Here is a 57,391-nt window from a genome sequence, read left to right on the forward strand (position 1 = left end):
TGGCAAGCAGCCTGGATTTTGAACGACACACGAGCTTACCTCCAGTACTCTATCCAAACAAAAAACAGCACAATCAGTGCAATCAGAAAAATTTGTACAGACCACAAGCGCACTAACAACTTCTGCAGGTCGGCGGGAGCCTTAGCAAGGTCATCGCCATCTAATAGACCCTTTCGAACGCAAAAATATTTCATAGATAGCATTGCAGAAATTGACCCTAGCCGCATGACTTTCCCGGGCAACCCTGCATGAGAGTATATTTCTCTATTTACAGCCACCATTCGACTATTTGACAAGGCTGATTCGATACGATCCAGATATCGATGTGCAACGTATATCCATACACCAAACATAAAATACGGCGAAATAATCGCGAATACCCCAAGCACTGCCAGGTGCAAGTTACTCATCGCACTGCCTCGTACAAAATCTCCCCTACTCTTTCTCCCAACATCTCGCCAAACTCACCCCCAGCAATACCTCCAGCCGCTCCCCCCAATACCGCGCATGCGAAAGTTGCCGTTCCAGCGGTGGGAACGCCTAAGGAAACACAAGCTATTGGCCCCAATACGCCCCCGACTTTCCCACCAATTCCTCCTAGCCCCAAACCCGCGACTAGCGAACTCCTTTCGACATACTTAGCCTTTTTACATTCATCCTCCCGCCCAAGCACGCAAGCGTTACGAATTGCCAGCTCGGTTGACGCCACTTCAAGCGCCATCCCCAGATATCCACCTTTTTTTACCCAATTAGCCGCCTTAGCCACGCCAGATATTTTTTCTGCGTACCCTTTAATCTCACCACCGTGAAGAAATCTTTTGGTGGATATATCCAGTGCATGCTTGATTTTACCCCGATTGCGCAATCCAGCCCCATACGCAGCCATACTGTCTAGCTGCGCCTCCAACGTCAGAAATAACGCTGTACGTTTCGAGTAGAATACATCACGAGCTTTCAACGTACCCTGATGCAAATAATTTCGGTGGAGTCGTTCTATCTCCTCTAACGTTTTCTTGATCGCTTCAAGATGCTTACTCCAAGCGTCACTAGCGGTACCAGCGCCGATGGACCCACGAGCCAGCAAGCTCTGCAGCAGCTCAAAATTCTCCAGAAGGAACCCGTCAAGCCCACCGCCGTTCAATTCGATATCAAGGTGTATACCCAACGCCTTACCCATGAGAAATGCCTCATGAGCAGTACAGGACGGTGTGCTTGGGTCACCCACGATTATCAGTTCGCCAGGGAAAACAACAGTGTTGACGATATGCGCATTCAAAACATCAAACTTGGCCCGCTGGTTCCCGTTCATGGGTGTATCGGCCCTCAGCGACTCATAGGACTGCGCTTTGGGATTAATGTAGCTACGAGCCTCGGACATGGTCGCACCTCACGCATACTTCTTGTTACTGATGCGATCCCAGCCACCGGTTACATTGCCACCGGCGCTGCCATCGAGGCGCTTCTGCCGCGTGTAGGTGGTCTTGATGCGGCCATAGTTCAGTTGCACCACCTCCATGGGCACCCCGGTGCTGGCGCTCTGGGCGTAGTCGGCGATGATCACTTCTTCGAGGACCACTTCGAAGTACTTGAGCTTGTCGCCACCCGCACGGCACAGCACCAACTTCACTTCCTTCAGGTGCTGGCCGGCACAGCTGGCTTCCAGCAGCTTGCAGCTGGCGCTGTCCAGGTACTTGGTGAAGGAGAAATTGGTGAGTGTGGTACGGCCTGATGATGCGCCGCCCGCAGAGCTTGCGGTGGCAGAGGTGCTCTGGTTGGCGCCGAACTTGTAGCCAGCAATCTCGATCCAGTTGGTGAACTGCTCGTCCAGTGCTTCGCCAGCAATTTCGGTGATTTGAATATAAGCATCGAAAGCCATGCTTACCTCTCCTTGGCAATATTTGGGCTGAAAGACGACAGAGCTCTCGCATTGTCGTCTTGCGGTTGCGCCTGAAAAGCAGACGGCGGATCAGCACCGTCACCTCGAGGCCCGGTTGACACTAGTTCCCTGTGCCAAGCCAGGCAATAGCACGCACGCCCATAAGCAAACTTTGGGAAATTGCCTACAAGATCGGGTAAAAACTCTGATTTATGAGGTAAGAATATGTTGCTTACCGATGCTTGAAACGATGGCCTTGCAGGTTGCCCAGCATCCGCCGCACGATCACACCATGAACCCTTCCTACCGGCACCATGTACAAACGGCCGAAGGTGTTGAAACACTTTACCGATGTGGTCACTTTCAACTGCGGGAGGCTGCACTCCCCTGTCGACACATCCATACACACCATCACCGCCAAGTGCGTATCGCGCGACGTCAGCACCAGTTGCTGGTCGCTGATGGCCTCGACGGTGAAGAAGTCCAGGTGCTCGCCAACGGCTGGCACATGCGCTGGATCGCGGCGACTGAAGCCGTGGATATCGGCGACATTGAAACGGCGTGAGATGAAGTCGCGGATGCGGAAGGCCCTGGCGAGCCAGCCGGGGACGTCCGAGGTCATGGCGCAGTAGGCTTGCAGGGCGGTCATCGGGGCAGTGAGCTGTACGCTGTCACTGTGCAGGAAATTCAGGTCGGCCTGGGCGGCGACCAGTTGGGCGGACATGAGCAACTCCCTTTGTCATGTGTCGCCGACAGCATAGCAACATGACTCGCTGCAGGAGCGACCTCGTGTCGCGAAAGGGCCGCGAAGCGGCCCCAGTAATAGATGCGTTCATGCAGATATCCCGGGGCCGCTTTGCGGTCCTTTCGCGACGCAAGGCCGCTCCCACAAGAAGCGACCGTGCTGGTTTCAAGCCCTGAACTGACCCAGGCTGGCGCGCAATTGGGCCGCCAGATCATCCAGCACCTTGCTGCTGGCCGTGGTCTGCATCACCACCTCAGCCGAGCGTTCGGCCTGGGCATGGATGTTCTCCACCCTGCCCCTCACCGCCTGGGCGCCATGAGCCTGTTGCTCGGCAGCGCGGGTAGCCAGCCCGATAGCCGCGTGCACCTGCTCCACTGCAGCCTGCACCGACTGCTGGCGACGCTCGTTATCCCGCAGCACCAACAGCCCTTCGTTGGCCTTGATCCCGGCCTGACTGATGGTGGCCACCGCTTCCTTGGCACCTTTCTGCAGGGCGGCAATGTGCGCCTGGATGTCGCCGGTAGAGCTTTGGGTCTTGCTCGCCAGCGCTCGCACCTCATCGGCCACCACGGCAAAGCCGCGACCTGTCTCGCCAGCGCGTGCCGCCTCGATTGCTGCGTTGAGGGCCAGCAAGTTGGTCTGCTCGGCAATACCATGGATGACGGTCAGCACCACTTCGATCTGCTCGCTCTGTTTGGCAAGACGCTCGATCACCTGCGAACCCGTTTCGACCTGACCGGCCAGGTTCTCGATCAGGCTCGCCAGTTGCGTCGAGGAACGGCTGTTCTCATCGGTTGCCTGGCGAATGTCCACGACCTGCTGCAACGCCGCCTGCATGGCATGGCTCTCGGCCTGGGCCTCGTCAGCCATGCTCGAAAGATCGCGCAGGCTGGCGGCCACTTCGTCACGCTGCAATGCCGCTGCGGCATCGGCACCGGCGTTGCGTTGGGCCATGGTGCCGATCTCGACCCCAGTGCGCTGAGCCACCTCACCGGCTTCGCGGACGATAGGCTGCAGCTTGTCGACAAAGCGGTTGACCGCCGACGCCATGTCACCGATCTCGTCGCGGCTGTCGAGGGTCACGCGCTTGGTCAGGTCGCCTTCACCCGCAGCCAGATCGTTGAGGGCAGCGATCAGCAGGCGCAGCTTGCTGAGCACACGGCGCCCCAGCACCACGGCGACCACCAGCAGCACACCCAGTCCGACCACCACCAGGCCCAGGCCAATCCGCCAGCGCAGCTCGGCAGCCGCATCGCGCACGGTCTGTGCGGTGTTGGCCTGCATTGCGGTGGCGCTGGCCTGCGCGGTTTGCAGGCGCTCGCGCAGGGCCTTGCCACTGTCGGCGGCCGCCGCACCCAGGCTATCGCCAACCAGTTGCTCACCGCTGGCGATCAGGGCACTGAAACGCTGGTCGAGAGCTTTGAGCTCCTGATCAACACCGGCCGTGGAAACCCCCATCAGCACTTTGCCGATCTCGGCACCATTGGGGTTGATCGACGCTTCGACGAAATACACCGATGGATCGCGACGCGCAGCATCGAGCACCTTATCCAGCGCTCGCTCGCCCTGGCCCTTCTCGATCAAGGCCTGGTTGATCGGGTTCTGCCGGTTCAAGTAACGGGTCAGGTGCTGGCCCTGGGCATCGTCATAAATCACGAACAGCACGTTGGGGTTGCGCTGGGCGCGGCGGGCGAAGTCGGAGAGCATCGGCACATCGTTGTCCCAGATCGCCCGCGGGGCGACCGATGCCAGCAGCTCGGCCATGTCGTTGGCCGAATCCTTGAGGTTTTTCTCCAGGGTGGCCCGCAACTGCTGCTGTTCGTCCTGCAGCCGCGTGGAAAGGCCCGCGCTCAAGCGCTGACGGGTGCTGCTGGAGAGGCTCTCGAGGCCCCCGCGCACGTCTTGCCCGGCCTGCTCCAGCTCGCTGGCGAGCTGGCGGCTGTCCTTGCCCAGGCGCTCCCCCAGGTCGGCCTCCAAAGCCGTCACGGTGCTGCGGGTCAGCGCAACGGCCACCAGCACTTGCACCAAAAGGGCGATACCAAGGGCAACAAACACAGGCCGCAAGAGGCGGCTTCGTAACAGTGAAAGGATGGCAGACACGGTGTAACCCTCGTGTTTTCTGGCGCCACTATTTTGATGGCATCTACAGAAACTTCTTACAGCAAGGGTTGTGCCGTACACAGCAGGGATAAGCGCCAAGGTCTAGCAATGCCGCCAGCGCGCGCCACAAATGAAAACGCCGCGCCCCCTTTCAGGAGCGCGGCGTCAGATCAGCCTGGAGGGCAGATCAGGCGAACGGATGACGCAGGACGATGGTCTCGTTGCGGTCCGGGCCGGTCGAAATGATATCAATCGGCGCGCCGACCAGCTCTTCGATGCGCTTGATGTAGTCACGCGCAGCTTGCGGCAGCTCTTCCAGGGTTTTCACGCCCAGGGTCGATTCGCTCCAGCCTGGCATCTCTTCGTACACCGGCTCCAGGCCGATGTAGCTGTCGGCATCGGACGGGGCGTCAATGACGGCACCGTTCTCGTTCTTGTAGCCAACGCAGATGTTGATGGTTTCCAGGCCGTCCAGCACGTCCAGCTTGGTCAGGCAGATGCCCGAGATGCTGTTGACGTCGATGGCGCGACGCAGGATGACGGCATCGAACCAGCCGCAACGGCGGGCACGGCCGGTGGTCGAACCGAACTCGTGGCCGCGCTTGGCCAGGGTGGCGCCGGTCTCGTCGAACAGTTCGGTCGGGAACGGACCGGAACCCACGCGAGTGGTGTAGGCCTTGGTGATGCCCAGGATGTAGTCGAGGTACATCGGACCCACGCCGGAACCGGTGGAGATGCCGCCAGCAGTGGTGTTGGAGCTGGTGACGTACGGGTAGGTACCGTGGTCGATGTCCAGCAGCGAACCCTGGGCGCCTTCGAACATGATGTCCTTGCCGGCGCGACGCAGGTTGTGCAGCTCGGCGGTAACGTCGAGCATCATCGGCTTGAGCTGTTCGGCGTAGGCCATGCACTCGTCCAGGGTCTGCTGGAAGTCGATGGCCGGCTCTTTGTAGTAGTTCACCAGCTGGAAGTTGTGGTAGTCCAGCAGCTCGCCCAGCTTGGCGGCGAAACGCTCACGGTGGAACAGGTCGCCAACGCGCAGGCCGCGGCGTGCGACCTTGTCTTCGTAGGCTGGGCCGATGCCGCGGCCGGTGGTGCCGATCTTGGCTTCGCCACGGGCTTTTTCACGGGCCTGGTCCAGGGCCACGTGGTACGACAGGATCAGCGGCGCAGCCGGGGAGATGCGCAGGCGCTCGCGCACCGGTACGCCCTTCTCTTCCAGCTTGGTGATTTCACGCATCAAGGCGTCCGGTGCAACGACCACGCCGTTGCCGATCAGGCACTGTACGCCTTCACGCAGGATGCCCGAGGGAATCAGGTGCAGGACGGTTTTCTCACCGTTGATCACCAGGGTGTGGCCCGCGTTGTGACCACCTTGGTAGCGCACTACGGCGGCAGCATGTTCGGTCAGCAGATCGACGATCTTGCCTTTGCCCTCATCACCCCACTGGGTGCCCAGGACGACGACATTCTTACCCATTACATTGGTCCTCATTCACGCAAACTTGGTTGCCGGCCTACTGCCGACGCAGAAACTCACTGGGCCAGCGGCAGAACCTGCCAGCGCCCGTCTTGCTGAATCAATTGCCGATCACAATCCGCCTCGAGAGCAGCACTCAACGGCTGGCCAGGCAAAGCCTGGACCACACGCTGGCCCTCGTTGCGCAACTGGCAGACCTGCTGCCAGAGGGCCGCGTCGCCACTGTCCGGCATCCAGATGCCGCCAGTTGGCAATACGACCTCCGCTCGCCCCAGTGTGACCAGGGTCTTCAAATCCGTGGAGAAACCAGTGGCCGGGCGTGCCCGGCCAAAGTCGGCGCCGATATCGTCATAGCGGCCGCCCTGGGCGATGGACTGACCTTCGCCCGGAACAAACACGGCGAACACCACGCCCGTGTGATAGTGATAACCGCGCAGCTCGCCGAGGTCGAAGTACAGCGGCAGCTCCGGGAAGCGCGACGCCAGGCGATCGGCGATCGCCAGCAGGTCGTCGAGCGCCGCCAATACGCTGGCCGGGGCACGGCCCAGGCGCACTCGCGCTTCGGCCAGCACTTCCCGGCCACCGCACAGCTCGACCAGGGCGCGCAGCATGTTGCCCAGGTCCTTCGGCAAATCGGCAGTCAGCGCCTGTACTTCATCAACCGATTTGCGCTGCAGGGCATCGAACAACTGCTGTTCGACCGCGCCCGACAGGCCGGCGGCACGGGCCAGGCCGCGATAGATCCCGACGTGGCCGAGGTCCATGTGCACGTCGGCAACGTCGGTCAGCTGCAGCGTGGCGAGCATCAGGCTGATCACTTCGACATCGCTGGTCGGGCTGGCGTCGCCGTACAGCTCGGCACCCAGCTGAATCGGGCTGCGCGAGGTGGACAGGGCACGTGGCTGGGCGTGCAGCACGCTGCCGGCATAGCACAGGCGGCTCGGGCCTTCGCGGCGCAGGGTATGGGCGTCGATGCGCGCGACCTGCGGGGTGAAGTCGGCGCGGAAGCCCATCAGGCGACCGGACTGCGGGTCGACCACCTTGAAGGTGCGCTGATCCAGGTCCTGGCCGGCGCCGGTGAGCAGCGACTCCAGGTACTCGATATGCGGGGTGACGACCAGTTCGTAGCCCCAACTCTGGAACAGGTCCAACACCTGGCGGCGCGCGATCTCGATACGCGCAGCCTCAGGTGGCAGTACTTCCTCGATGCCATCTGGCAGCAGCCAGCGGTCTACCGTTGCCATTACGCCATTTCCCCTCTGGTCCGGGCGGCTTGCCAGCTGGCGAGCCGTCAGTAAAGCCGGTATCGCGCACAGCAGCGGGCAGCACTGATCCCAGCGCAACCACCGTACCCGACACCCTCAAATTGCCTTGCGACCTGACCAAACCGTCAACTGGCGCTTTGCCAATCAACCTTGCAGACGCAAAAAAGCCGGGAAATTTCCCGGCTGCCTCATCATACACCCCTTTTCATACAGGATGCACCCCGCCTGGTGTTTTAGCTGCCAGGCGGGGCGCCGCTGCATGGAAATCAGGGCCTGAGCGTCACGGCTTGCTCTTGTCCAGGAAGCGGAAGAACTCGTTCTTCGAATCCAGTACCAGCACGTCGCTCTTGCTCGAGAAGCTGTCGCGGTACGCCTGCAGGCTACGGTAGAACGCATAGAAATCGGCGTCCTGGGTGTAGGCCTTGGCGTAGATGGCGGCCGCCTGGGCGTCGCCGTCACCGCGAGTCTCTTCCGCCTCGCGGTAGGCTTCGGCCAGCAGAACACGGCGCTGACGGTCGGCATCGGCGCGAATACCTTCGGCCAGCTCGTTACCTTTGGCGCGGTGCTCGCGGGCCTCACGCTCACGCTCGGTACTCATGCGGTCGAACACGCTGCGGTTGACTTCCTTCGGCAGGTCAATGGCCTTGACGCGCACGTCGATGACCTCGATACCCAACTCCTTGCTGGCCATGCGGTTCAGCGATGCGGTGATGTCAGCCATCAACGCGTCACGTTCACCGGAAACCACCTCGTGCAGGGTACGTTTACCGAACTGGTCACGCAGGCCGCTTTCCAGACGACGCGACAGACGCTCGTCGGCAATCTGCTTCATGCCGGAAGTGGCGGTGTAGAAGCGCTCGGCATCCTTGACGCGCCACTTGGCGTAGGCGTCGACCATCACCGCTTTCTTCTCCAGGGTCAGGAACCGCTGGGTCGGGGCGTCGAGGGTCATCAGGCGGGCGTCGAACTTGCGTACCTGGTTCACGTACGGAATCTTCACATGCAGGCCCGGCTGGACATCCGCCTGGACCACCTTACCGAAGCGCAGCAGCACTGCACGCTCGGTCTGGGACACGATGTAGAAGCTGTTCCAGGCCACAATGGCCAGAACCACGGCGGCAATCAGGGCGATCAGCGATCGGTTGCTCATCAGCGGCTCTCCCTAGTACGCAGTGGCGGCTGTTGCTGTTGCAGGTCCTGCGCCGCACGCGCGGCCGCATCGTTGACCGACGGGCTGACGCTGGCGCCGGGCACGGCCGTGTTGCGGCTGCCTTCGACCATCTTGTCCAGCGGCAGGTAGAGCAGGTTGTTCTGCCCATCCTTGGCCGTGACCAGGACCTTGCTCGAATTGCTGTAGACCTCTTGCATGGTCTCCAGGTACAGACGCTGACGGGTCACCTCAGGTGCCTTGCGGTACTCGCTGACCAGTTTGCTGAAGCGGTCAGCCTCACCCTTGGCGCGGGCGATGACTTCGTCGCGGTAACCGTTGGCATCCTCGATGATGCGCTGGGCCTGACCGCGGGCTTCCGGCACCACGCCGTTGGCGTAGGACTCGGCCTGGTTACGGGCACGCTGCTCATCTTCGCGGGCACGGATCACGTCGTCGAAGGCTTCCTGCACTTCACGCGGGGCTGCCGCGCTCTGTACGTTGACCTGGGTGACGGTGATACCCGTGCGGTAGTTGTCGAGGAAACGCTGCAGGCGCTCGCGGATATCCACGGCCATCTGCTCACGGCCCTCGGTCAGCACCTGGTCCATCGAGGTGGAACCCACCACGTGGCGCAGGGCGCTGTCGGTCGCATGCTGCAGGCTGACCTCAGGCTGGTCGACGTTGAGCACGAAGTCCTGCAGGTTGCTGATCTTGTACTGGACGGTCAGCGGCACCTCGACGATGTTCTCGTCTTCGGTGAGCATCTGACCCTGCTTGGTGTAGGCACGCTCGCGCGTGACGTTTTCCATGTACTTGCGATCAATTGGCGGGAAGTAGATGTTCAGGCCGGGACCGACCGTCTCATAATACTTGCCGAAGCGCAGCACCACGGCCTGCTCCTGCTCATCGACCACGTACACGGCGCTGTACAGCCAGATTGCAGCAAGCACCGCCAGGCCGATGCCCAGCAGGCCGAAGCCGCCCCCCTTGCCGACATTGCGGTCACCGCCGCCACGTTTCTTGCCACTGCCGAACATGCCGTTCAGGCTGTCCTGCAGCTTGCGGAAGGCCTCGTCCAGATCCGGTGGACCCTTCTTGTCGCCACCACCGCCGCCACCGCGACGGCCGCCCCAGGGATCCTGATTGTTCGAGTTGCCACCCGGCTCGTTCCAAGCCATAGCGCTCTCCATCTGATAAAGCAAAGACGCGCCCACGGCGCGCCGTCCAATGCTACAGAATGCCTGCCACTGCTGCCCGGTGACCTCACCGGGCATTTATTGCAAAGTGTGTTGCTCGACAAACACTTGCGGCTCCATGCCTTCGCGACTGACCAGGCGATTCAACTCGACCCTGGGCAGGCGAACACTCAGCAGGCTGCGCCCTTCTTCGTCATGCTCCTCACTCTGCACGGCACCCAGGGCAAAGAATTGCGCGCGCAAGCGGGCAAAACGCTGCTCCAGACACAGGGTACCGACAAACAGATCATCCCCCAGCAACTCGGCAATCGCCTGGCCGACCAGCTCCAGGCCACGTCCATCTCGTGCCGACACCCAGACCCGCTGCGGCTTGCCATCGGCATCGCGCTGAATCTGTGGCTCGACATCTTCGAGCAGGTCGAGTTTGTTATAGACCTCAAGGATCGGCAAGCTTTCGGCACCAATCTCGCCCAACACGGCCAGCACTTGCTCGATCTGCTCCATGCGCTCTGGCTCATGGGCGTCGATCACATGCAGCAGCAGGTCCGAGTTGCTCGACTCTTCGAGCGTAGCCCGAAATGCCTCGACCAGCTTGTGCGGCAGGTGGCGAATGAAACCCACGGTATCGGCCAGCACGATCGGCCCCAGGTCGGCCAATTCGAGCCGGCGCAGGGTCGGGTCGAGCGTGGCGAACAACTGGTCCGCCGCGTAGACCTCGGATTCAGTCAGGGCATTGAACAGCGTGGACTTGCCGGCGTTGGTATAGCCGACCAGCGACACCGATGGGATATCCGCACGCTTGCGGCCACGACGGGCCTGCTCACGCTGGCTGCGCACCTTTTCCAGGCGCCCCTTGATCTGGCGGATACGTACCCGCAACAGACGGCGGTCGGTTTCCAGCTGGGTTTCACCCGGGCCGCGCAAGCCAATCCCCCCCTTTTGCCGCTCGAGGTGGGTCCAGCCGCGCACCAGCCGCGTGCTCATGTGGTCGAGCTGGGCCAGTTCGACCTGCAGCTTGCCTTCATGGGTACGCGCCCGCTGGGCGAAGATATCGAGGATCAGCCCGGTTCGGTCAAGCACACGACACTCGAAGACTCGCTCGAGGTTGCGCTCCTGGCTGGGCGTGAGGGTGTGATTGAAAATCACCAGGTCTACCTGTTCGGCTTTGACCAGGTCGCGCAACTCCTCGACCTTGCCGCTGCCAATCAGGTATTTGGCCGTAGGCTGATGCCTGGCTACCGTGGCCAACGAGACGATGTCGGCTCCGGCCGACAGTGCCAGTTCCTGAAACTCCTGCGGGTCTTCGCGCGCCTCAGGGTTCTGACCTTCCAAGTGAACGAGCAACGCTCGCTCACCACCACCGTGGCGCTCAAAGAACAATGCAGGCTCCTATCAGGCGTTGCCTGGCTCGCTGTCGCCGTGTTCGGAATCGGACGGGCTTGGCAGGCGAACCGGACGGGCAGGCACCACGGTCGAGATGGCGTGCTTGTAGACCATCTGGCTGACGGTGTTCTTCAGCAGCACCACGAACTGGTCGAAGGATTCGATCGAGCCCTGCAGCTTGATCCCGTTGACCAGATAGATCGATACCGGGACCTTTTCTTTTCTCAGTTGGTTCAAGTAAGGGTCTTGTAGCGAATGCCCTTTTGACATATGCCGCACTCCTGTAAGGATAAATAGAAAAATCAGAAAAATTGATAAGTCAGGCCGCCCCTTCGCAAGAATAGACGGCAATCAGCAGGGACTCAGCTCAATATGGAGACCGCCCCAAGGTATTTCAAGGTGCGGGACAGATTGTCGCAGGCCAGGCTGTCAAGCCAGTGCACGCCAGGCCAGCCACGCAACCAGGTGAACTGCCGCTTGGCCAGCTGGCGAGTGGCAATGATACCGCGTTCACGCATCTCATTCTCAGTCAGCTTGCCGTCGAGGTAGTCCCAGACCTGCCGATAACCCACTGCCCGTATAGACGGCAGTCCGGCGTGCAAGTCACTTCTGGCTCGCAACGATCGGACCTCATCGACGAAGCCCTGTTCCAGCATCTGCGAAAATCGTAGCGCAATTCGCTCGTGCAAAATGTGACGATCCGCAGGCGCAATCGCCAAACTCGCGACAGTATAGGGCAAATGCCCGCCAGCGCCTGCGTCTGCGGCGCTACTTTCCGCGAATTGACGGTGGCGATGGGCTGTCATGCTCTCGCCACTCACCCGGTAGACCTCGAGCGCCCGGATCAGCCGCTGTGGGTCGTTGGGGTGAATACGCGCCGCCGATTCGGGGTCGACCTCGGCCAACTGCCGGTGCAACTCGGCCAGGCCCAGCGCAGTGGCCTGGGCCTCGAGTTCTGCGCGCACCGCAGCATCGGCCGCCGGCATGTCTGCCAGCCCGTCGATCAGCGCCTTGTAATACAGCATGGTGCCACCGACCAGCAGCGGAATCTTGCCCCGCGCAGTGATATCGGCCATCGCTTCCAGGGCGTCAGCGCGAAACTGCGCGGCCGAGTAGCTTTCAGCAGGGTCGCGGATATCGATAAGCCGGTGCGGGTAAGCCGCCAGAATCGCTTTGGAAGGCTTGGCCGAACCAATGTCCAGGCCGCGATAGACCAGCGCCGAATCGACACTGATCAGCTCGCAAGGCAGGACCTTGGTCAGCTCGATGGCGAGGTCGGTCTTGCCAGCCGCCGTCGGGCCCATGAGGAATATCGCAGGGGGTTTGCCGCTCATGTCATCGACCGCGCAGGAATAGTTTGTCCAGGTCGTCCAGGCCCATCTGGGTCCAGGTCGGACGGCCGTGGTTGCACTGGCCGCTGCGCTCGGTATTTTCCATGTCGCGCAGCAGGGCGTTCATCTCGGGAATGGCCAGGCGCCGGTTGGCGCGCACGGCGCCATGGCAGGCCATGGTGCCAAGCAGTTCGTTGAGGTGCGCCTGGATGCGGTCGCTGGTGCCGTACTCCATCAGGTCGGCGAGCACATCCTGAACCAGGCGATTGGCCTCGGCCTGCTTGAGCAGTGCCGGGATCTGGCGGATCGCCAGCGTCTCGGGCCCCAGGCGCTGCAGCTCGAAACCCAGGCGCTGGAACCACTGGCTGTGCTCCTCGGCACAATCGGTCTCGCGCTGGCTCAATGCCAGGGTTTCCGGCACCAGCAGCGGCTGGCCGCTCAGGCCTTCGCTGGCCATCGCCACCTTGAGGCGCTCGTACATGATGCGCTCGTGGGCCGCGTGCATGTCCACCAGCACCAGGCCGACGGCATTCTCGGCGAGGATGTAGATGCCTTTGAGCTGCGCCAGGGCATAGCCCAGCGGCGGAATGTCCCCTTGGCTTTCCGGCAGCGTCGAAGCAGCTGGCGCATTATCGTTCAGTGGCTTGTAGAACTCGCGGTAGACCGCCTGCGCCTCGGCGACCGGCAGCGGCTGCGCCGGGCGCGGGGTGTACTGGTACTGGTAACCGGCGCCACTGCCGCCATTGGCAATGGAACGCTGCGGCTGTTCGAGCACCGGCGAGGCCAGGCGCATTTCACCCTGCGGGCCGAACTCGCCGACTTGCAGCCCGGTCGGGCGAACCACTTCAGGCACGGCAGCAGGCGCGGCCAGCTGATCTTCAGGGCGCACGTCAGCCAGGGCACGGTGCAGCGTGCCATAGAGGAAGTCATGCACCGAGCGGCCTTCCCGGAAGCGCACTTCGTGCTTGGTCGGGTGCACGTTAACGTCGACGCCGTTCGGCTCAAGCTCAAGGAACAGCACGAACGTCGGGTGCCGGCCGTTGAACAGGACATCGCGATAGGCCTGGCGCACGGCATGGGCGACCAGTTTGTCGCGCACCGCACGGCCATTGACGAAGAAGTACTGCAAGTCGGCCTGGCTGCGCGAGAACGTCGGCAGGCCGACCCAGCCCCACAGTCTCAGGCCATTGCGCTCGACATCGATGGGCAGCGCCTGCTCCATGAAACCCGGGCCGCAAATCGCGCCCACCCGCCTTGCACGGGCAGCTTCGTCATGAGCCTCATGCAGGCTGAGGATGCTCTTGCCGTTGTGGCGCAGATGGAAGCCGACATCGAAGCGGGCCAGGGCCAGGCGGCGGATGACTTCCTGCAGGTGATCGAACTCGGTCTTTTCGGCCTTGAGGAACTTGCGCCGGGCCGGGGTATTGAAGAACAGGTCGCGTACTTCCACCGAAGTGCCGACCGGATGTGCGGCGGGTTGCACGCGCGGGGTCATGTCGCGGCCTTCGGTCTCGACCTGCCAGGCCTCACTTGCGCTGGCGGTGCGCGACGTGAGGGTCAGGCGCGCCACCGAGCTGATCGATGCCAGCGCCTCCCCCCGGAAGCCCAGGCTCAATACGCCTTCAAGGTCTTCCAGTTCACGAATCTTGCTGGTGGCGTGACGGGCCAGGGCCAGCGGCAGGTCCTCAGCGGAAATGCCGCTGCCATCGTCGCGCACCCGGAGCAGTTTCACACCGCCCTGCTCGACCTCCACGTCGATGCGCCGGGCACCGGAGTCCAGGCTGTTTTCCAGCAGTTCCTTGGCCACCGATGCCGGCCGCTCGACCACTTCGCCCGCAGCGATCTGGTTAGCCAGCCGCGGGCTGAGCAGCTGGATGCGCGAACCACCACTCATTGCGAAGCCAGCGTGGTAGCGGGAATATCGAGGTGCTGGCCGACCTTCAACTCATCGGTCTTCAGGCTGTTGGCGCTGCGCAGGCTGGTCACGCTGACCTGATAGCGCACGGCGAGCATCGCCAGGGTTTCGCCGGGGCGGACGGTGTGCTCACGTGGCCCCTGGGCAATCTTGCCGCTATCGCGCAGCCAGGCGATATAGGTGCCTGGCGGCGGGTTCTGCTGGAAGTACTGGCGCACGCCGGTATGGATCGAGCGCGCCAAGGCCTGCTGATGGCTGGCGGTGGCCAGCTTGGCCGCCTCGTTGTTGTTCGAGATGAACCCGGTTTCAACGAGGATCGACGGGATGTCCGGCGACTTCAACACCATGAAGCCTGCCTGTTCCACCCGTTGCTTGTGCAGCGAGGTGACACGCCCCATGTTGCCGAGCACCTTTTGCCCGACGTTCAGGCTGGAGCTCAACGTGGCCGTCATCGACAGGTCAAGCAGCACGCCCGCAAGCATACGGTCCTTGTCGTCGAGGCTGACGTTGCCGGCCCCCCCGATCAGGTCGGAACGGTTTTCCGTGTCGGCCAGCCAGCGCGCGGTCTCGGACGTTGCACCACGGTCGGACAGGGCGAACACCGAGGCGCCAAAGGCGGCGCGCGACGGCGCGGCGTCAGCGTGGATCGAGATGAACAGGTCGGCACCCTTCTTGCGGGCGATCTCGGTACGTTTGCGCAGCGGGATGAAGTAATCACCGGTGCGCGTCAGCTCGGCGCGGTAGCCCTTTTCGGTGTTGATCTGGCGCTGCAGTTCCTTGGCGATCTGCAGCACGATGTCTTTTTCGTGCTGGCCACGCGAGCCGGATGCACCCGGGTCTTCGCCGCCATGCCCGGCATCGATGGCGACCACGATGTCACGCTTGCCACTCGGCACCGGCGGTAGCTTGATTGCCGGCTGAGCCGGGCTCACCGGTACTGCAGGCGTGGTTGCCGGGGTCTGTACCGGCGTGGGCGGCGGGGTCGGTGCAGTGGCGGCTATGGCGTCGGCTTCCTGGTCGTACAGGTCGACCACCAAGCGGTTGCCGTACTGGGCATTGGGCGCCAGGGTAAAGCTCTTGGGCGTGACCGACTTTTTCAGGTCGACCACCACACGCAGGTCGGTAGGGGTACGTTGGGCCGAGCGCACGCTGCTGATCGGGGTGTTTGCGGTCGACACGTTCAGCGGCGCGGCCAACGTCGCGCCATTGATGTCGATCACCAGACGGTCGGGTGCGCTGAGGGTGAAGACGCTATGCTGCACGGGGCCGGACAGATCGAAGACCAACCGCGTGTTGTCCGGCGCGCGCCACAGGCGCACGCTCTTGACTTGAGTGACGGCCAGAGCGTCAACGGTCACCGCTGTCAGCAGCAATCCAACGACAGCGACCAGTGCGCGTATGCGCATACCTACCCCACTTACTGTTTATAGTGTTCGGCCAGTGCGGTGCACCAGGCCTCGCCGCGAGCCCCCTGCGGCGTAAGGTCAAGCGAGCGGCCGCTCGCTTGGGGGCTTATGGTAATGGTCAGGTCGGGCTTTGGCAAAACGCCCGCACCCTTTTGTGGCCATTCGAACAGGCACAGTGGGTCACCTTCGAAATAGTCACGAATCCCCATGAACTCCAGCTCTTCCGGATCGACCAGGCGATACAGGTCGAAGTGGAAGGCGCGCACCTCACCGATTTCGTAGGGTTCTACCACGGTGAACGTAGGACTTTTCACTGCACCAGTATGGCCCAGCCCACGAATCAGGCCACGCGAGAGGGTGGTCTTGCCCGCCCCCAGGTCACCTTCCAGAAAAATCACGCCGCGACCGCCGGTCACCTCGGCCAGTTTTGCGCCGAACGCGACCGTGGCCGCTTCATCGGCCAGCAACAGGGTTAAGCCAGACACGCAGAATGCTCCTCCAACAACTCACGAATGACCGGCGCCAGATCACTGGCTGCCAGGCCTCTACCTCTGACGCCCAGGCGCTCCCCTGCACAGGCGTGCAGCCATACGCCCAGGCCGGCCGCGCTCCAGGCGTCCAGCCCTTGGGCCAGCAACGCCGCCAGCACGCCGGTGAGCACGTCCCCCAGCCCGGCACCGGCCATCGCCGGATGCCCCCGCTCGCACAGCGCCAGCTGGCCGGTCGGGTCCGCCACCAGGGTGCCGGCGCCCTTGAGCACGCAGACACTGGCATAGCGCCGCGCCAGCTTGCGCGCCGCACCTGGGCGATCAGCCTGCACTGCCTCGGTGGATATGCCTAGCAGCCGCGCCGCCTCGCCCGGGTGCGGGGTAAGGATGCTGCCGCTGGGCAGCGCCAGTGGCGTGCGTGCCAGCAGGTTCAGCGCGTCGGCATCCCACACCTGCGGCCGCTCAGCATTGGCCACCGCAGACAACAGGCTGCGGCCCCAGGCGGCCTGGCCCAGGCCGGGGCCCACCACCAGCACCGAAGCACGCTCCAGCACACCGATCAACTGATTGGCCGACTCGACCCCCAGGCACATGCTCTCCGGCATGCGCGCCAGCCCGGCCACGACGTGCTCCGGGCGTGTCGCCACACTGACCAGCCCGGCACCGCAGCGCAGCGCGGCCTCGGCACTGAGCAGCACGGCACCGCCGGTGCCCAGGTCGCCACCGACGACCAGCACATGGCCGAAGTCGCCTTTATGGGCATGCGCATGACGCGCCGGCAGGTGTGCGACGGTCACGCTGCTGAGCAGTTGCGGGGCGTTGCTGGGGTGTTTGGTCTGCGGCATGGGGTCAAAGGCTCCAATGTCTGGCAGAATTATACGCACCTGAGCCCGTATTGCCTGCCTATCCATGTCCGCCTGTACTCCTGACCTCGCCCAACTGGCCCAATCCATCAAGATCTGGGGCCAGGAGCTGGGTTTTGCCCACGTTGGTATCGCCGGGGTCGACCTTGGCGAACACGAACAGCACCTGCAACGCTGGCTCGACGCCGGCTACCAGGGTGAAATGGAGTACCTCGGCGCCCATGGCAGCAAGCGCGCACACCCTGACCAGCTGATTCCAGGCACGGTACGCGTGGTCTCGCTGCGCATGGACTACCTGCCGGCTGACACGCAAATGGCACAACGCCTGGCCCAACCGGAAAAGGCCTACGTGTCGCGCTACGCCCTGGGCCGCGACTACCACAAGCTGGTGCGCAAGCGCGTGCAGTTTCTGGCAGACCGCATCCAGGAAGCGATCGGCCCGTTCGGTTACCGCGCCTTCGTCGACAGCGCCCCGGTGCTGGAAAAGGCCCTGGCCGAGCAGGCCGGGCTGGGCTGGATCGGCAAGAACACGTTGCTGCTCAACCGCAAGGCCGGCAGCTACTTCTTCCTTGCCGAACTGTTCGTCGACCTGCCGCTGCCGGTGGACGAAGCGCATGCCAGTGAACACTGCGGGCGCTGCCAGGCATGCCTGGACGTCTGCCCGACCCAGGCTTTCGTCGGGCCCTACGTGCTGGATGCGCGGCGCTGCATCTCCTACCTGACCATCGAGCTGCGCGGGCCCATTCCGGTAGAGCTGCGCTCGATGATGGGCAATCGGGTGTTTGGCTGCGATGACTGCCAGATCGTCTGCCCGTGGAATCGCTTTGCCAATTACAGCCAGGAGCAAGACTTCCAGCCGCGGCATGGGTTGGAGAATGCCGAGCTGGCCGAAATGTTCCTCTGGGACGAGCGCACCTTCCTGCGCAAGACCGAAGGCGGGCCGTTGCGGCGTGCGGGGTATGAGCGGTTCTTGCGCAACCTGGCGGTAGGGCTGGGCAATGCGCCTTCGACGATCCCGGTGATCGAGGCGCTCAAAGCCCGCCGGGAGGACCAATCGGAGCTGGTGCGCGAGCATGTGGAGTGGGCCCTGGCACGGCATGGCGTTGAAGGGGGTGAGGGCCGCTAGGCGTATGCCTTGATGGTGATGGCGCTCGATCTCACAGGCCCAGCACCCCCTCAAGGCAAGCGTACCTACTGCTGGTCGTTGTAATGAAACTTGGGCATTTCCCAATGGAAACGAATCGCCAGCAAACGCACCAGGAAGCCGCCGAACAAGGTCAGCAGCATCGCCTGCTCCGCCGGTAGCTTGAAGTAAACGCAGCCCAGGTAGAACCACGCCGCCGCGAACGACACGCTGGCGTACAGCTCGCGACGGAACACCAACGGGATGTCGTTACAGAAGATATCCCGCAGGATCCCACCAAACACCCCGGTGATCACCCCGCTGATCGATGCCACCAGCATGCCCTGCCCCATCTCCAGCGCAGTCATGCAGCCAATCAGGGTGAAGGCCACCAGGCCCAGGGCATCCAGCACCAGGAACAGCGAACGCAAACGGCGCATCATCGGCGCAATGAAAATCGTCAGCAGTGCGGCAAAGCTGGTCAGCACCAGGTATTCCGGGTGCTTCACCCAGGTCAGCGGGTAATGCCCCAGCAGCACGTCGCGCACCGAGCCGCCGCCCAGGGCAGTCACGCAGGCGATCAGCACGACGCCAAACCAGTCCATGCCGCGACGGCCGGCGGACAGGGCACCGGTCATGGCTTCGGCGGTGATGGCGATCAGGTAGAGCATCAACAACATGGCGCGGGTCCGTACGGAAAAGGCGCGCAGTCTAACCAGTTGCCCGAGGCACCAAAAGAGGGCGCAAGCACAATATCTGCGCCCTTTCGGCTCATACCTTGATGAAATGCTCGCGGTAGTGACGCAGTTCGGCGATCGACTCGCGGATATCGTCCAGCGCCAGGTGGGTGCTGCCCTTCTTGAAACTGTCACGCACATCCGGCGCCCAGCGCGCGGCCAGCTCCTTCAGGGTGGAAACATCGAGGTTGCGATAGTGGAAGTAGTTTTCCAGGCCGCGCATGTGCCGATAGAGGAAGCGGCGATCCTGGCAGATGCTGTTGCCGCAGATTGGCGACTTGCCTTTGGGCACCCATTGTTCGAGGAAAGCGATGGTCTGCGCTTCGGCTTCGGCCATGCTGATCTTGCTGTCACGCACGCGCTGGGTCAGGCCCGAGGCACCGTGGGTGCGGGTGTTCCACTCGTCCATGCGCGCCAGTACTTCGTCACTGTGGTGGATGGCGATCACCGGGCCTTCGGCCAGGGTGTTCAGCTCGCTGTCGGTGACGATGGTGGCCATCTCGATGATGACGTCGTGGTCCGGGTCCAGGCCGGTCATTTCCAGATCGATCCAGATCAGGTTCTGTGGGTTCTGCATGAAGGGCTCCTCGTATAGGCCGTCATATTAGCCTAGCGACGCCGGCCTGCGCATGCGCGGCGCAAAGGTAACCAGAATGGTCTGCGAGCGGGCGTGCTAAACTGCCTGCCGTTTTCAACTTGCCCCACCTTGGAAGGTCCATGGCCAAACGCCAGCTCAATCGTCGCCAGAACTGGCGTATCGAAAAAATCCAGAACGAACGCGCCGCTCGCGCCGCCAAACGCGAGCAGCACGTGCTGCAAGAGCTGGAGGGCGGGGACCTGGGGCCGGAACAACTGGGCCTGGTGATCGCTCACTTCGGTGTGCAGGTCGAGGTAGAAGCCCAGGACGGCGAAGCCGCCGGCCAGGTATTTCGCTGCCACCTGCGGGCCAACCTGCCGGCACTGGTCACTGGCGACCGCGTAGTCTGGCGCGCTGGCAACCAGGGCATCGGCGTGATCGTCGCGCAGATGCCGCGCAGCACCGAACTGTGCCGGCCGAACAACCACGGCCAGCTCAAGCCGGTCGCGGCCAACGTCGACCTGATCGTGATCGTCTTCGCCCCGGCGCCGGAGCCACACCCGAACCTGATCGACCGTTACCTGGTGGCTGCCGAGCACGCCGGCATCCGCCCGCTGCTGCTGCTGAACAAGGCCGACCTGATCGACGACCAGAACGGCCCTGGCCTGCATGCGCTGCTAGAGGTCTACCGCGAACTGGGCTATCCGCTGCTTGAGGTCTCCGCACACCACGGCGACGGCATGCAACGCCTGCAGCAGATGCTCGACGGGCACATCAGTGTGTTCGTCGGCCAGTCGGGCGTGGGCAAGTCGTCGCTGGTCAATAGCCTGCTGCCAGATGCCGGCACCCGCGTAGGCGAGCTGTCCGAATGGTCTGGCCAGGGTCAGCACACCACCACCACGGCTCGGCTGTATCACTTCCCTAACGGCGGCGACCTGATCGACTCGCCGGGCATCCGCGAATTCGGCCTCGGCCATGTCAGCCGCGACGACGTGGAAGATGGCTTCATCGAGTTTCGCGACCTGTTCGGTACCTGTCGCTTCCGCGACTGCAAGCATGATCGCGAACCAGGGTGCGCACTGCTCAAGGCACTCGAAGAAGGCCGTATCAAGCCGCAGCGGATGAACAGCTACCGCTCGATCATCGCCAGCCTGCCAGAAGACAGCTTCTGATTTGCAAAGACAAACCTGAGGGCACTTTGTGCCCCCAATGCTACTGGTCCTTTTGCTCATCCATCTTCAAGGTTCCATCCTCGAAGATATTCAGCTTCTGGCGCAGCTCACGCGGCTGCATCGGCGCCTGGGCAGCAGCATCACCTGTCGCCGGGGCTGCCGGGGCTGCTGCCCCGGGCGCCGCACCTGCAGGCGCAGCTGGTTGCGCTGGCGCCTCGGGCGCGCCCTGCTCACCCTCGATGTTGCGCTGCGCCTTCTTGGTCAGGACGATGATGTCGATACGGCGGTTGACCGGGTTGAACGGGTTCTTGCGGTCGAACAGCGACGACGAGGCATACCCCACCACCCGTGCCACCTGGCCGTCCGGGTAGCCACCGGCAACCAGGGCTCGACGCGCGGCGTTGGCGCGGTTGGCCGACAGCTCCCAGTTACCGAAATCGCCGGTGCCGGAGTACGGCTTGGCATCGGTGTGGCCGCTGATACTGATCTTGTTCGGCACCGCCTTGATGGTGTCGGCCATGGCCAGCAGGATGTCCTCGAAATACGGCTGCAGGCGCGCACTGCCGATGTCGAACATCGGCCGGTTCTCAGCGTCCATGATCTGGATGCGCAGGCCGTCCTGGGTGATCTCGAACAGGATCTGGTCCTTGAACTTCTGCAGCTGCGGGTTCTCCTCAACCTTGTTCTGCAGTTCCTGCAACAGCAGTTCGAGGCGTTCGCGCTCGACCTGTTCGGCCATGGTCTCGACCTGGTCCTTGTCCAGCTGGATGCTGGTATCAGGCGTAGGTTCGGACTTCATCTCCGGGTTGATGGTCTTTTCCGGCGCCATCTGCGGCGAGCCGCCCAGGTCGATGACGTAAGGCGTGCCACTTTCGGAAAAACCGATCGGGTCCTTGAAGTAGCCGGCAATGGCGATCTTTTGTTCAGGCGTAGCCGTGGATAACAGCCACAGCACCAGGAAGAACGCCATCATCGCCGTGGCAAAGTCGGCGAAGGCGATCTTCCAGGCACCGCCATGGTGCCCGCCACCGAAGCGCTTGACGCGCTTGATGATTATCGGCTGATTGTTCTCCATGACTCAGCGACCGCGAACCGCTTGTTCCAGCTCGGCGAAGCTTGGGCGATGCTTCGGATACAGCACCTTGCGCCCGAACTCGACGGCCAGCGAAGGCGGCATGCCGGAAGCCGAGGCCACCAGCGAGGCCTTGATCGACTCATAGAGATTGAGCTCTTCCTTGGCATCGTGCTCAAGGCACTTGGCCAGCGGGCCGAAGAAACCATAGGCGGCGAGAATACCGAAGAAGGTACCGACCAGCGCCGCACCCACGTGCAGGCCGATCGACTTCTGGTCACCATCACCCAGCGATGCCATGGTCACCACGATACCCAATACCGCCGCGACGATACCGAAGCCGGGCATGCCATCGGCGATGCCGCTGACGGCGTGAGACGGGTGCTCGAGCTCTTCCTTCATGCTCAGCAGCTCCATGTCGAACAGGCCTTCGAGCTCATGGGGCGCCATGTTGCCGGTGGACATGATGCGCAGGTAGTCGCAGATGAACGCGGTCATGCGCTCATCACCCAGCACTGCGGGGTACTTGGCGAAGATCGGGCTGGCGGCGGCGTCTTCGATATCGCTCTCGATCGCCATCATGCCTTCGCGGCGGCTCTTGTTGAGGATTTCGTACACCAGGCCCAGCACTTCCAGGTAGAACGTATGGGTGAAGCGAGAGCCGAACATCTTCATCGACTTCTTGATTACATGCATGGTCATGTAACCCGGGTTCGCCTGCATGAAGGCGCCAAAGGCTGCACCGCCAATGATCAGCACTTCGAACGGCTGGATCAGCGCCGCGATCTTGCCGTGGGAGAGTACATATCCGCCGAGCACGCTCGCGAATACGACGATGATGCCGATAATTTTAGCCATAGGATCAAAGCACTTGCTGTCGTGGTCAGGGAGAGGGACGGGAGCTTTAAAACTCTTCTTCTACTTATCGGCAGAACTGCGCCAGACTATAGCCACTCAAAGCGAAAAGCCAGTTCGGACTGATGCCAAAATGCCAATGGAATCCAAGGTGCCCACTCAGAATCCGCGTACCCTAGAGGCCTGGGTCAAGCTGCTTGATGGTGTTCGCGTGCCGGTACCCAAGCAGAGTTACGACCGGGTAATGGCCGCGATCAACGACAGTCGCCGCTCGTTGCGCGACATCGCCGAACTGATGCAGGACAGTCCCGCCCTGGTGCTGTCGGTGATGCGCGAGGCCAACCACCCCGCCAACGCCAGCCAGGCCGAACCGGCTGAAAGCCTGGAAATTGCCCTGAACCGCCTGGGCCTGGCACGTAGCAGGGAACTGCTGATGCGCCTGCCCGCCGTACCGGAAGACGACATCCCGCCGGTGCTGCGCCAATTCCTGTTGATCAGCCAGCATGCCGCACAACAGGCCAGCGGCCTCTTCGCCAGCCGCCTGGCGCGCCTGTGGCAGGAAATCCACTGGGGCAGCCTGCTGTTCCTCGCCCCTCTGTGGCCACTGGCCCTGGCCTACCCCAAGCTGCTTGACGCCTGGGAGCTGCGGGTCATCCACAAGGGCGAAACCGCGGCCGACGTGGAGCAGGAACTGTTCGGCGTGCGCATCTTCGCCCTGTGCCAGGCGATGGCCGAACACTGGCGCCTGCCCAAATGGGTGACCCAAGGCTATCGCCTGCTGCTCGAAGAACGTGACCAACTGGCCTCGGTACTGAGCATTGCCCGTGAAGAAGACCTGCTCAACCAGCAGCATCGCCTGGACGAGGCACCCGGATTGCGCCGCTGGTTCAACGAACCGGCCAACACCGTACTGCTGGCCAACAACCTGGCGCTGGCAGCCCAGGTCGGCTGGGACAACCCGCATTTGTTGCGCTGGCAACTGCTGACCGCGCTCTACCTGCAAACCTCCCTGGAAGACGTGCAGCAGCAGGTGCACCAACAAGCCGCCGCCAGCGCCCGGCGTCACGCCAGGCACGCACTGTTCCACCCCGCCGAAGCGCTGATCTGGCCTTGGCAGCAGCGTCGCCCGCACCCGGACATGCTCACGCCGCCACCACCCTCCAGCGACGACCTTGGCCGCTGGCGCAAGCTGTGCCAGGCGTTGTTGGCGCAACCCAGCCCGTTCACCAACGCCGTGCACCTGGCCACCCAGGCGCGCGAAGCCATGCTCGCCTGCGGCATGCAGCGCATCATGCTGCTGACGCTGGACCGTGCCAGCGACCACCTGCGCGTGCAGCAGACCGCCGGCCTGCCCCAGGAGGCCGCCGCCATGGACTTGCCCTTGGCGCAGAACAGACTGTTGCAAAAGCTCATGAGCAAAGCCGGCCAATTGCGCCTGACGCCCGACAATCACGCCCAGTTCTCGGCACTGCTACCGGCACCGTTGCAGGCACTGTTCCGAAGTGAGCACCTGCTGCTGCGGTCGCTGGCAGTCAGCGACCAAGTGCTGATGCTGGCCGTGGCCGACCAGGGCGGCAAGCCACTGACCGATGTCAGCGTGCAAGCCTTCGGCAAGACTTCGCAATGTATCGAGCGTGCGTTGGCGGTGTTTGCCAACCGCGGCGCCTGAGCCTTGCGCTACAATCGCCCCTCTTTCCACACTGGAGACCGTGGATGACTGACTTTTCCGGCCTGCCTTTGGTGATCGAAGCCGCAGACTTGCTGCCGCGCCTGGATTCACCCCAGTTGATCCTGGTCGACCTGAGCAGCGCCAACCGCTATGTCAGCGGCCACATCCCTGGCGCCCGCTTCGTCGAAGGCAAGCGCACCCAGCTCGGCCAGCCGCCGGCGCCCGGCCTGTTGCCGGCCCTGGGCGATCTGGAAAAGCTGTTCAGTGAACTGGGCCACCGTGACGATGCCGTCTACGTGGTATACGACGACGAAGGTGGCGGCTGGGCCGGGCGCTTCATCTGGCTGCTCGATGTGATCGGCCATTCGCGCTACCACTACCTCAATGGCGGCATCCAGGCCTGGCCGGCTGACAAGCTCTCCACCGACGTGCCAACGCCGGGCACTGCCTCCGTGCATCTGCAACTGCATAGCGAACCGACTGCCACGCGTGAGTACCTGCAAAGCCGCCTGGGCGAAAAAGACCTTGTGATCTGGGATGCCCGTGGCCCGCAGGAATTCAACGGCGAAAAAGTCCTGGCTGCCAAGGCCGGGCACATTCCCGGTGCCGTCAATTTCGAATGGACGGCCGGCATGGACCTCAACGACCATCTGCGCATCCGCAAGGACATCGCTGAAGTCCTGCAACAGTTGGGCATCACGCCGGACAAGGAAGTCATCACCCACTGCCAGACCCACCGCCGCTCCGGTTTCACCTACCTGGTGGCCAAGTCCCTCGGCTACCCACGCATCAAGGCCTATGCCGGTTCGTGGAGCGAATGGGGCAACCACCCGGACACGCCTGTCGAAGTTCAAGGACCATCAACCCAATGAAATCCCGTCTGTTCATCCTCAGCCAGTACCTGCTGCCGCACCATCTGCTGTCGCGCCTGGCTGGCTGTGTCGCCGAGTGCCGTGCGCGCTGGTTCAAGAACGCCTTCACCGCCTGGTTCGCCAAGCGTTACCAGGTGAACATGAGTGAAGCACTGGTCGAAGACCTCACCGCCTACGAGCACTTCAACGCTTTCTTCACTCGCGCCCTGAAACCCGGTGCACGCCCGCTCGACGAAACCCCGGGCGCCATCCTCTGCCCGGCCGATGGCGCGGTCAGCCAACTGGGCCCGATCGAACACGGGCGTATCTTCCAGGCCAAGGGCCACAGCTTCAGCGCGCTCGAGTTGCTCGGCGGCGACCCGGCCCTGGCCGCGCCGTTCATGGGCGGCGAGTTCGCCACCATCTACCTGTCGCCGAAGGACTACCACCGCGTGCACATGCCGCTGGCCGGCACCCTTCGCGAAATGGTCTACGTGCCAGGCCGCCTGTTCTCGGTCAACCAGACCACGGCCGAAAACGTTCCTGAGTTGTTCGCCCGCAACGAGCGTGTCGTGTGCCTGTTCGATACCGAGCGCGGCCCGATGGCGGTGGTGCTGGTGGGTGCCATGATCGTCGCTTCGATCGAAACCGTGTGGGCTGGCCTGGTCACCCCGCCGAAGCGCGAACTCAAGACCTTCCGTTACGACGAAGGCAGCCGTGCGCCGATCCACCTGGAAAAGGGTGCAGAGTTGGGCCGCTTCAAGCTGGGCTCGACCGCGATCGTGCTGTTCGGGCCCGAGCAGGTGAAATGGGCACAGACCCTGGGCGCAGGTTCCGCTGTGCGCATGGGTGAGCTGCTGGCGAGTCCTGCCCAGGCTTGACCCTGACAAAACAGGCCCTGCATGCGCATGCAGGGCCTTTTTTTATGCGAATCAGCCGCGACCGTCGCGGTCGCGCAGGCCCAGCAGGTACAGCACGCCATCCAGCCCCAGGGTGGAAATCGCCTGCTTGGCAGACTGGCGCACCAGCGGCTTGGCGCGGAAGGCTACGCCCAGGCCGGCCAGCGACAGCATCGGCAGGTCGTTGGCGCCATCACCCACGGCGATGGTCTGTTCCAGCTGCAGGCCTTCTTCACTGGCCAGCTGTTGCAGCAGGTCAGCCTTGCGCTGGGCATCGACGATCGGCTCCACGGCCACGCCGGTCACCTTGCCATCGACCACTTCCAGTTCGTTGGCGAACACGTAATCGATGCCCAGGCGCGCCTGCACCTGTTTGGCGAAGTACGAGAAGCCACCAGACAGGATCGCCGTCTTGTAACCCAGGCGCTTGAGCTCGGCGAACAGGTTCTCGGCACCTTCGGTGAGGCGCAGGGAAGCACCGATCTCGTCGAGTACGCCGACATCCAGGCCCTTGAGCAGCGCCATCCGTTCCTTGAAGCTGGCGCGGAAATCCAGCTCGCCGCGCATGGCCCGCTCGGTGATCGCGGCAACCTGCTCGCCCACACCAGCGGCCTTGGCCAGTTCGTCGATGACTTCCGCCTCGATCAGCGTCGAGTCCATGTCGAATACCGCCAGGCGGCGATTGCGGCGGAACAGGTCGTCCTTCTGGAACGCGATGTCGACGTTCAGTTCTTCGGACAATGCGAAGAAGTCAGCCCGCAATGCCTGGGCGTCGCTCGGCACGCCACGCACGGAAATTTCCAGCGCCGCCTTGCTCTTCTCGCTCGAAGCATTCAAGGCAACCCGCGCCGACAGGCGCTCGATACGCTCGATGGTCAGGCCATACTGGCTGATGACTGCACTGACGCGTTGCAACTGCTCGGGGGTGATCTTGCGGCTGAGCAGAGTCACGATATGACGTGCTTCGCCCTGGGCATCGGCCCAATGCTGGTAGTCGGCCTCGGAGATCGGCGTGTAACGCGCTTGCAGGTTCAGCTCGTGGGCTTTGGACTGCACGCTCTGCAGCAGGCTGGTAGCCACTTCGTTATCCGGGATATCGACCAGGATGCCGAACGACAGCGTGCCGTGCATGACCGCCAGGCCGATGTCGAGGATGTTCACACCGCCCTGGAGCAGGACGCCGGTAATGGCGGCGGTAAGACCCGGGCGGTCCTCACCGGTGATGTTGATCAGAACGATTTCGCGCACAACCTGGCTCCGACTTCGATGAAAAATGCGCATTCTACCGATTTTCCATGACCATCGGGCGCCAACTCTACTTTGCCGACAAAACACTGCTCGCTATACTGCCCAACACTTTTATGCCATTAAGAGCCGCGCTCTGTGAACCGGCCCACGCCCGTCAAAACCGACAACTTCTTCATAATGATCTTCCGAGCCCTGCGCCAACGTCGCGTGCCCCTGGCATTGCGTATCGCCACCACCAACATTTTCCTGGTGGCGCTGGCGCTGGTGATCTATGCCTGCGTGATGGGCCTGCAGTTCAAGCAGGCCATGCACGAGCAGGCCGACGCCCTCGGCCAGAGCCTGACCACCCAGACCGCCACCTCGGCAACCGAGCTGCTGGTGTCCAATGACATCCTCAGCCTCAATGTGTTGCTGGGCAACCTGGTGAAGAACCCGCTGGTGGCCCATGCGGCCATCTACAGCGTGGATAACCGCATCCTCGCCGAGGCTGGCCAGCGCCCGCGCAACAGCCTGCTGGGTGAAGCCGAAGGCCTGTACCAGACCAAGATCACGTTCCAGGACGTGACCGCCGGTCAGCTGCGCATCAGCCTGGACATGAGCCAGTTCCAGCAGCCGATGCTGATCAGCCTGCAGAGCATGGGCATCCTCGCCGCCATCCTGCTGGCGTTGGCGCTGAGCCTGAGCCTGCGCCAGGGCCGCCATATCACCCTGCCGCTGCTGCAACTGCGGGTGTGGCTGCGTGACCCGCACCCTTACACCCCGGCCATCGATCGCCAGGACGAGATCGGCGACATCGCTCGCCAGCTTCATGCACGCCTGGCACCACCACCTCCGCCCGAGCCGGAGCCGGAGGAAGAAGAAGACGAGTTCGACGACCTGCATCACGAGCCCCCGGTCAAGCCCGCACAGCGAGCCAAGGCCGTGGTCCAGGCGGACGAGGATGACGACGCGGCCTTCGCCGGCCTGCTGGACGACGAGGAGCAAGCTGCTGCCAAACCTGTCATGGTCGAATCCGATGAACCGCAAAACACCGCCGTACTGGCCGTTCAACTGGGTTCCCAAGAGCAACTGCGTCGCCTGCCGCGCACACGCCTGACCGAGCTGCTGGAACGCTATCGCGGCTGCCTGGAGCAGGCCGCCTCGCTGTATGAAGGCGACATCCACACACTCAACGACGGCAGCACCCTGGTCCTGTTCCACAGCCGCGACTGCGGTGAGGACTACCTGACCAACGCCATCTGTTGTGGCGAATTGCTGCGCGCGCTGGGCCACGCCCTGCAGATCGAAGTGGCCGACAGCGGCATCACCCTGCAATTGCAGCTGGGCTTGGCCCTGGGCGATGACCTGCAAGGGCTGGAGCAGGTCGACCTGCTGATGGCCGAAAAGGCTCAGGACGCGCTGGCGCTGTCGCAGCACAGCCGCAACCTGCTGCTGGTGGAGCGGCAGATCAGTGATGACGAGCTGATCCGCAAGCGCGCCCGCATCCGGCCGATTGCCAGCCCTGAAGGGGCATGCTGTGTGGAGCGCCTGATGGAGCCTTACCCGTCGATGCTGGAGCGCCAGTTGGCGCGGATGCACGAACGCCGGGCCTGATAGCGGGGGCGCGTACAAAACCTTCAGCCACAAAAAAGCCCGCGAACATGCGGGCTTTTTTGTGATTGGCGGTTCGATCAGAAGCGATAGACTTCCATATCGGTACGAATCGGCGAAGCCATCGGGATCTTGGACTTCTCCGGCTCTTTCTTGACCTGTACCGGCGCCGCCTGTTTCTTCGGTGCTTCTTCAACAACCGCAGGCTGATTGGCCAGCGGCTTGACCGCTGTGCTCAACTGCTCGGCAAGCTTCTGCAGCAACTGCCCCTGGGCTTGAACCTGGGACGACTCGCTGCCCTCATGGTGCTGCTCGAGGTGAACGATACGGTTGTCACGCACACGGCCACGACGATCGAGCAGGCGCCATTGCGCATCGAGAACCGCAGGCTGGTTCTTGCCCGAGTCCAGGCGAGTGATCGACAGCAGCACCTGCACGTCCGGAGTGAAGCCGGCGCTGGCCGGGGCCAGTACCACGCGCTGGCTGTCGAGACGCCACGCCAGCTGACGTACCAGCAACTGATCGATGTCCGCTGACAGGCTACCCGCCCAACGACCGTCGGTCGCCGAACTCAGGCTGCCATCGGCCTGGCGCTGCAAGAAGGTTTCACGCTGCAGGTAATCGGCTATCGACACCGGGCCGAGTACTACGGCCATGCCCGCACTCTGTGAAGGCTGGCCAGGATCACCGCTGTCGAGTTGGTACAGGGCAACTGGCTGATGCATGCTGCACCCGCCCAGTCCCAGCAAACCCGTCATCAACAGCGCAAATGGAAGGCGCAGGAGTTTCATTCAACCCATCCAGGCGGTCGCCACCAGGCAAACCGCAGTGATACTGATAGAGATTCAATCGGGCACACGGCCACGCCGGCACCGCAGGGGCACTATCATCCGCGAAATATCGGCGAGACTCCAGCATTTCTGCCTGGAACGGCGCTGAAATTGCCGTTCCAGACATTTCGTCGGATTATGCCGGCCCTTCCACCTGCAGGCTGTCGACCCGCTGGAAGCCCCGGGGCAGCTTGCTGCCGCGTCGGCCACGTTCGCCCTTGTAGTGCTCCAGGTCGTCTGGTTTAAGAGACAGGGTACGCTTGCCGGCCTGCAATACAAGGGTCGAGCCCTCGCCAATCACCGCCAGGTCGGTGACAAATTCTTCACGACTGGCGACCCGATCACCGGGCACACCGATGATCTTGTTACCCTTGCCTTTGCCCAGTTGTGGCAGGTCGGACACCTTGAACACCAACAGGCGACCTTCGGTGGTGACCGCTGCCAGCCAGTCCTGTTCACGGTCGGCCACCGGGCGTGGCGTCATGACCTTGGCGCCGTTGGGCAAGCTGAGCAAGCCTTTGCCAGCCTTGTTCTTGGCCTGCAGGTCCTCACCCTTGACCACGAAGCCGTAACCGGCATCCGAGGCCACCACATACAGCGCCTCATCGTCTGGCAGCAGCACGCATTCGAACGTTGCCCCGGGCGGGGGCGCCAGGCGGCCGGTCAGCGGTTCGCCCTGGCCTCGCGCCGATGGCAGGGTATGCGCGGCCACCGAATAACTGCGCCCGGTGGAGTCGATCAGCACGGCAAACTGGTTGGAACGGCCCGCAGCAGCAGCCTTGAAGCCGTCGCCGGCCTTGTAGGACAGGCCGGTAGCGTCGATGTCGTGGCCCTTGGCGCAACGCACCCAGCCCTTTTCCGACAACACCACGGTGACCGGCTCGGTCGGCATCAGTTCGTTTTCCGACAGGGCCTTGGCTTCGGCGCGCTCGACGATGGGCGAGCGGCGGTCGTCGCCATAGGTTTCGGCATCCTTGATCAGTTCGCTGCGCACCAGCTTGCGCAGCTTGGCGTCGCTGCCCAGCAGGGCCAGCAGCTTGGCCTGCTCCTTGAGCAGTTCGTCCTGCTCGCCACGAATCTTCATCTCTTCCAGGCGCGCCAGCTGACGCAGGCGGGTCTCGAGGATGTAGTCGGCCTGGATCTCGGTCAGCTGGAAGCGCTCGATCAGGGCCTGCCTGGGGTGCTCTTCGGTGCGGATGATGTGGATCACTTCATCCAGGTTGAGGAACGCGGTGAGCAAGCCTTCCAACAGGTGCAGGCGCTTCTCGACCTTGTCCAGGCGGTGCTGCAGACGGCGGCGAACGGTGTTGGTGCGGAATTCCAGCCACTCCAGCAGCAGCGCCCGCAGGTTCTTCAACTGCGGGCGACCGTCGAGGCCGATGATATTGACGTTGACCCGATAGCTGCTTTCCAGGTCGGTGGTGGCGAACAGGTGCTGCATCAGTTCGTCGGCATCGACGCGGTTGGAGCGCGGGATGATGACGATACGGCACGGGTTCTCGTGGTCCGACTCGTCGCGCAGGTCAGCGACCATCGGCAGCTTCTTGGCCTGCATCTGCGCGGCAATCTGCTCAAGCACCTTGGCCCCGGAGACCTGGTGCGGCAGCGCGGTGACAACGATGTCGCCATCCTCGACACGGTACACGGCGCGCATGCGGATCGAGCCACGACCGCTCTCATAGATCTTCTGGATTTCCGCACGCGGCGTAATGATCTCGGCTTCGGTCGGGTAGTCCGGCCCCTGGATGTGTTCGCACAGCTGCTCGATGGTGGCCTTGGGCTCATCGAGCAGGCGCACACAGGCGCTGGCCACTTCACGCAGGTTGTGTGGCGGCACGTCGGTAGCCATGCCCACGGCGATACCGGTGGTACCGTTGAGCAGGATGTTCGGCAGGCGCGCCGGCAGTACCGCAGGCTCCTCCAGCGTGCCGTCGAAGTTCGGCACCCAGTCGACGGTGCCTTGGCCCACTTCGCTGAGCAGCACTTCCGAATAGCGCGACAGGCGTGCCTCGGTGTAACGCATGGCGGCGAACGACTTCGGGTCGTCCGGCGCCCCCCAGTTGCCTTGACCATCGACCAGGGTGTAGCGGTAGCTGAACGGCTGTGCCATCAGCACCATGGCTTCGTAGCAGGCCGAATCGCCGTGGGGGTGGAACTTGCCGAGCACGTCGCCGACGGTACGGGCAGACTTCTTGTGCTTGGCGTCGGCATTGAGCCCCAACTCGCTCATGGCATAGACGATGCGTCGCTGCACCGGCTTCAGGCCGTCGCCGATGTGTGGCAAGGCCCGGTCCATGATCACGTACATGGAATAGTTGAGGTAGGCCTGTTCGGTGAAGTCAGCCAGCGAGCGGCGTTCGACGCCGTCCAGGCTGAGTTCCAGTGAGTCGCTCATGCGGGCCTCGTCATTTCAGGTTCTGGCGCAACAGCATGGTGCCGCCGCGCTGGGTAAATTCAAGTTGTTTCAGGGCGCTCATGCCCAGTAGCACGGTGTGCCCGTCCAGGCCCGGCACCACCAGGGCGCGCACGTTCTGCAGGCGGATATCACCCAACTGCAGGGTAGCCAGCCGGGTGCGATAGCCTTCGGTACGGCCGTTGGCAGTGCTCAGCATCACCGGGCTGCCGCGCTGCAGGTCCAGGTCGTTGGCCAGAGACTCCGGGATCGCCACGTCGGTGGCGCCGGTGTCGAGCATGAAGTGCACCACCTGGCCATTGATCGCACCGTCCAGTACGAAGTGACCCTGACCATTGCTCAGCAGCCGCACTTCGATGAAACCGTCGCCATGGGACGACTGTACCTGGGTGTTCGGGTTGCGCTCATGGTCTTCCCATTGCCCGAAGAATCGCGTGGCAAGGAACAGCCCCGCCGCCCAGGCGACGATCATCAGGACCTTGCCGGCACGCTTGCCCGGTGGTGCGGTCATGGGTTGGCGCTCCAGCCGCCCTGCGGCGCTTCGAAGCGCCAGACGATCGGCCGGCTTTCGCCATCGGCACGGTCACCGTTGTTGTTGTCCAGGCCGATCCAGGCGCCCTTGGCATCGATCACCAGCGCTTCAGCCAGGCCATACGGCTGATCGTAGCGGCGCTCAGGTACCAGCGCCTCGGCGGCGAATGACCAGCACTGCTCGACCTTGCCGCTCGTAGCGTCGCGCCGGCACACACGGTAAGCGTTGCGTTCGAGGGTAAACAACTTGCCCTCGAACCAGGCCAGGTCGGCGAAATCGCGTGACAGCGCCCGGGGGTTGGGCATTTGTGGCGGCTGCATCTCGACCCCGGCTTCGCTCAGCAACACGCAGCTGCGCCCGCACGTCCATACCGACTGCTGGCGCTCGATGGCCACCAGGCCGCGCCGCTCGCGCTCGGCCGCCAGCCACAGGCGGTCACCTTGCGGGTTGATCGCCAGGCCTTCGAACAGGGCATTGAAGTTGAGCAGCATGCCGCTGGCCCGAGCCTGGCGGACCATCGCCGGGTCGATCTTCAGCCACTCCGGCTCACCCTCGGCAGGCAACTGCAGCACCGCCGCGTGGGCCTCGCTGACCAGGAAGAGGTTGCCCGCCTGGTCACAGGTGATGCCTTCGTAATCCAGTTCGCCACCGCGCACATAGGACGCCGCCCAGTTACGCGACTTCAGCCCCCACGGCAGGCCGCTCTCGGGTACCGACGGTGGTGTGAAGATCAGCGGCTGCGCGCGCCACACGGCACTCTGCTGGTCGAAGCGGTAAACACGGTCGTCATCCCGATCGGAAACACCCCACAGCCCGCCCCGACATTCGACAAGGCCGGACAGGTTGCCGCCGCGCATACCCTCGATCGGGTGCTCGGAGGCCAGCTTCAGTTCCGGCCAGTTGCCCGCCAGGCTCGGCAGGGCAACCAGCGTCAGGCAGGCCGCGACCAGCAGACGAATCAAACCAGAACCTCAGCCAGGTTGCCTTTGGTCTCCAGCCAGTTCTTGCGGTCACCGGCGCGCTTCTTGGCCAGCAGCATGTCCATGATCTCGGTGGTGCCCTGCACGTCATCCAGGGTCAGCTGGACCAGGCGCCGGGTGTTCGGGTCCATGGTGGTTTCCCGCAGCTGCGGCGGGTTCATTTCACCCAGCCCCTTGAATCGGGTGACCTGCGGCTTGCCGCGCTTCTTCTCGGCTACCAGGCGGTCGAGAATGCCGTCACGCTCGGCTTCGTCGAGGGCGTAGTAGATTTCCTTGCCCAGGTCGATGCGGTACAGCGGCGGCATGGCCACGTAGACGTGGCCGGCCTCGACCAGCGGACGGAAGTGCTGGACGAACAGTGCGCAGAGCAAGGTGGCGATGTGCAAGCCGTCGGAGTCGGCGTCGGCGAGGATGCAGATCTTGCCGTAGCGCAGCTGCGACAGGTCGGTCGCGCCCGGGTCGACACCGATGGCCACGGCGATGTTGTGCACTTCCTGGCTGGCCAGGACTTCGCCGCCATCCACTTCCCAGGTGTTGAGGATCTTGCCACGCAGCGGCAGGATGGCTTGGTATTCCTTGTCACGCGCCTGCTTGGCCGAACCACCGGCGGAGTCACCCTCGACCAGGAACAGTTCGGCACGCATCGGGTCCTGCCCGGCGCAATCGGCCAGCTTGCCTGGCAAGGCCGGGCCCTGGGTGATGCGCTTGCGCTCGACCTTCTTGCTGGCCTTGAGGCGACGGCCGGCGTTGCTGATGGCCAGTTCCGCCAGCTGCATGCCCAGCTCCGGGTGGGCGTTGAGCCACAGGCTGAAGGCGTCCTTGACCACGCCCGAAACGAACGCTGCGGCCTCTCGGGACGACAGGCGCTCCTTGGTCTGGCCGGAGAACTGCGGTTCCTGCATCTTCATCGAGAGGACGAAGGTGATGCGTTCCCAGACGTCTTCCGGCGCCAGCTTGACGCCACGCGGCAACAGGTTGCGGAACTCGCAGAACTCGCGCATGGCATCGAGCAGGCCCTGGCGCAGGCCATTGACGTGGGTACCACCCTGGGCGGTGGGGATCAGGTTGACGTAGCTTTCCTGAACGCTGTCTCCGCCTTCGGGCAGCCACAACAGAGCCCAGTCGACGGCCTCCTTGTTACCCGCCAGGCTGCCGCAGAACGGCTCGTCGGGCAGGCGCTGGAACTCGCTGACCGAATCGACCAGGTACGAACGCAGGCCATCTTCATAGTGCCACTCGACCTTCTCGCCGCTGGCTTTGTCCTCGAAGCTGACCAGCAGGCCCGGGCACAGTACGGCCTTGGCCTTGAGCACGTGCTTGAGGCGGCTGATGGAGAACTTCGCCGAATCGAAGTACTTCGGGTCCGGGCTGAAATACACGCTGGTGCCGGTGTTGCGCTTGCCAACCGTGCCCACCACCTCCAGCTCGCTGGCCTTGAAGCCATCGGCAAAGGTCATCTGGTACTCGTTGCCGTCGCGCTTGACGCGCACGCGCACCTGGGTCGACAAGGCGTTGACCACCGAAATCCCCACGCCATGCAGGCCGCCGGAGAACTGGTAGTTCTTGTTGGAGAACTTGCCGCCGGCGTGCAGCTTGGTGAGGATCAGCTCGACGCCCGACACCCCTTCTTCAGGGTGGATGTCCACCGGCATGCCACGGCCATCGTCGCTGACTTCCAGCGAATGATCGGCGTGGAGGATGACCTGCACCGAGCGGGCATGGCCGGCCAGGGCTTCGTCGACACTGTTGTCGATGACTTCCTGGGCCAGGTGATTGGGCCGGCTGGTGTCGGTGTACATGCCCGGGCGTTTACGCACCGGGTCGAGGCCGGAGAGGACTTCGATGGCGTCTGCGTTATAGGCGCTAGCGCTGGGATTGGCCATGGATTCTCGTCGTCAGTCTGGTGAATGCAAAAGATCAAAATACAGAAAAATCGAGCGCCGCATACTGCTGCCGGGCAATACCGGCGAATGCCAGCAGGCCTGGCAGCTGCTCGGCAAAGCCCTGGAAGCTGTGATCGCCTCCGGCCTGGATGCGCAGGGCGCACGCCCGGTAATAATGCTCGGCGTGGCGGTAGTCCAGGGTTTCATCGGCGGTCTGCAGCCACACTTGATAGCGACCTGGGTCGGCCGGCGCCGGCACTTCCAGTTCCGCCAGCGCCTGCACATGATCCAGCGTCAGCTCCCAGGTCTCGCCCGTGTAGTGGTTGCGCTGGGCCCCCAGATAACCATCGAAACGCTTGTGCGGGGTGACGGCCGGGTTGACCAGCAGGGCCTTCAGCCCATGGCGCTCGGCCAGATGAGTGGCATAGTAGCCGCCGAGCGAACTGCCGACCAGCAGCGGCGCACCCAGCTCGGCGATTGCGGCTTCGAGCTGGGCAATCGCCTGCCGTGGATGGTGGTGCAACTCCGGGATGCGCAGCTGCTGCGACAGGCCCAGTTGCTGCATGACGGCCGCGAGCTGGCGTGCCTTGGTGGACAGCGCCGAGCTGTTGAAGCCATGGATATAGAGGATGGAACCCGACATGCTGACCCCGGAATCTGTGGCTTTGCACCCGATCGAGTGGGCGCAGGGACGCGCAGTGTAGCGCGTTCACCGGGCTTTGGCGCAGTGTCACGGGTTTCGTAACAGTTTCGCAGTTTTTTTAGGCAAGCATTTTACCCCTAACACCAAACGAATCACCTCTTGCGGGAGTGCATCTAAAACTTTGGGCCTCCAGCGCACCCTGATATTAATGACAGTTGCTCAACATAAATGCCATGGTCAAAATTCAGCTCCAGACAACACTTGGAGAGCTAGATGAGATCGCCGCCACCAGAAAAACTGCTTGCCTGCAGCTCAGCGCATTCAACTCATTTTAGATTTGACGCCAAGCTCAGAGCTTTCCGAAGCCACTGTCCATACGGTCATCTCCCAACTGTGGAAAATAGCGCTACACTGCTAGGCTTCCACGGAGAATTTTTTTTGCTGGGAAATGCATGTATATATTTACTTGGCAATGGCTATCGTGCATACAGCCCTTCACTCAAACGGTTTTTAGGTAGCGACAGTTGTTCGCCATTCGGCAGAGGTGGGCTGAACAGTTACACGGCATTTTCAGGCAACCCGGTCAATTTCAAGGACCCTGACGGGCATGGCCCGATTACGCTGAAGCAAACTAAAAGCCTCCTAGATCCTAAAGCACTTTCACTTGCACCACTACAGCAAGAATTTGCATCCAGAAAGCAGCTTGTCAACCATCGTGTCTTACAAACCCAACTCGCAGAAAGACCCGGCCGGGATCTCGCCACGCTGCTTTCAAAAGCGGATGTGGGGCAAGCAAATTTCAACATTGTAGGTAGCGCAAACGATTTACAGCATGTTGGTAAACGCCCGCATAAATTCATATTTACAAATCAAGCAGAGCTAATCATTGGAGAAGCCAGTAGAGAGGTAGATTTTTCCCACCCTCACCTTACCTACTTCGCAAGGGGAGAAAAACAAGTAATTTCGGCAGGCATGATAACTCGACAAGAGAATGGCTACGTACTTAGTGATTACACTGGCCATTACCACCGTAGCGCTGAAGGTGTTGACACACTAGCTGCTCCGTTGGCGTTCCTTCATGATATTGGTGTAGAAGCGATACGCCACACCTAATGCCCATGTAAATTGTGCTAACTCCCATCAATAGCCCGGACTGTCGAAATCCAGCGTCACCTCGTAGTCAGCGGCCCGCTCCACTCCAGTTTCCACCTGCCCATCGGCATGCAAGCGCAGCCAGCGATACCCCGGCTGCTCTTCGCTGACCTTGAAGTCCTCGCTGCCCGCCTCAAACTGGATGCAGGTCGACGGCGTGGCCAGCAGGCGCAAGCCATCGCGCTGTTCATCCCACTCCTGGTGAATGTGCCCCCAAAGCAACACTTTCACCTGTGGATAACCCTGCAGGCGCCGCAGCAGCTGATCGGCATTGCGCAGACCGATCGGGGCGATCCAGGCACAGCCGATATCCACCGGCTGATGGTGACAGCACACCAGGCAATGACGCTCGCCGGCCGAGGCCAAGGCTTCATCGAGGATCGACAACTGGTCCTGCTCGAGCAGCCCATGGGTAGCGCCCTGCACCGCCGTGTTCAGCATGACCACGCGCCAGCTTGCTATATCCGTCACCGATTGCATCAACTCTGGCGCAACCTGTGCCATGACCTGTGCTTCATCATGGTTGCCCGGCAACCAGCGGGTCGGCACGGCAAAGCCGCCGGTCAGTGCGCGGAAAGCTTGGTACGACGCGACACTGCCATCCTGAGAAAGGTCGCCGGTACACAGCAGCAAGTCGATACGCGGCTGCTCGCGCCCCACCTGGGCCACCACGTGCTGAAGGCTGTCGCGGGTATTGAGGCCCAGCAAGGTGCCCGCCGGGCTGGCGAACAGGTGGGCGTCGGTCAGTTGCACCACATGCACGGGCGCAGGGCTAGGGTCTGGGTGCGGCAAGGGCCGTCTCCTCGAACGGATTCTGCACGAATTATGGCGCTGGAACGGTTGCGAGCAAACACTCGAAACCGACCCAGGTCACATTTCAGCGCACACTTGCCAGTTCGTGGCCACAAGCCAGGCAATGGCTGAGCCATTCGCCGAGGAACAGATTGAGCTGCGCCTTCTCGTCCGGCTGGTGCATGGCCTCGTTGGGGTACGGATAAATGCTGCGCAGGCGGCGGGTGTGCTCGGCGCTGATCACTTCGGCCATGCGCGCATCGTGATACACCTGCACTTCCAGGTGCGGCACCGGCAGCCAGGGCAGGCTGTGCTCCTGGCGCACACGCAAGGTGGTGGTATAGGGGCAGGCCAGCAGCACATCGAGCACCAGCACGCCGAGCATCTGGTCGCCCTGGGTCATGCCGATGCGCCGCGAACTCTGGGTGGTGCGCATATCGGGCAGCAGGCGCATGAGCCGGGCATAGTTGGCCTCGCAGGCTGCTTGCAGCCCGGCCAGATCGACCCGATAACGCTCACGCAACAGGTTCACTTCCACATACCTCGAACTTCATCTTTGTTCAGCGCCAGCCACTGCAGGCTGATGATGGTCGCCGCGTTGCAGATTTGACCATCGCGCACTGCCTGCATTGCATCGTCGAACGACCATACGCGCACGCGGATGTCTTCGGCCTCTTCTTCCAGGCCATGCAGGCCACCCGCGCCTTCACTGGTGCAGCGGCCGAGGTAAAGGTGCACATACTCATCACTGCCACCGGGCGAAGGGAAGTAACGGGTAATCGGCCACAGGGCGCCTATCGCCAGCCCGGCTTCTTCCTGGGCTTCGCGATGCGCGACGTCTTCCAGTTCTTCTTCGCGGTCGATCAGCCCGGCGACCATCTCGATCAGCCAGGGGTTGTCGACCTTGCCCAGGGCACCGACACGGAACTGCTCGATCAGCACCACCTCATCGCGCAATGGGTCGTAAGGCAGCACACAGACCGCATCGTGACGCACGAACAGCTCACGGCTGATCTCTCGGCTCATGCCGCCTGCGAACAATTCATGGCGCAGGTGCACCTTGTCGAGCTTGTAGAAGCCCTTGAAGCAGTTGGCCCGCTTGACGATCTCGACCGCCCTGGGCACCGAATTCAACGTGTCTGACATGGAAATCCTCATCACCTCATTTACCGCATCGCGCCATCCTACTCTGCACGGTTGCCCGTTTCACCCCTTTCCGGCAACCGTTCGCACACTCGGGACAGGCCGCCTTCACTCTGTTAGCTTAGTGGCGAACTGAAGGCCGCGCAGACGGTCAAAGGCCGACTTTTCCCTGTTCTGCAAGGATCACCATGACACTCGTCAAACTGACTTCCGTGGCCGTGCTGGCACTCGCTCTGGGTGCCTGCCAGAGCCTGTTTGCACCCAATTACCGGACCCCGCTCGAGGTCAAGCGTGATGCCTGGGAGCACGTCAAGCCAGGCTGCAGCGCAAGCGACTGCCCGCTGGTGAACATCGACACCGTCCACTTTCCGGCCCAGCCCAAGCTCGATGCCATCGTCGAAAAACGCCTGCTGCAGCTGACCGAAGACAATCAGCATGGCACCGCGCCAAGCACCCTGCAGGCCTACGAGCAGCAGTACCTGGCCAGTGCCGACAAACGCAACAGCAGCTACCTGCAAGCCAAGGTACGCGAGCAGCATGACGGGCTGGTGATCATCGAGCTGTCCAGCTACCTCGACAGCGGCGGTGCCCACGGCATGCCGGGGCGCGGCTTCATCAACTACTCACGCAAACTGGACAAGGTGCTGACCCTGCAGGACATGCTGGTGCCAGGCCAGGAGGAAACCTTCTGGAAGACCGTGGAGGAGTCGCACCGGGCCTGGTTGATCAGCGTGGGCATGGACAAGGACGCAGAGTTCGTCAAGACCTGGCCCTTCAAGCGGTCGCCGCACATCGCCCTGACGTACGGCGCGCTGGTGGTGAAGTACGAAGTCTACGCCATTGCGCCCTACTCCATGGGCCACGTGGAACTGAAGATCCCCTACCCACGCCTCAACGGCGTGCTCAAGCCTGAGCTGTTTCCCGGCCGCGGCTGAAGCTCAGCAGGCCATGCAGCCCACCTGCCAGCAGCAGTGCTGGCAGGGTAGCCCCCAGCTCCGGCGCCTTGGCGGCGATCAGGTGATAGGCCGCCACACCCACCACCCAGGCCAGCAGCGCCTGCCAGTGCAAGCCACCGATCTGGGTCGGCAAGCGACGACGACGGATCACGTAGTGGTCCATCAGCACCACGCCGAACAGCGGTGCAAACACCGACCCGATCAACAGCAGGAAGTTCTCGTACTGGGCCAGTGGCGCCAGCAAGGCGATCAGGGTGCAGAGCACGCCGATGGCCAAGGCAAGGTGCTCGACCTTCAGGGGCAACAGCACGCCAGTGGAAACGGCAGCCGAATGAATATCGGCAAAGGCCTTTTCCGACTCGTCCAGCAGGATCAGCAGCAGTGGGATGCCCATGCCGGCACCCGCAAGGGCCAGCAGCAGCGCATTGACCTCGCCGCTGGCGGCAAAGGCCAGGGTGTAGGCCACGCCCAGGCTCATCAGCCAGGTGTTGCCGATGAAGTAGCCGGCAACGGTGCCGCCGAACACAGGCTTGCCGTTACGGGCGAAACGCGAGTAGTCGGCGATCAGCGGCAACCAAGACAACGGCATGGCGATGGCGATGTCGAAGCCCACCGCCAGCGACATCGAACCATCACCAGCGCGGTTCCACAGCGCCGCCAGGTCGGCCTTGGCGAACAGGTTCCAGGTCAGCCACAGGCACGCGCCCAGCAGCAGCCAGATACCCCAGGCACGCAGCACCTTGCGCACGAACGCCAACGGGCCGCTGACCGCCAGCAGGGTGGCCAGGCCACCGAAGCACAGCGTCCACAGCATCGGGCTGTTCCAGGCGCTGGCCTCGCCGAACGCCCGCGCGCCCAGCAGGCTGGCGGCGTCGCGCATGACGATGAGTTCGAATGCGCCCCAGCCCACCAGTTGCAGCAGGTTGAGCAGGGCTGGCAGGCGCGCGCCATGGCTACCCAGGCTCAGCTTCAGGGTGCCCATGGCTGACAGGCCGGTGTCACTGCCGATGACCCCGGCCGCGCCGAGCAACAGCACACCGACACCGGTGCCAAGGGCAATGGCCAGGACCGCGCCAGCCAGGCCAAGGCCAGGGGCGAGCATGGCGCCTACCTGCAGGACCATCAGGCCGATGCCGAGGGAGAACCACAGCGAGAACAGGTCGCGGGCGCCGAAGATGCGCTGGTGGATGGGGACCGGGTGGTCGGGGGAAAACTGGCTGGGTGATGTCATTATTGGCGCTCGCCGGCAATGTTGTTGGTGTTCTTGGCGAGGACTTCGTCCTCGAATCGCGACACAAGGCCGCTCCCACAAGAACAGCGCAGGCATCCAGCCTTGCGCGGTCCCTGCGGGAGCGGCCTTGTGTCGCGAAAGGGCCGCAAAGCGGCCCCAGCGTTCTTACACTTTGTGGTACAGCTGGCTGCCTTCCTGGCGGAACCGTTCGGCCTGCTCACGCATGCCTTGCTCGACCGTTACATCCACGGTTTCGATCTTGGCCGCGTATTCACGCACTTCCTGGGTGATCTTCATCGAGCAGAACTTCGGCCCGCACATCGAGCAGAAGTGCGCGACCTTGGCCGATTCCTTCGGCAGGGTTTCGTCGTGGAAGGCTCGCGCGGTGTCCGGGTCCAGGCCCAGGTTGAACTGGTCTTCCCAGCGGAATTCGAAACGCGCCTTGGACAAGGCATTGTCACGAATCTGCGCGCCTGGATGGCCCTTGGCAAGGTCGGCAGCATGGGCGGCGATCTTGTAGGTGATGATGCCGGTCTTGACGTCATCCTTGTTCGGCAGGCCCAGGTGCTCTTTTGGCGTGACGTAGCAGAGCATGGCGCAACCGAACCAGCCGATCATTGCCGCACCAATGCCGGAGGTGATGTGGTCGTAACCCGGGGCGATGTCGGTAGTCAGCGGGCCGAGGGTGTAGAACGGTGCCTCGTCGCAGCACTCCAGCTGCTTGTCCATGTTCTCCTTGATCAGTTGCATCGGCACGTGGCCAGGGCCTTCGATCATGCACTGCACATCGTGCTTCCAGGCGATCTTGGTCAGCTCGCCGAGGGTTTCCAGCTCACCGAACTGGGCGGCGTCGTTGGCGTCGGCGATCGAGCCAGGGCGCAGTCCGTCGCCTAGCGAGAAGCTGACGTCGTAGGCCTTCATGATTTCGCAAATCTCATCGAAGTGCGTGTACAGGAAGTTCTCTTTGTGATGCGCCAGGCACCACTTGGCCATGATCGAGCCGCCGCGGCTGACGATCCCGGTGACCCGCTTGGCAGTCAGCGGCACATAGCGCAGCAGCACACCGGCGTGGATGGTGAAATAGTCCACGCCCTGCTCGGCCTGTTCGATCAGGGTGTCGCGGAACAGCTCCCAGGTCAGGTCCTCGGCGACGCCGTTGACCTTTTCCAGGGCCTGGTAGATCGGCACGGTACCGATCGGCACCGGCGAGTTGCGGATGATCCACTCGCGGGTTTCGTGGATGTGCTTGCCGGTGGACAGGTCCATGACAGTGTCCGAGCCCCAGCGGATACCCCAGGTCAGCTTGGCCACTTCTTCTTCGATCGAGGAGCCCAGGGCACTGTTGCCGATGTTGCCGTTGATCTTCACCAGGAAGTTGCGGCCAATGATCATTGGCTCCAGTTCCGGGTGGTTGATGTTGGCCGGGATGATCGCGCGGCCACGGGCGATTTCCTGGCGGACGAATTCCGGGGTGATTTCTTTCGGGATGTTGGCACCGAAGCTGTGGCCGGCATGCTGCTCGTTGAGCAGGCCGGCGGCGCGGGCCTCTTGCAGCTTCATGTTCTCGCGGATGGCCACGTATTCCATCTCGGCGGTGATGATGCCCTTGCGCGCGTAATGCATCTGCGAAACGTTGGCGCCAGCCTTGGCCCGGCGCGGGTTGCGCACATGGGCGAAGCGCAGCTTGGCAAGTTCCGCATCGTTCAGGCGCTGCTGGCCAAAGTCGGAGCTCAGGCCGTCGAGGCGCTCGGTGTCACCGCGTGCATCGATCCAGGCCGAACGCACATCGGCCAGGCCCTTGCGCACGTCGATGATGACGTTGGGGTCGGTGTACGGGCCGGAGGTGTCGTAGACCAGAACTGGCGCATTGCTTTCGCCACCGAAGTCGGTGGGCGTGTCGTCCAGGCTGATTTCGCGCATGGGCACGCGGATGTCCGGGCGCGAGCCTTCGACGTAGACCTTGCGCGAACGCGGGAACGGTTGCACGGACTGCTGATCGACTTGTGCCGATTCGCTGAGGTTGATCGTTTTTTCTTGTTTAGTCATCACAGGCTCTCCAGACGGCTTCCTAGCAGGGGAATGTCGGGGTGAACCTGAAAGACGTGGACGCACCCTGGAACGGGTGCAGTGCCGGATGGGGGGTGCCTGAAGCTGCGTGCAGCTGCGACATTCCCGGACCTGGCACAAGAGGCTCCCCGGGAAGGCGAGCAATCTTGTTCCCTACGCAGGCGCTAACCTGATCAGGTTCAACGGGATCCGCACCTCTGCGATCTCAGCCTTTGCTTCAAGGCACCCCGACAAGAACATGCGCAGTCTAGACTGGAGTGGTCGGCAAAGCCAAGCGGGTAAAACGCAGGGGAGATGAAAGGCGCAACCTATGATTGTTGGCGGATGCGCATGGCACTACACTGGCCCGTCGCTCGATACTCAACAGTTCAGTAATTAAATTTCGTACAAGGATTGCCTCTATGCTGCGCAAACTTTCACTGGCGATAGCCGTGTCTTGTGCGTCCAACGGAGTGGTCTGGGCAGCGGACATGCCCACGACGGTAAGGACCGATCTGGTCAGCGTTTACCAGGAAGCGGTAGATAACAACGCCGATCTTGCTGCCGCCCGTGCCGATTATGGCGCCCAGAAAGAAGTGGTACCGCAGGCGCGTGCCGGCCTGCTGCCAAACCTCTCGGCCGGCGCCGAGATGATGAATGCCCGCACCAAGATCGACCACCCATCAGCCACCACCAACCGCAGTGGCAACACCTGGAGCGCGACCCTCGCGCAACCGATCTTCCGCGCGGATCGCTGGTTCCAGCTGCAGGCTGCCGAAGCGGTCAACGAGCAGGCAGCGCTGCAACTGTCGGCTACCGAGCAGAACCTGATCCTGCAGACTGCGCAGGACTATTTCTCCGTGCTGCGCGCCCAGGACAACCTGGCGGCGACCAAAGCTGAAGAAGCCGCCTTCAAGCGCCAGTTGGACCAGTCCAACGAACGGTTCGACGTCGGCCTGTCCGACAAGACCGACGTGCTGCAATCCCAGGCCAGCTACGATACCGCCCGGGCTAACCGGATCATCGCCGAACGCCAGGTGCAGGATGCTTTCGAGGCCCTGGTCACTCTGACCAACCGCGAATACACCTCGATCCAGGGTGTGGTGCACACGCTACCGGTGAAGGTGCCGACCCCCAACGACGCCAAGGCCTGGGTGGAAACCGCCGGCCGCCAGAACCTCAACCTGCTGGCCACCAACCACGCGGTTGCCGCCGCCGAAGAAACCCTGCGCCAGCGCAAAGCCGGCCATGCGCCGACCCTCGATGCGGTGGCCAAGTACGAAAAAGGCGACAACGACAGCCTGGGCTTCACCAACCCGTCGCCGTTCGGCCAGCGTTACAGCGGGGACGTCGAGCAGACCAGCATCGGCTTGCAGCTGAACATTCCGATCTACAGCGGCGGCCTTACCAGTTCGCAGGTACGCGAGGCCTACCAGCGCCTCAGCCAGAGCGAACAGCAACGGGAAAGCCTGCGCCGCCAGGTGGTGGAGAACACGCGTAACCTGCACCGCGCGGTGAACACCGATGTGGAGCAGGTACAGGCGCGCAAGCAGTCGATCATTTCCAACCAGAGCGCCCTGGAAGCCACCGAAATCGGCTACCAAGTCGGCACCCGCAACATCGTCGACGTGCTCGATGCCCAGCGCCAGCTGTACACCTCGGTACGCGACTACAACAACAGCCGCTACGACTACATCCTCGACAACCTGAGCCTGAAACAGGCGGCTGGGACCTTGAGCCCGCAGGACCTGCAGGACCTCAAGCAGTACCTGAAACCGGACTACAACCCGGACAAGGACTTCCTGCCACCGGACCTGGCGGCTGCGGCAGCCAAGAACTTCGAGCGCAGGCCTTGAGACCATTGTTGGCTTTTTCGCGGGCGCGCCCGCGAAGAGGCCAACACAAAAATCAGCCGAGAAGCCTGCCCAGGCCATCCAGCAAGCGCTGCAAAGCGCCCTGGTTGGCCTGCATCACTGCCCTGCCCGCCGCGCCCATGCGCTGCGCATCCTGCGGCAGTTCGATCAACCGCCGCACCGCCTCGGCCAGCCCGTCGGCATCATCGACCTGCTGCAACGCCCCCGCCTCGCGCAACATCGCGCTGATTTCAAGGAAGTTGAACACATGCGGCCCCATGAGCACCGGCAAGGCCAGTGCTGCGGGCTCCAGCGGGTTATGGCCGCCAGTGGCCACCAGGCTGCCGCCGACGAAGGCGATGTCGGCCAGGGCATAGAGGAACAGCAACTCGCCCATGGTGTCGCCAAGCAGCACCTGCGTGCGGGCATCCACTGGCGTGCCGGCAGAACGACGCACCGTGGCGAACTGCCCGGCGCACAAGGCATGCACGGCATCGAACCGCTCAGGATGACGCGGCACCAGGATCAGCAGCGCGTCACCATGTACCTGCAGCAGCTGCCGGTGCGCCTGCAGGATCAAGGCATCCTCACCCTCGTGAGTACTGGCAGCGATCCACACCGGACGCTGGTCGGCGCCCCACTGTTCGCGAAGTGCCTTGGCACGGGGCTGCAAGTGATCATCGAGCTTCAGGTCGAACTTGATCGAGCCGGTCACCTTCACGCACTCGGGACGCGCGCCCAACTCACGGAAGCGTTGCGCCTCGGTTTCGGTCTGCACGGCGATCAGGCTCATCTCGCCCAGCATTGGCCGGGTCAGCTTGGCAAAGCGCCCATAGCCACGGGCCGAGCGCTCGGACAGCCGGGCATTGGCCAAGGCCACCGGAATGCCGCGCCTGGCGCATTGGTGGATATGGTTGGGCCACAGTTCGGTTTCCATGATGATGCCTAGCCGCGGGCGCACATGGTCAAGAAAGCGTCCGGCCGCCCATGGCAGGTCATAAGGCAGGTAGCAATGCTGGATGCGCGGCTCATCGGCGAACATCGCGCGAATGCGCTCGGAACCGGTCGGGGTCATGCAGGTGAGCGTGATCGGCAGGTCCGGGTAGGCCTTGAGCAGCGCACGCACCATCGGCGCGGCGGCAATGCTTTCGCCGACCGACACCGCATGCACCCAGATCCCTCCCTGGCGCATGGCCGGCAGGCTACAGGCAAAGCGCTCGCCGATGCGCTGGCCGTAGGCCGGTGCCTTGCGAGCACGCAGGTACAGGCGCAGCGCAACCAGCGGCAGGCCCAGATGAAGCAGCAAGGTATAGAGTGTTCTGTTCATGGCCGCGGAGTTTACCCGATCGCACGCAAGTGCACTGCAAAGCGCTCGGCCAGCCATTGCGCAGCCGGGCCCAGCGGTGCATCGCGGCGCCAGGCCAGTTCGGCCACCAGTGCAGGCGGGCGCCATTCGCTGTCGAGCTCGACCATGTGCGCCTGGTAGGTCGGGTATTGCACCACGTGCCGCGGCAGCCAGGCCCAGCCCAGGCCACGCATCAGCAGCTCAGCCATGGCGTAGAAGCTGTCGGCGCGCCAGACCTGCGGGCTGATCGCTTCGCCGCCGGGGTAGCCACTTTGCTGCGGGGTGATCAGCAATTGCCGGTGACGGGCCAGTTGCTGGCGGGTGACCTGGCCTTCGCGAGCAAGCGGATGACCTGCCGCGCACACGGTGACCATTTCCACGCTGCCCAAGGCGCGACGCTCCAGTGATGGCGGGATGCTCTCGTGGTGGAAGAACAGCCCCAGGTCGGCACGGCGCTCGGCCAGCTTGCGCGCCACGTCACCCTGGGCGCCACTGGCCAGCTGCACTTCCAGATAAGGGTAACGGCTAGCCAGCTCGTCAAGGCTGTCGATCACCGGCTGATACGGCATCGCCTCGTCCTGGGCAACCCGCAACAGGGCTTCCTGGCCTCGCATCAACGCCAGGGCACGACCATCCAGGCGTTCGCACTGGCGCAAGAGTTCGCGCGCATCTTCCAGCAACGCCGTGCCGTTTTCAGTCAGTTTCGGCTGGCGCCCGCTGCTGCGCTCGAACAACGTCACACCGAGGTCGGTTTCCAGCAGCGCGATGGCATTGCTGATGGCCGATTGGGCCTTGCGCTGTTCGCGGGCCACCGCGGAAAACGAACGCAATTCGGCGACACGCAGAAAGGTCCGCAATTGCTCGAGGTTCCATTGCTCAGCCATCTACCTATCTCTAAAACGGATGGGTAATGACTTTACCGCATCTGGGTAACCTCTAGAATGCCCAGCCAGTAACCGGAGGATCCTGCCATGAACGCCTATACCTATCTCGCCATCGCCATTTGCGCCGAAGTCATCGCCACCGCCTCCATGAAGGCCGTGAAGGGGCTGAGCACGCCGTTGCCGTTGCTATTGATGGTGGTTGGCTACGGGATCGCGTTCTGGATGCTGACCTTGGTGGTGCGCAGCATTCCAGTGGGCATCGCCTACGCGATCTGGTCGGGCCTTGGCATCGTGCTGATCAGCGTGGCGGCGCTGGTGGTCTATGGGCAGAAGCTGGATGTACCGGCCATGTTGGGCATGGCGATGATCGTGGGTGGCGTGGTTGTGATTCAGCTGTTTTCCAAAACTGCCGGGCACTGAGGCAGCCTGTATACTTGCCAGCTGTCCCAGTCTTCGAGGTACCGCCATGCCAACCGCCATTTCCACTGACGTACTGATCGTCGGCGCCGGGGTCGCAGGCCTCTGGCTCAATGCCCGCCTGCGTCGCCTGGGTTACTCGACAGTGCTGGTGGAGCGCGCCAGCCTCGGCGGCGAGCAGACCATCAAGTCCCAGGGCATCATCCATGGTGGTACCAAATACGCCCTGCATGGCGCCCTGACCGGTGCCTCGGAAGCCATCGCCGACATGCCGCGGCGCTGGCGCGAAGCGATCAACGGCAGCGGCGAACTGGACCTGACCGGCACCCGCCTGCTTTCCGACGCGCATTACCTGTGGTCGCCTGGCACCCTGGCCGGCAACCTGACCAGCTTCTTTGCCAGCAAGGCGGTGCGTGGCCGGGTCGATCAGGTAAAAGGCGAGCAATTGCCGCCGGCCCTGCAGGATCGTGGCTTCAAGGGCAAGGTCTACCGCCTGGCAGAGCTGGTGATCGACGTGCCGAGCCTGCTGGCGAACCTGGCCGAACTGGCCGGCGACAGCCTGCTCGCGGGCGAACGGATCGAACCGCTGCGCGAGGGCGAACAGCTGGCTGGCCTGCGCATCGACGGCCGCGAAATCCGCGCCCAGCGCATCGTCCTCAGCGCTGGCGCTGGCACCGAACAGCTGCTGCATGCGCTGGGCCTGGAGCAACCCGCCATGCAGACCCGTCCGTTGCACATGGTCCTGGCCAAAGGGCCAAACCTCAAGCCGCTGTATGCACACTGCCTGGGCGGTGGGCCGAAACCGCGTGTAACCGTCACCACCCACCCGGCCGCCGACGGCCAGTGGGTCTGGTACCTGGGCGGCGATCTCGCCGAAGCCGACGGCGTGGCTCGCGAGCCTGCCGCACAGATTGCCGCAGCGCAGAAGGAAATCGCCAGCCTGCTGCCATGGGTCGATCAAAGCCAGGTGCGCTGGGCGACCCTGCGCGTCGATCGCGCCGAGCCGGCACAGTCCGGCCTGGTCCGCCCCGACAACGCCTTCCTTGCCGAACAGCAACGCCTGCTGGTGGGCTGGCCGACCAAACTGGCACTGGCACCAGACTTCAGTGACCGGGTACTGGCCAGCCTCGATCGCGATGGCGTGCGCCCGGCAGCGCAGGCCGACCTTTCCGGCCTGCCGCGCCCGGCGCTGGGTGTACCGGCCTGGGAGCAACTGCTGCCATGACCTTGCCTACCTTGCATGGCTTGCACCGCCCACTGGGCAGCACCGGCTTCACGGTTTCGCCACTGGGCCTGGGCACGGTCAAGCTGGGCCGCGACCAGGGCGTCAAATACCCCAATGGCTTCACCATCCCCGGCGATGACGAAGCGCGAATGCTGCTGGCCCAGGCTCGCGAGCTGGGTATCAACCTGATCGACACCGCCCCGGCCTATGGCCGCAGTGAAGAGCGCCTGGGGCCGTTGCTACGCGGCCAGCGCGATGAATGGGTGATTGTCAGCAAGGTGGGAGAGGAGTTCGAGGAGGGTCAGTCCAGCTTCGACTTCAGCGCCGCCCACACCCGCCGCTCGGTGGAGCGCAGCTTGCGCCGGCTGGAAACTGACCGCATCGAACTGGTGCTGGTGCACTCCGATGGCAATGATCTGGAAATCCTCGAGCAGCAAGAGGTCTACCAGACCCTGGCCGCGCTCAAGCAGGAAGGCAAGATTCTCGGCTATGGCCTCTCCGGCAAGACGGTCGCCGGTGGCTTGAAGGCACTGGAGCAAGGCGATTGCGCCATGGTCACCTACAACCTCAACGAGCAGGCAGAACGCCCGGTGCTGGACTACGCTGCCGAACACGGCAAAGCCATTCTGGTAAAGAAGGCGCTGGCCAGCGGGCACATCTGCCTTGCACCGGGGATCGATCCGGTGCAAGCCAGCTTCGAGCTACTGTTCGCCCACCCGGGCGTGAGCAGTGCTATCGTCGGCACCATCAATCCGTTGCACCTGGCCCACAACGTGGCCACCGTCGCCCGCATCCTGGGCCAGCATTGAGTTTTCACTCTCCCAAGCTGGGCCTGGTGAATGACCCGACGCAAGGAGGAGCCTCGTGGCGCGTACGCTGATCCGCAAGAACCCGAGCAACTTCAAGACACTGCCACTGCATGTCGAAGCCACCCCCGAAGGCCTGGTCTACCAGAGCATCGGCATGCCCCTGAACTTCGCCCAGACCCAGCAACGGCGGCGCGCCATCCAGCTTGCCGACAAGCAGCGCTTCGTGGTCGAACTGGCCAACCTGGGCGTTTCGGTACGCCTGACCCTGCACTGGCAGCACCGTGACTACTGGGTGCTGGTGAGGCAGCGCCGGCAGGACCGCGGGGATGTGGTCCTGAAACTGATTTCCGGCTATGTCCCCGCTCAGGAACTCAACCTGCCGCTGCACACCGCCGTGCAGGAGGTCGCTGAAGAATGCCTGCTGGAAACCCCGGAAGGCTGGCTGAGCGGGCGTTTCAACGACACTTGGCTGCCCGCCCCCTACGCCGCCGCACTGCATTACCGTGAAGCCTTGCCGTTCGTGCTGATGCCGGAATCAGGGGCTGCCCGCCCGGTGCACTGCGGCAACCTGATGTTGCTGGAACGGCCGCGGGCCTACGTGCACCTGCCAACGGCTTCACTGCAACTGATCTACGACATGCGCCTGCAGGTGCCAAGGGAGGCCAAGACACTTAGCCTGTTCCATGTCGACGAGCGCCTGGAAGGCGACCAACTGGTGGCACGGCTCAACCGCAAGCGACCGGATCTGTACCTGATGCCGGTACAGGACGGTCAACCGTTGGCGGAGCTTTACACACTCAAGAAGGATGAGCTTGTGCCGGCGAGTACCCGCGGGCTGTACCTGGCCGAGAGCTTTGCCCGGCAGGACGGCTGGGTGGTGGCCGATGAGCGGATTCGCTGGAAGGACTGGGTGAAGCAGCAGGGGCTGGTCGAGCGCAAGGTGGCGCCGGCTTCGCCTTTGCAGCGCTTTGGCAATAAGGCACGAGCGCTGCTGGAGCGGGCCCGCACTTCACTTCACAAGTGATGTGCCAGGGCTTGCCCGCTCCCACAGGGGCCGCCAAAACGACCCAGGGCCCGATCAGTTCTTGCGGATCTTCTCGACGATGGCTGTGGTCGAGCTGTTTTCGACCAGCCCCAGCACCTTCACGGTGCCGCCATAACCTTTGACGATATCGGCACCTACCACCTGGTCAATGCCATAGTCACCGCCCTTAACCAGCACATCCGGCTTGACCTGACTCAGCAGGTTTTCCGGCGTGCCTTCAGGGAAGCTGATCACCCAGTCCACCGCCCCCAGGCCGGCCAGCACAGCCATGCGCCGGTCAACGCTGTTGATCGGACGGCCCGGCCCCTTCAGGCGGCTGACCGACGCATCGTCGTTGACCGCGACGATCAGGCGGTCACCCTGGGCACGCGCCTGCTCCAGGTAGGTGACATGCCCGGCGTGCAGAATGTCGAAGCAGCCGTTGGTGAAGACGATCTTCTCTTTGTGCGCCCGCGCATCGTCGATGGCCAGCAGCAGTTGCTCCAGGCCCAACACGCCTCGCTCAGAGCCTTCCTCACGCTGGATCGCCCGGCGCAGTTCCGGGGCACTGATCGCGGCGGTACCCAGCTTGCCGACCACGATGCCAGCAGCCAGGTTGGCCAGGGCCACCGCGTGGGGCAGGTCTTCACCTGCGGCAATGGCAGCCGCCAGGGTCGAGATGACGGTATCGCCGGCACCGGTCACATCGAACACTTCACGCGCGCGGGCAGGCAGGTGCAGCGCCGGCTGGCCGGTGCGCAGCAGGGTCATGCCATGCTCGCCACGGGTCACCAGCAGCGCACCAAGGTCCAGGTCCTGAAGCAACTGCAGGCCTTTGGCGACCAGCTCGGCCTCATCGGCGCAGCGGCCGACAATGGTCTCGAATTCGCTGAGGTTCGGGGTGATCAGGCTGGCGCCCCGGTAGATGGAAAAATCCTTGCCCTTGGGGTCGGCCAGCACGGGAATGCCCTTGGCACGAGCGGCCTGGATCAGGCTCTGGTGGTTCTTCAGCGCACCCTTGCCGTAGTCGGACAGGACCAGGACCTTGACGCCTTCGAGCAACGTGTCGACTTCCGCGCCAAGCGACAGTGGGTCGGTGGCGAACGGCTCTTCGAAATCGATGCGTAGCAGTTGCTGGTGACGGCTCATGACCCGCAGCTTGACGATGGTCGGCTGATGCGCGATGCGCTGGAATACCGAACGCACGCCAGCGGCCTGCAGGCTGTTGGCCAGGCTGTCGGCGGCCTCATCCTGGCCGGTGACACCGATCAGTGAGGCAGGTGCGCCGAGGGCGGCGATGTTCAAGGCAACGTTGGCCGCGCCGCCGGGGCGATCCTCGATCTGATCGACCTTGACCACCGGCACTGGCGCTTCAGGCGAGATACGCGAAGTACCGCCATGCCAGTAGCGGTCGAGCATGACATCGCCGACCACCAGTACCGGGGCTTGATCGAAACGCGGCATGGACAACTTCATGGGCAACCCATATGGAAATAATGAACAGGGGCAGGATATTAGCACAGGGTTGTCGACGGCTTTACGGCCAGATGCACCCTGGAAAATCCCCGTGACAATCGGGGCCGATACGGCCCCGATCAAGGTGGGTCAGGTGATATCGGCCTTGGCCGGCTCATCCAGGCCCATGGCATGCAGGCGGGCATAATGGCCATTGGCCGCGAGCAATTCGGTATGGGTACCGCGCTCGACCAGGCGGCCCTGATCCATCACCAGGATCTGATCGGCCTTCTCGATGGTCGACAGGCGGTGGGCGATCACCAGCGTGGTTCGGCCTTGCATGACGTGGTCCAGGGCGGCCTGGATATGCCGCTCGGACTCGGTATCCAGCGCCGACGTGGCTTCGTCGAGGATCAGCAGCGGGGCGTTCTTCAACAGCGCCCGGGCAATCGCCAGGCGCTGACGCTGACCACCGGAGAGCAGCACGCCGTTTTCACCGACTTCGGTATCGAAGCCTTTTGGCAGTCGGTCGACGAATTCCTTGGCATAGGCATCTGCAGCAGCCGCTTCGATATCGGCACGCGGGGCACCAGCCAGGTCGCCGTAGGCGATGTTGTTGGCCACGGTGTCGTTGAACAGGGTGACGTGCTGGGTCACCTGGGCCACATGGCGACGCAGGTTGCGCAGGCGATAGTTCTCGATCTCCACGCCATCGAGCAGGATCTGCCCTTGGTCATGATGATAGAAACGCGGTATCAGCGCCGCCAGGGTCGACTTGCCGCTACCTGAACGCCCAACCAGCGCGATCATCTGCCCAGGCTCGGCGACGAAGCTGATGTCGCTCAACACTTCGCGCTCGGTGCCAGGATAGGTGAAGCTCAGGTTACGCACTTCAAGCCGGCCCTCCACTCGCTCCTTCTCGACGGTGCCAGTGTCGATCTCCGGCTGCTCGTCCAGCTGCTCGAAGATGCTCTCTGCACCCGCCAGGCCCTTCTGGATGGTCGAACTGACTTCCGACAGTTGGCGAATGGGCTTGGGCAACAGCCCCGCCGCCGTGATGTAGGCCACCAGGTCACCGGCGGTGGACTCACCGCGCAGGAACAGCACCAGGAACATCAATGCTGCCATGGCGCTGTAGATCACCAACTGCAGCAGCGGCGTGTACAACGAGCCGGTCTTGGTCATGTGCAGCTGCTTGTCGGTGTTGCTCTGGCTGGCATTGCCGAAGCGCTGCTGCTCGTAGGCTTCGCCGCCGAAGCTGCGTACCACGCGGTAACCCTGGATGGTTTCGGACGCGACATGCGTCACGTCGCCCATGGCAGACTGGATTTTCTTGCTCTGCTTGCGGAATTTCTTGCTGGCAACGCTGACCATCACCGCGATCACCGGCAGGATGGCGACCATCACCAGGGTCAAATGCCAGTTCATCCACAGCAGGTAGCCAAACAGGAATACCACCGTCAGGCCTTCACGGATCACCACCTTGATCGCATCGGTGGCAGCACCGGTGACCATGGTCACGTTGAAGGTGATCCGCGAAATCAGGTGGCCCGAGTTGTGGTTGTCGAAGTAGCGATTGGGCAGCACCAGCAGCTTGTTGAACAGTTCGACGCGCAGGTCGTGCACCAGGCACAGGGAAACCTTGGCCAGAAAATAGTTACCCAGGAACGAGCCCAGGCCCTGCCACGCAGCGATCAGGATGATCAGCAGCGGAACCGCCTGCAGCAGCTGCAGGTCGCGCAGGTAGGGGACATTGGGGAACAGTACCGCTTCCGGGTTGCTCAGCCCGTCGACGAAATACTTGAGAATCCCGGCCAGCATGGGCTGGGTCGAAGCAAAGATCACAAAACCGACAATGCTCAGCAGGAAAATGCCGACATAGGGTTTCACGTAGCTCAGCAGCCGGAAGTAGATCTTCAGGCTGGAGCTGTGCTCCGCCGGTAGCGGTGTTTCGGCCATCATCGAGCTCGCTGTTCAGGTTGAACCAGAAATTTTACCACAGGCGTCATTTTCGGCACGTACCCATGGCAATAGCATGACCAGGCCAACTGGCAGCCAGCTGACGAACCATTCCGCACGGGGCGTCGTGGTGAGGCTGGCGGCGTCGAATTGCATGGCCATGGTCGAGTAGATCCAGACGCCGAGCAGAATTTTGCCAAAGAGCGTGCCGCGCGCCCGAACGATCTCGCCGAGGGTGAACAGCCACACGGCAATCCACAGCAGCATCCCGGGCAACCCGAGTTCAACCGCAACATGGGTGAACATGTTATGGGTGTGATCGAACTGCAAACCCGCGGCTTCTACCTTGTAATAAGCACCCAGCCCCAACCCACCCCATGGGTGCTCACTGATCATGTGCAGCGCAGAGCTGAAAATTTCGGGACGGAAGGACGAGCCACGCAAGGCGATGAGGTCGTAGACGACGTAGAAAGCCAGCCCGGTGCTGACCACTGCGAGCAGCGCCATGAGCTGGCTGTGCCTGTCACGGAACCACAGGGGTGCCAGGATCACAGGGATGATCAGTGCCAGTACCGCGCCGCGGCTCTGGCTCAAGGCGACAAATGCGGCCAGGCAGGCCAGTGCCAATATCCACCCCAGGCGCAAGGCAGGCTGTCGTGGAAGATCGTACAGCAGCAGCAAAGCCGCGATGCCGACAACATAGGCGCCAAGGATCGGGTGCGAAATCTCGCCGATGCCTTCCAGGCGAGCAACCAGCGGCATGGCCTGGACACCGTAGAACCTGACAATCGAGATCAGCGCGGCAATCGCCAGCAATGCGGCCCCTATTCGTAACAACTGACGAATACGGTGCGTCCCCAACTGCCCTATGATCGGGAACGCCAGCAAGAACAGCAGAATGTAAAGCAGCCGCTTGCCTTCGCGCCAAAACTGTTCATTATTTGACCAGGCCATGCTCAGCGCGCCCCAGGCCAACAACAGCGCCAACGCCCCCCACAGCGCGGGCTGATGCCGCCAGGCATCCACCAGAATACGTCTCGCCGACCATGCCACTACCAACGTGGGCAGCCACATGAACACAATCATGCCTTGCTGATACAGCTTGTTGCTGGGAGCCAAGGCAATGGCCGCCAGGAACCAGATCAACCCAAATGCCAACCAGGCCTTGGCCCAGTTCTTCTGATACAACATCCATACTCCCCGGTAACGCAAATGACACCAGACATGGTGCAACAGCTTTATTTTCGGCATTATTGCCAGTCATTTTCGCTTGCCAGACGACAAGGCCTTATACATGCAGTGCTCCCGCCTCTCCCAGGTCGACTTCGATCAGCTGACACTTGGAGCCCAGGTGCTAGAGGCAGATAGCCATGGCGCCAAAGTTTACCTGCTCAGGGATGGAAATTTCCTAAAGGTTTTTCGTAGGAAGCGTCTGATTTCATCTGCGTTGCTTCGACCGTACTCGCAGCGCTTTGTCGACAATGCCGCTCGCCTGCAACAACTCGGGATCCCCACGCTCGAAGTGATCAGCCAGCACAAGCTCGATGTGCCAGGCAGAACAGCAGTGCTGTATCGCCCTCTGCCAGGGCGCACACTGCTGCAACTATCGCGTGATGCCGAGTTCAGCTGGGCCACCTACCTGCCCCGGCTGATCGAACTGATCCGCCAACTGCACCGCAATGGCGTGTACTTCCGCTCGCTGCACCTGGGTAATGTAGTCGTAACGCCTGATCAACATCTCGGCCTGATCGATGTGGCAGACATGCGCTTCCTGCGCCCGCCACTCTCTGCACGGATGATCAGGCGCAATGTGCAACACATGGTGCGTTACATCGAGCGGGAAAACCTGGGTGAGCAATTCCCGCTCGCCGACTTCGAGGCGGCTCTGCTGGCGCGCTGATTTCAACCACGCAGCAGCTTCTGCGCCCCGTCACAGAACGCCTGCCATGCCGCCTCGGGCGCCAGTGCCTCGCGCTGACGAGCGGCCATGGCCTGAGCGCTGGGGGCATCGCAGCGTTCGATTGCCTGGGACCAAGCTTCAACGTCGCCAACCGGCAGATACAAGCCCGCTTCCCGCAACTGCTCACGAAACACTGGCAAGTCGCTGCAAATCACCGGTAGATCCGCCATTACGGCTTCTTGCACCACAAGGCCCAAGCCCTCGGCACGCGACGGCACCAGCAGCCAGTCAAACGCCCGGTAGAGTTGCTGCAAATTATCGTGGTGGCCGCACAACAACACCCGCCCGGTCAGCCCCAGCGCATCAATTTGCGCCGTCAAACTCGCGCGCAGAGGACCATCACCGACAATCGCCAAGCGCATGCCTGGGCGATTGGCGGCCCCCTTGGCGAATGCCTCGATCAGCATCGTGAAGCCTTTACTCTCGACCAGCCGTCCCACGGCTCCGAGCACCTGACCGGTCGCTTGGGGTAATGCCAGCGCCTGGCGGGCCTGCTCACGACTGAGTAGTGGCCTGGCGAAGGCCTGCGGGTCGAATGCCATGCGTAGCGCCTGCACAGGACGACCAATGTCCTGCTCAAGCGAGCGCGCCAAAGTCTGCGAGACCGCTGCGATGCTCAGACGCTCTGGCGGCAGCTGGTTCAACAAACGCACATCGCTGGCATTGAGCCGGGTACTGCCATGGAACAGCACTTTGACCCGTATTCCCGGAACCTGCTGCAACACCGGCAGCACCAGGCGTGCTACCCCTACACCATCGAGCAGGATGACGTCAGCACGGGCTTGTTGCAGCGCCCTGCGCAGACGCAGGCGCTGCCAGGGCAGCAATAGACGCCAGAGGCTTTTTCCCTTCAGCACACGCTGCGGTA

51 protein-coding genes, 1 pseudogene and 1 riboswitch (1 of these 53 cut by a window edge) are annotated in these 57,391 nt (G+C 62.8%); of the genes and pseudogenes, 14 read left to right on the forward strand and 38 right to left on the reverse strand.

Going from position 1 to position 57,391, the window contains the following annotated elements:
* Window positions 1-406: 406 nt before the first annotated feature.
* The 16 genes and pseudogenes from HU738_RS06295 to HU738_RS06365 all read right to left on the reverse strand — a co-directional run bounded on the left by HU738_RS06295 (window position 407) and on the right by HU738_RS06365 (window position 17,180).
* Window positions 407-1,378 (reverse strand): hypothetical protein, encoded by a 972-nt coding sequence (locus tag HU738_RS06295; protein ID WP_186601647.1) that lies wholly within the window; start codon window positions 1,376-1,378, stop codon window positions 407-409.
* A 9-nt stretch (window positions 1,379-1,387) separates the two neighbouring features.
* The gene (locus HU738_RS06300) at window positions 1,388-1,876 is read right to left on the reverse strand and encodes an Hcp family type VI secretion system effector (protein WP_152958509.1); all 489 of its coding nucleotides are present in this window, start codon (window positions 1,874-1,876) and stop codon (window positions 1,388-1,390) included.
* Window positions 1,877-2,108: 232 nt separating this feature from the next.
* On the reverse strand, window positions 2,109-2,600 hold the full coding sequence (locus tag HU738_RS06305) for a DUF2867 domain-containing protein (RefSeq protein ID WP_176510006.1): 492 nt from the start codon (window positions 2,598-2,600) through the stop codon (window positions 2,109-2,111).
* Window positions 2,601-2,786: 186 nt separating this feature from the next.
* Entirely contained in the window at window positions 2,787-3,671 is an 885-nt protein-coding gene (locus HU738_RS26295; RefSeq protein ID WP_373874234.1) for a methyl-accepting chemotaxis protein, read from the reverse strand.
* A 21-nt stretch (window positions 3,672-3,692) separates the two neighbouring features.
* Window positions 3,693-4,385: pseudogene (locus tag HU738_RS26300) on the reverse strand (methyl-accepting chemotaxis protein); the annotation flags it as partial.
* A gap of 523 nt (window positions 4,386-4,908) precedes the next feature.
* A complete protein-coding gene (locus HU738_RS06315; RefSeq protein WP_003249542.1) occupies window positions 4,909-6,201 on the reverse strand; it encodes an adenylosuccinate synthase in 1,293 nt (430 codons plus the stop codon).
* Window positions 6,202-6,257: 56 nt separating this feature from the next.
* Window positions 6,258-7,445, reverse strand: coding sequence for an ATP phosphoribosyltransferase regulatory subunit (locus HU738_RS06320; RefSeq protein ID WP_054887860.1), 1,188 nt, complete (start codon window positions 7,443-7,445; stop codon window positions 6,258-6,260).
* 301 nt (window positions 7,446-7,746) lie between these two features.
* On the reverse strand, window positions 7,747-8,616 hold the full coding sequence (gene hflC, locus HU738_RS06325; protein WP_176510004.1) for a protease modulator HflC: 870 nt from the start codon (window positions 8,614-8,616) through the stop codon (window positions 7,747-7,749).
* Window positions 8,616-9,794 carry an FtsH protease activity modulator HflK gene (gene hflK / locus HU738_RS06330; protein WP_186601649.1) on the reverse strand — a complete coding sequence of 393 codons (1,179 nt, stop codon included), beginning with the start codon at window positions 9,792-9,794 and terminating at the stop codon, window positions 8,616-8,618. Before hflK ends, hflC begins: the two co-directional genes overlap by 1 nt.
* A gap of 96 nt (window positions 9,795-9,890) precedes the next feature.
* Window positions 9,891-11,192 carry a ribosome rescue GTPase HflX gene (gene hflX, locus HU738_RS06335; RefSeq protein ID WP_054887863.1) on the reverse strand — a complete coding sequence of 434 codons (1,302 nt, stop codon included), beginning with the start codon at window positions 11,190-11,192 and terminating at the stop codon, window positions 9,891-9,893.
* A 12-nt stretch (window positions 11,193-11,204) separates the two neighbouring features.
* Window positions 11,205-11,465: an RNA chaperone Hfq gene (hfq, locus tag HU738_RS06340; protein ID WP_027920748.1), complete on the reverse strand. Its 261-nt coding sequence runs from the start codon at window positions 11,463-11,465 to the stop codon at window positions 11,205-11,207.
* Between the two features lie 92 nt (window positions 11,466-11,557).
* Window positions 11,558-12,529, reverse strand: coding sequence for a tRNA (adenosine(37)-N6)-dimethylallyltransferase MiaA (miaA, locus tag HU738_RS06345; protein WP_186601650.1), 972 nt, complete (start codon window positions 12,527-12,529; stop codon window positions 11,558-11,560).
* A 1-nt stretch (window position 12,530) separates the two neighbouring features.
* Window positions 12,531-14,420: a DNA mismatch repair endonuclease MutL gene (mutL, locus tag HU738_RS06350; protein ID WP_186601651.1), complete on the reverse strand. Its 1,890-nt coding sequence runs from the start codon at window positions 14,418-14,420 to the stop codon at window positions 12,531-12,533.
* Window positions 14,417-15,847 (reverse strand): N-acetylmuramoyl-L-alanine amidase, encoded by a 1,431-nt coding sequence (locus tag HU738_RS06355; RefSeq protein ID WP_176510001.1) that lies wholly within the window; start codon window positions 15,845-15,847, stop codon window positions 14,417-14,419. Before HU738_RS06355 ends, mutL begins: the two co-directional genes overlap by 4 nt.
* 11 nt (window positions 15,848-15,858) lie before the next feature.
* Window positions 15,859-16,332, reverse strand: a complete 474-nt coding sequence (gene tsaE, locus HU738_RS06360; protein ID WP_054887867.1) for a tRNA (adenosine(37)-N6)-threonylcarbamoyltransferase complex ATPase subunit type 1 TsaE — start codon at window positions 16,330-16,332, stop codon at window positions 15,859-15,861.
* Window positions 16,320-17,180, reverse strand: a complete 861-nt coding sequence (locus HU738_RS06365; RefSeq protein ID WP_176510000.1) for an NAD(P)H-hydrate dehydratase — start codon at window positions 17,178-17,180, stop codon at window positions 16,320-16,322. Before HU738_RS06365 ends, tsaE begins: the two co-directional genes overlap by 13 nt.
* A gap of 64 nt (window positions 17,181-17,244) precedes the next feature.
* On the opposite strand from HU738_RS06365, the gene queG reads away from it, so the two are divergent.
* Window positions 17,245-18,324, forward strand: coding sequence for a tRNA epoxyqueuosine(34) reductase QueG (queG, locus tag HU738_RS06370; protein WP_186601652.1), 1,080 nt, complete (start codon window positions 17,245-17,247; stop codon window positions 18,322-18,324).
* Window positions 18,325-18,389: 65 nt separating this feature from the next.
* Here queG and HU738_RS06375 read toward each other — a convergent pair whose 3' ends face one another.
* The gene (locus HU738_RS06375; RefSeq protein WP_054887870.1) at window positions 18,390-19,001 is read right to left on the reverse strand and encodes a trimeric intracellular cation channel family protein; all 612 of its coding nucleotides are present in this window, start codon (window positions 18,999-19,001) and stop codon (window positions 18,390-18,392) included.
* A gap of 91 nt (window positions 19,002-19,092) precedes the next feature.
* Complete coding sequence (orn, locus tag HU738_RS06380; protein ID WP_054887871.1) at window positions 19,093-19,635, reverse strand: oligoribonuclease; 543 nt, start codon at window positions 19,633-19,635, stop codon at window positions 19,093-19,095.
* A gap of 140 nt (window positions 19,636-19,775) precedes the next feature.
* Here orn and rsgA point away from each other — a divergent pair, with 140 nt between their 5' ends.
* Complete coding sequence (rsgA, locus tag HU738_RS06385; protein ID WP_054887872.1) at window positions 19,776-20,807, forward strand: small ribosomal subunit biogenesis GTPase RsgA; 1,032 nt, start codon at window positions 19,776-19,778, stop codon at window positions 20,805-20,807.
* A 40-nt stretch (window positions 20,808-20,847) separates the two neighbouring features.
* On the opposite strand, the gene motB is transcribed toward rsgA, so the two are convergent.
* Both motB and motA read right to left on the reverse strand, forming a co-directional pair.
* The gene (gene motB, locus HU738_RS06390) at window positions 20,848-21,882 is read right to left on the reverse strand and encodes a flagellar motor protein MotB (RefSeq protein WP_186601653.1); all 1,035 of its coding nucleotides are present in this window, start codon (window positions 21,880-21,882) and stop codon (window positions 20,848-20,850) included.
* A 3-nt stretch (window positions 21,883-21,885) separates the two neighbouring features.
* Window positions 21,886-22,737, reverse strand: coding sequence for a flagellar motor stator protein MotA (gene motA, locus HU738_RS06395; protein WP_054887874.1), 852 nt, complete (start codon window positions 22,735-22,737; stop codon window positions 21,886-21,888).
* 130 nt (window positions 22,738-22,867) lie between these two features.
* Here motA and HU738_RS06400 point away from each other — a divergent pair, with 130 nt between their 5' ends.
* Genes HU738_RS06400 through asd form a run of 3 tightly spaced genes read left to right on the forward strand, consistent with a single transcriptional unit; the run spans window position 22,868 to window position 26,135 of the window.
* Window positions 22,868-24,403, forward strand: a complete 1,536-nt coding sequence (locus tag HU738_RS06400) for an HDOD domain-containing protein (RefSeq protein ID WP_176509996.1) — start codon at window positions 22,868-22,870, stop codon at window positions 24,401-24,403.
* A gap of 44 nt (window positions 24,404-24,447) precedes the next feature.
* Window positions 24,448-25,275 carry a rhodanese-like domain-containing protein gene (locus HU738_RS06405; RefSeq protein ID WP_186601654.1) on the forward strand — a complete coding sequence of 276 codons (828 nt, stop codon included), beginning with the start codon at window positions 24,448-24,450 and terminating at the stop codon, window positions 25,273-25,275.
* Window positions 25,272-26,135, forward strand: a complete 864-nt coding sequence (gene asd, locus HU738_RS06410; RefSeq protein WP_176509994.1) for an archaetidylserine decarboxylase — start codon at window positions 25,272-25,274, stop codon at window positions 26,133-26,135. Before HU738_RS06405 ends, asd begins: the two co-directional genes overlap by 4 nt.
* Before the next feature lie 51 nt (window positions 26,136-26,186).
* Here asd and serB read toward each other — a convergent pair whose 3' ends face one another.
* Window positions 26,187-27,401, reverse strand: a complete 1,215-nt coding sequence (gene serB / locus HU738_RS06415; protein ID WP_054887878.1) for a phosphoserine phosphatase SerB — start codon at window positions 27,399-27,401, stop codon at window positions 26,187-26,189.
* A gap of 135 nt (window positions 27,402-27,536) precedes the next feature.
* Between serB and HU738_RS06420 the strand changes: the two genes are divergently transcribed.
* Window positions 27,537-28,994, forward strand: a complete 1,458-nt coding sequence (locus HU738_RS06420; protein WP_186601655.1) for an AhpA/YtjB family protein — start codon at window positions 27,537-27,539, stop codon at window positions 28,992-28,994.
* Window positions 28,995-29,071: 77 nt separating this feature from the next.
* Here the strand turns inward: HU738_RS06420 and HU738_RS06425 are convergent, their stop codons facing one another.
* The 6 genes from HU738_RS06425 to HU738_RS06450 form a co-directional block, all read right to left on the reverse strand.
* On the reverse strand, window positions 29,072-29,782 hold the full coding sequence (locus HU738_RS06425; protein WP_176509992.1) for a PqiC family protein: 711 nt from the start codon (window positions 29,780-29,782) through the stop codon (window positions 29,072-29,074).
* 175 nt (window positions 29,783-29,957) lie between these two features.
* On the reverse strand, window positions 29,958-32,216 hold the full coding sequence (parC, locus tag HU738_RS06430; RefSeq protein ID WP_176509991.1) for a DNA topoisomerase IV subunit A: 2,259 nt from the start codon (window positions 32,214-32,216) through the stop codon (window positions 29,958-29,960).
* Window positions 32,217-32,226: 10 nt separating this feature from the next.
* On the reverse strand, window positions 32,227-32,745 hold the full coding sequence (locus HU738_RS06435; RefSeq protein ID WP_186601656.1) for a retropepsin-like aspartic protease family protein: 519 nt from the start codon (window positions 32,743-32,745) through the stop codon (window positions 32,227-32,229).
* Window positions 32,742-33,728, reverse strand: coding sequence for an esterase-like activity of phytase family protein (locus HU738_RS06440; protein WP_186601658.1), 987 nt, complete (start codon window positions 33,726-33,728; stop codon window positions 32,742-32,744). The genes HU738_RS06435 and HU738_RS06440 overlap by 4 nt, the downstream gene beginning before the upstream one ends.
* Entirely contained in the window at window positions 33,725-35,629 is a 1,905-nt protein-coding gene (parE, locus tag HU738_RS06445) for a DNA topoisomerase IV subunit B (RefSeq protein ID WP_054887884.1), read from the reverse strand. The genes HU738_RS06440 and parE overlap by 4 nt, the downstream gene beginning before the upstream one ends.
* A gap of 34 nt (window positions 35,630-35,663) precedes the next feature.
* Window positions 35,664-36,272 carry a YqiA/YcfP family alpha/beta fold hydrolase gene (locus HU738_RS06450; RefSeq protein WP_186601659.1) on the reverse strand — a complete coding sequence of 203 codons (609 nt, stop codon included), beginning with the start codon at window positions 36,270-36,272 and terminating at the stop codon, window positions 35,664-35,666.
* Between the two features lie 273 nt (window positions 36,273-36,545).
* Between HU738_RS06450 and HU738_RS06455 the strand changes: the two genes are divergently transcribed.
* Window positions 36,546-37,385: an RHS repeat-associated core domain-containing protein gene (locus HU738_RS06455; protein ID WP_186601660.1), complete on the forward strand. Its 840-nt coding sequence runs from the start codon at window positions 36,546-36,548 to the stop codon at window positions 37,383-37,385.
* 27 nt (window positions 37,386-37,412) lie between these two features.
* On the opposite strand, the gene cpdA is transcribed toward HU738_RS06455, so the two are convergent.
* The 3 genes from cpdA to HU738_RS06470 form a co-directional block, all read right to left on the reverse strand.
* Window positions 37,413-38,216 (reverse strand): 3',5'-cyclic-AMP phosphodiesterase, encoded by an 804-nt coding sequence (gene cpdA / locus HU738_RS06460; RefSeq protein WP_186601661.1) that lies wholly within the window; start codon window positions 38,214-38,216, stop codon window positions 37,413-37,415.
* Window positions 38,217-38,301: 85 nt separating this feature from the next.
* Entirely contained in the window at window positions 38,302-38,754 is a 453-nt protein-coding gene (locus tag HU738_RS06465) for a DUF1249 domain-containing protein (protein WP_054887887.1), read from the reverse strand.
* Window positions 38,745-39,362, reverse strand: coding sequence for an NUDIX domain-containing protein (locus HU738_RS06470; protein WP_176509986.1), 618 nt, complete (start codon window positions 39,360-39,362; stop codon window positions 38,745-38,747). Before HU738_RS06470 ends, HU738_RS06465 begins: the two co-directional genes overlap by 10 nt.
* Window positions 39,363-39,547: 185 nt before the next feature.
* On the opposite strand from HU738_RS06470, the gene HU738_RS06475 reads away from it, so the two are divergent.
* Window positions 39,548-40,294 (forward strand): RsiV family protein, encoded by a 747-nt coding sequence (locus HU738_RS06475; protein WP_079229937.1) that lies wholly within the window; start codon window positions 39,548-39,550, stop codon window positions 40,292-40,294.
* Here the strand turns inward: HU738_RS06475 and cytX are convergent.
* Both cytX and thiC read right to left on the reverse strand, forming a co-directional pair.
* Window positions 40,263-41,546, reverse strand: coding sequence for a putative hydroxymethylpyrimidine transporter CytX (gene cytX / locus HU738_RS06480; RefSeq protein WP_186601662.1), 1,284 nt, complete (start codon window positions 41,544-41,546; stop codon window positions 40,263-40,265). The two genes, HU738_RS06475 and cytX, sit on opposite strands and share 32 nt — an antisense overlap.
* Before the next feature lie 165 nt (window positions 41,547-41,711).
* Window positions 41,712-43,592, reverse strand: a complete 1,881-nt coding sequence (gene thiC, locus HU738_RS06485) for a phosphomethylpyrimidine synthase ThiC (RefSeq protein WP_054887891.1) — start codon at window positions 43,590-43,592, stop codon at window positions 41,712-41,714.
* 154 nt (window positions 43,593-43,746) lie between these two features.
* Window positions 43,747-43,853, reverse strand: a riboswitch (TPP riboswitch).
* Window positions 43,854-44,014: 161 nt separating this feature from the next.
* On the opposite strand from thiC, the gene HU738_RS06490 reads away from it, so the two are divergent.
* Window positions 44,015-45,448 carry a TolC family outer membrane protein gene (locus HU738_RS06490; RefSeq protein WP_176509984.1) on the forward strand — a complete coding sequence of 478 codons (1,434 nt, stop codon included), beginning with the start codon at window positions 44,015-44,017 and terminating at the stop codon, window positions 45,446-45,448.
* Window positions 45,449-45,500: 52 nt separating this feature from the next.
* Here HU738_RS06490 and waaA read toward each other — a convergent pair whose 3' ends face one another.
* The gene (waaA, locus tag HU738_RS06495; RefSeq protein WP_186601663.1) at window positions 45,501-46,772 is read right to left on the reverse strand and encodes a lipid IV(A) 3-deoxy-D-manno-octulosonic acid transferase; all 1,272 of its coding nucleotides are present in this window, start codon (window positions 46,770-46,772) and stop codon (window positions 45,501-45,503) included.
* An 11-nt stretch (window positions 46,773-46,783) separates the two neighbouring features.
* Window positions 46,784-47,674 carry a LysR family transcriptional regulator gene (locus HU738_RS06500; protein WP_176509982.1) on the reverse strand — a complete coding sequence of 297 codons (891 nt, stop codon included), beginning with the start codon at window positions 47,672-47,674 and terminating at the stop codon, window positions 46,784-46,786.
* 87 nt (window positions 47,675-47,761) lie between these two features.
* Here HU738_RS06500 and HU738_RS06505 point away from each other — a divergent pair, with 87 nt between their 5' ends.
* From HU738_RS06505 to HU738_RS06520, 4 genes are read left to right on the forward strand one after another with little or no spacing between them, the layout of a single operon-like run.
* The gene (locus HU738_RS06505) at window positions 47,762-48,094 is read left to right on the forward strand and encodes a DMT family transporter (RefSeq protein ID WP_054887895.1); all 333 of its coding nucleotides are present in this window, start codon (window positions 47,762-47,764) and stop codon (window positions 48,092-48,094) included.
* 46 nt (window positions 48,095-48,140) lie between these two features.
* On the forward strand, window positions 48,141-49,316 hold the full coding sequence (locus HU738_RS06510) for an NAD(P)/FAD-dependent oxidoreductase (protein WP_186601664.1): 1,176 nt from the start codon (window positions 48,141-48,143) through the stop codon (window positions 49,314-49,316).
* The gene (locus tag HU738_RS06515) at window positions 49,313-50,125 is read left to right on the forward strand and encodes an aldo/keto reductase (RefSeq protein ID WP_186601665.1); all 813 of its coding nucleotides are present in this window, start codon (window positions 49,313-49,315) and stop codon (window positions 50,123-50,125) included. The genes HU738_RS06510 and HU738_RS06515 overlap by 4 nt, the downstream gene beginning before the upstream one ends.
* A 55-nt stretch (window positions 50,126-50,180) precedes the next feature.
* A complete protein-coding gene (locus HU738_RS06520) occupies window positions 50,181-51,149 on the forward strand; it encodes a metal ABC transporter ATPase (protein WP_176509979.1) in 969 nt (322 codons plus the stop codon).
* Between the two features lie 54 nt (window positions 51,150-51,203).
* Here HU738_RS06520 and hldE read toward each other — a convergent pair whose 3' ends face one another.
* The 3 genes from hldE to HU738_RS06535 all read right to left on the reverse strand — a co-directional run bounded on the left by hldE (window position 51,204) and on the right by HU738_RS06535 (window position 55,754).
* Entirely contained in the window at window positions 51,204-52,625 is a 1,422-nt protein-coding gene (hldE, locus tag HU738_RS06525; RefSeq protein WP_103445929.1) for a bifunctional D-glycero-beta-D-manno-heptose-7-phosphate kinase/D-glycero-beta-D-manno-heptose 1-phosphate adenylyltransferase HldE, read from the reverse strand.
* 129 nt (window positions 52,626-52,754) lie between these two features.
* Window positions 52,755-54,563 (reverse strand): lipid A export permease/ATP-binding protein MsbA, encoded by a 1,809-nt coding sequence (gene msbA, locus HU738_RS06530; RefSeq protein ID WP_186601667.1) that lies wholly within the window; start codon window positions 54,561-54,563, stop codon window positions 52,755-52,757.
* Window positions 54,564-54,578: 15 nt separating this feature from the next.
* Entirely contained in the window at window positions 54,579-55,754 is a 1,176-nt protein-coding gene (locus tag HU738_RS06535) for an O-antigen ligase family protein (protein WP_186601669.1), read from the reverse strand.
* A gap of 103 nt (window positions 55,755-55,857) precedes the next feature.
* Between HU738_RS06535 and HU738_RS06540 the strand changes: the two genes are divergently transcribed.
* On the forward strand, window positions 55,858-56,463 hold the full coding sequence (locus HU738_RS06540; protein WP_186601671.1) for a lipopolysaccharide kinase InaA family protein: 606 nt from the start codon (window positions 55,858-55,860) through the stop codon (window positions 56,461-56,463).
* A 2-nt stretch (window positions 56,464-56,465) separates the two neighbouring features.
* On the opposite strand, the gene HU738_RS06545 is transcribed toward HU738_RS06540, so the two are convergent.
* Window positions 56,466-57,391, reverse strand: the 3' portion of a protein-coding gene (locus HU738_RS06545; protein WP_186601672.1) for a glycosyltransferase. It continues 166 nt past the right edge of the window; the window shows 926 of its 1,092 coding nt (coding positions 167-1,092); its start codon lies beyond the right edge, outside the window; its stop codon occupies window positions 56,466-56,468.

The organism is Pseudomonas vlassakiae, from assembly GCF_014269035.2.
Taxonomy (GTDB): Bacteria; Pseudomonadota; Gammaproteobacteria; order Pseudomonadales; family Pseudomonadaceae; genus Aquipseudomonas; species Aquipseudomonas vlassakiae.

Bases quoted from the DNA above. Each gene is read 5' to 3' on its own strand.
- motB (WP_186601653.1), bottom strand. From the start codon at position 21,882: ATGGAGAACAATCAGCCGATAATCATCAAGCGCGTCAAGCGCTTCGGT.
- HU738_RS06320 (WP_054887860.1), bottom strand. From the start codon at position 7,445: ATGGCAACGGTAGACCGCTGGCTGCTGCCAGATGGCATCGAGGAAGTA.
- thiC (WP_054887891.1), bottom strand. From the start codon at position 43,592: ATGACTAAACAAGAAAAAACGATCAACCTCAGCGAATCGGCACAAGTC.
- HU738_RS06315 (WP_003249542.1), bottom strand. From the start codon at position 6,201: ATGGGTAAGAATGTCGTCGTCCTGGGCACCCAGTGGGGTGATGAGGGC.
- HU738_RS26295 (WP_373874234.1), bottom strand. From the start codon at position 3,671: ATGGCGTCGGCGGTCAACCGCTTTGTCGACAAGCTGCAGCCTATCGTC.
- parE (WP_054887884.1), bottom strand. From the start codon at position 35,629: ATGGCCAATCCCAGCGCTAGCGCCTATAACGCAGACGCCATCGAAGTC.
- motA (WP_054887874.1), bottom strand. From the start codon at position 22,737: ATGGCTAAAATTATCGGCATCATCGTCGTATTCGCGAGCGTGCTCGGC.
- HU738_RS06400 (WP_176509996.1), top strand. From the start codon at position 22,868: ATGCCAATGGAATCCAAGGTGCCCACTCAGAATCCGCGTACCCTAGAG.
- HU738_RS06475 (WP_079229937.1), top strand. From the start codon at position 39,548: ATGACACTCGTCAAACTGACTTCCGTGGCCGTGCTGGCACTCGCTCTG.
- HU738_RS06425 (WP_176509992.1), bottom strand. From the start codon at position 29,782: ATGAAACTCCTGCGCCTTCCATTTGCGCTGTTGATGACGGGTTTGCTG.
- miaA (WP_186601650.1), bottom strand. From the start codon at position 12,529: ATGAGCGGCAAACCCCCTGCGATATTCCTCATGGGCCCGACGGCGGCT.
- HU738_RS06375 (WP_054887870.1), bottom strand. From the start codon at position 19,001: ATGTTGTTGATGCTCTACCTGATCGCCATCACCGCCGAAGCCATGACC.
- queG (WP_186601652.1), top strand. From the start codon at position 17,245: ATGTCCGCCTGTACTCCTGACCTCGCCCAACTGGCCCAATCCATCAAG.
- msbA (WP_186601667.1), bottom strand. From the start codon at position 54,563: ATGGCCGAAACACCGCTACCGGCGGAGCACAGCTCCAGCCTGAAGATC.
- hldE (WP_103445929.1), bottom strand. From the start codon at position 52,625: ATGAAGTTGTCCATGCCGCGTTTCGATCAAGCCCCGGTACTGGTGGTC.
- cytX (WP_186601662.1), bottom strand. From the start codon at position 41,546: ATGACATCACCCAGCCAGTTTTCCCCCGACCACCCGGTCCCCATCCAC.
- HU738_RS06300 (WP_152958509.1), bottom strand. From the start codon at position 1,876: ATGGCTTTCGATGCTTATATTCAAATCACCGAAATTGCTGGCGAAGCA.
- HU738_RS06470 (WP_176509986.1), bottom strand. From the start codon at position 39,362: ATGTCAGACACGTTGAATTCGGTGCCCAGGGCGGTCGAGATCGTCAAG.
- rsgA (WP_054887872.1), top strand. From the start codon at position 19,776: ATGGCCAAACGCCAGCTCAATCGTCGCCAGAACTGGCGTATCGAAAAA.
- HU738_RS06435 (WP_186601656.1), bottom strand. From the start codon at position 32,745: ATGACCGCACCACCGGGCAAGCGTGCCGGCAAGGTCCTGATGATCGTC.
- asd (WP_176509994.1), top strand. From the start codon at position 25,272: ATGAAATCCCGTCTGTTCATCCTCAGCCAGTACCTGCTGCCGCACCAT.
- HU738_RS06455 (WP_186601660.1), top strand. From the start codon at position 36,546: ATGAGATCGCCGCCACCAGAAAAACTGCTTGCCTGCAGCTCAGCGCAT.
- HU738_RS06405 (WP_186601654.1), top strand. From the start codon at position 24,448: ATGACTGACTTTTCCGGCCTGCCTTTGGTGATCGAAGCCGCAGACTTG.
- HU738_RS06505 (WP_054887895.1), top strand. From the start codon at position 47,762: ATGAACGCCTATACCTATCTCGCCATCGCCATTTGCGCCGAAGTCATC.
- parC (WP_176509991.1), bottom strand. From the start codon at position 32,216: ATGAGCGACTCACTGGAACTCAGCCTGGACGGCGTCGAACGCCGCTCG.
- orn (WP_054887871.1), bottom strand. From the start codon at position 19,635: ATGCAGAACCCACAGAACCTGATCTGGATCGATCTGGAAATGACCGGC.
- HU738_RS06450 (WP_186601659.1), bottom strand. From the start codon at position 36,272: ATGTCGGGTTCCATCCTCTATATCCATGGCTTCAACAGCTCGGCGCTG.
- hflC (WP_176510004.1), bottom strand. From the start codon at position 8,616: ATGAGCAACCGATCGCTGATCGCCCTGATTGCCGCCGTGGTTCTGGCC.
- hflK (WP_186601649.1), bottom strand. From the start codon at position 9,794: ATGGCTTGGAACGAGCCGGGTGGCAACTCGAACAATCAGGATCCCTGG.
- HU738_RS06295 (WP_186601647.1), bottom strand. From the start codon at position 1,378: ATGTCCGAGGCTCGTAGCTACATTAATCCCAAAGCGCAGTCCTATGAG.
- HU738_RS06510 (WP_186601664.1), top strand. From the start codon at position 48,141: ATGCCAACCGCCATTTCCACTGACGTACTGATCGTCGGCGCCGGGGTC.
- HU738_RS06535 (WP_186601669.1), bottom strand. From the start codon at position 55,754: ATGTTGTATCAGAAGAACTGGGCCAAGGCCTGGTTGGCATTTGGGTTG.
- HU738_RS06515 (WP_186601665.1), top strand. From the start codon at position 49,313: ATGACCTTGCCTACCTTGCATGGCTTGCACCGCCCACTGGGCAGCACC.
- HU738_RS06365 (WP_176510000.1), bottom strand. From the start codon at position 17,180: ATGCCGCAGACCAAACACCCCAGCAACGCCCCGCAACTGCTCAGCAGC.
- HU738_RS06305 (WP_176510006.1), bottom strand. From the start codon at position 2,600: ATGTCCGCCCAACTGGTCGCCGCCCAGGCCGACCTGAATTTCCTGCAC.
- HU738_RS06355 (WP_176510001.1), bottom strand. From the start codon at position 15,847: ATGCGCATACGCGCACTGGTCGCTGTCGTTGGATTGCTGCTGACAGCG.
- hfq (WP_027920748.1), bottom strand. From the start codon at position 11,465: ATGTCAAAAGGGCATTCGCTACAAGACCCTTACTTGAACCAACTGAGA.
- HU738_RS06500 (WP_176509982.1), bottom strand. From the start codon at position 47,674: ATGGCTGAGCAATGGAACCTCGAGCAATTGCGGACCTTTCTGCGTGTC.
- HU738_RS06490 (WP_176509984.1), top strand. From the start codon at position 44,015: ATGCTGCGCAAACTTTCACTGGCGATAGCCGTGTCTTGTGCGTCCAAC.
- mutL (WP_186601651.1), bottom strand. From the start codon at position 14,420: ATGAGTGGTGGTTCGCGCATCCAGCTGCTCAGCCCGCGGCTGGCTAAC.
- waaA (WP_186601663.1), bottom strand. From the start codon at position 46,772: ATGAACAGAACACTCTATACCTTGCTGCTTCATCTGGGCCTGCCGCTG.
- HU738_RS06540 (WP_186601671.1), top strand. From the start codon at position 55,858: ATGCAGTGCTCCCGCCTCTCCCAGGTCGACTTCGATCAGCTGACACTT.